This window comes from Streptomyces sp. NRRL F-5650, from assembly GCF_000721365.1.
GTDB lineage: Bacteria > Actinomycetota > Actinomycetes > Streptomycetales > Streptomycetaceae > Streptomyces > Streptomyces ardesiacus.
Genome location: NZ_JOGV01000040.1, coordinates 1 through 55,138 on the forward strand (window position 1 = coordinate 1; position 55,138 = coordinate 55,138).

Genomic DNA, 55,138 nt, shown 5'->3' on the forward strand with positions numbered 1-55,138 from the left:
GGGGGAGTGGCTGGCACGGTGGGGGTGCGGGGTGCGGGTCATGTCGTCGGTGTGGGTGGCTCAGGGGCGCGGCCGGGGCCGGGTTGCGTGCTCATGTGCCGGCGCGCGCGGCCTCGGCGGCCTCCGTTGCCGCGCGGACCAGGGCCGCGGTGGCCGTCGAGCGGGAGTGCCGGGGCCAGGCCAGGGAGAGGACGACCGGCGGGGCGTCCAGGACCGGGCGGTAGGCGATGCCCGGGCGGGGATAGCGGGCGGTCACCGAGGCGGGGAGCAGGGTGACGACCTTCCCCAGGGAGACGGCCGTGAGGACCTGGGCCAGGTCGCCGTGGCCGCGCCGGGCCTCGTCGATGTGCCGCTCCACGCTGCCGGCGTCCAGTCCGAGGTCGGCCAGCTCCAGCCGGTCGCGGGCGGCGAGCGGATGGTCCGCGGCGAGGACGGCGACGCGTGGCTCGGCGGCCAGCGTCTCCGTGTCCAGGCCGGTCCCGTCGAAGGGCGCGTGGACCAGGGCGACGTCCGCCTCGCCGCCGCGCAGCAGCCCCGGCTGCTCCTGCCACCCGCACAGCCGGACGGCGACCGGCACGGACCCGGGCTCGGACGCGTAGCGCGCCAGGATCGGCTCCAGCAGCCCGGCGTCACCGTCGGCCTTCACGGCGAGCACCAGCTTCGGCTGCTCCGCCGCCCGCCTGGCCCGCCGCCCGGCGGCCTCCAGGGCGTCCAGCGCGACGCGGGCCTCGGCCAGCAGGACGTCCCCGGCCGGGGTCCGGGTGACACTGTGGGTGGACCGCTCGAACAGCCTGACGCCCAGCTCGGCCTCCAGGCGGCGGATCGCCCTGGACAGGGGCGGCGGGGAGATGCCGAGCCGCTCGGCGGCGCGCGCGAAGTTCAGCTCCTCGGCGACCGCCACGAAGTACCGCAGGGGACGCGACTCCATGCTCCGCCTCCCTCCGACCTCGGACACTGCCCGGTATTGCCTTGAGGGTAACAACCCGGACCCGATCGATCCTTCAGTTCCGCCGGGCCCGCGCCCAGGATGGGAGAGCGCCGGAAAGCGGACGGAACGGGCTTCCCGCACCGGCGCGTACCTCCCCTCCCGCCCTCCCCTGAACCGGAGTTGTGCTCGTGATCGTCATCACCACCCCGACCGGCGGCATCGGCCGGCAGGTCCTCGACAACGTCCTGGACGCCCTCGACACCCGGGACGACGGGACCGCCCTGCGCGTCGTCGCCCGCGACCCCGGCAGGCTCGGCGCCCGGGCCCGCGAACGGGCCGAGGTGTTCCAGGGCTCGCACGCCGACCCCGAGGTCCTGGGCGCGGCCTGCGAGGGGGCCGGCCAGGTGTTCTGGCTGGTGCCGCCCGCGCCCGGCGCCGACAGTGTCGAGGGCCACTTCCGCGACTTCACGCTGCCGCTGTGCGACGTGATCGCGCGGCAGGGCGTCGCCCGGGTCGTCGCCGTCTCCAGCCTGGGACGCGGCGTGGCCAAGGACGCCGGACCGGTCTCCGCCTCGCTCGCCATGGACGACCGGATCGCGGCCACCGGCGTGCACTACCGCGCCCTGTGCCCGCCCTTCCTGATGGAGAACCTGCTCGGGCAGGCGGCCGCCCTGCGCGAGACCGGCGAGTTCCGCGTGGCGTACGCCGCGGACCGGGTCCTGCGGACCTGTGCCACCGCCGACATCGCCGCCACGGCCGCCCGCCTGCTGCTCGACGACTCCTGGACCGGCCGCGCCGACGTCCCGATGGTCGGCCCCGACGCCCTGACCCCCACGGGCATGGCGCAGGTCCTGTCCGAGGTGCTGGGCCGCCCGGTACGGGTGCGGGAGACCACCCCGGAGGCGTACCGGGCGTCCGCCCTGCGGTTCGGGGCCAGCGAGGCGGGCGCCCGGGGGCTGGCCGACATGGCCGCCGCGATGGACGCCCAGGGCTTCTACGGCGAGGCCGAGCCCAGCACCCCGGACACCGCGCCCACCGGCTTCCGCCGCTGGTGCGAGGAGGTCCTCAGGCCCGCCGCGCTCTGATCCCCGGGCCGCCCTCACCGCTCCAGCAGCATCCGCTGCAGCTCCCGTGCCGCCCTCGGCGGGGCCACGTCGCTGCGGTGGGCCAGGGCGATGGTCCGGTACAGGCCGGGCCGGGCCAGCGGGGTCACCCGCAGCCCGCGCCCGGAGCGGGCCGCCACCATCCGCGGGACGACCGCCAGGCCGAGCCCGGCCCGTACGAAGCCCAGTACCGCGTCCATCTCCCCGCCCTCCACGGCGAAGTCCGGCTCGAAACCCGCGGAGCGGCACGCGGCCACGGTCAGCTCCCGCAGGTCGTAGCCGTGCCGGAACATCACCAGACGCTCGCCCTCCAGGTCGGTGATGCGCACGGCACGGCGCCCGCCGCCCGGCCGGGGCGACTCCGGGGACGACACCACCACCAGGTCCTCCCGCAGCAGCTCCACCGTGGTCAGCGCCGGTGACGCGGTGGGCAGCGGCAGCACCACCAGGGCGAGGTCCAGCGCGCCGCGCGCCAGCTCCCGCACCAGGTCGTGCGAGCCGCTCTCCTCGATCAGCAGCCGGATGCCGGGATAGCGGTCGTGGAAGGCGCGCAGCACGTCCGGCAGCAGGCCGGTGCACAGGCTCGGGGTGGCGCCCAGCCTGACCCGCCCGCGGCGCAACTGCGCCAGCTCCAGCACCTCGTGCCGTGCGGTGTCCGCGTCCGCCAGGATGCGCCGGGCCAGCGGCAGCAGCGCCTCGCCGGCGTCGGTGAGGGTGATGTTCCCGCGCGCCCGCAGGAACAGGTCGGCGCCCAACTCCCGCTCCAGCGCCTTGATCTGCTGCGACAGCGAGGGCTGCGCCACATGGACCACCTCGGCGGCCCGCGTGAAGTGCCGGGTCTCGGCGACCGCCACGAAGTACTGGAGCTGTTGCAACTGCATACCGCGAGCATACGCCGTCGATAGGCACACCCTATGGGAACAAGGCGTTCCATGTCTTGGACCGATGGGGCTCCTGCCCCGTAACGTCCTGTGACATGGCTCTGGCAACGCGGACGGACCGACGGCCGTCCATGGCGCGCACCGTGTGGGACTCGACCGTCGGCAAGAAGACAGTGATGGCGGTCAGCGGTCTCGTCATGCTGCTCTACCTGGTCGCCCACATGATCGGGAACCTGAAGATCTTCTTCGGCACCGAGGAGTTCAACCACTACGCCCACTGGCTGCGCACGGTCGGCGAACCGTTCATGCACTACGAGTGGACGCTCTGGCTGATCCGCGTCGTGCTGGTCGTCGCCGTCGTCGCCCACGCCGTCTCCGCGTACCTGCTCAGCCGCCGTGACATCAAGGCGCGGCCCAGCAAGTACGTGCACAAGAAGGCCCGTTCGAGTTACGCGACCCGCACCATGCGCTGGGGCGGGATCATCCTCGGCCTGTTCGTCGTCTGGCACATTCTCGACCTGACCACCGGCACCGTGCACCCCGGCGGCTTCGAGTCCGGCAAGCCCTACCAGAACGTCGTGGACACCTTCTCCACCTGGTACGGCAACACCATCTACATCGTCGCGATGCTCGCCCTCGGCCTGCACATCCGGCACGGCTTCTGGAGCGCCGCCCAGACCCTCGGCGCCGGCAGCCGTACCCGCGACCGCGCCCTGAAGACCGTCGCGAACGTCCTCGCGCTGCTGCTCACGATCGGCTTCGTCGCCGTACCCGTGGGCGTCATGACCGGAGTGGTGAGCTGACATGACAACCTACGCCGACTACACGACCGGCGAGCCCGTCGCCGACACCAAGGCCCCCGCCGGACCCGTCAACGAGCGCTGGGACACGCGCCGTTTCGAGGCGAAGCTGGTCAACCCCGCCAACCGGCGCGGCAAGACCGTCATCGTCGTCGGCACCGGCCTGGCCGGTGGTTCCGCCGGCGCCACCCTCGCCGAACAGGGCTACCACGTCGTCCAGTTCTGCTACCAGGACTCTCCGCGCCGGGCCCACTCCATCGCCGCCCAGGGCGGGATCAACGCCGCGAAGAACTACCGCAACGACGGCGACTCCGTCCACCGCCTGTTCTACGACACCGTCAAGGGCGGCGACTTCCGCTCCCGCGAGTCCAACGTGCACCGGCTCGCCCAGATCTCCGTCGAGATCATCGACCAGTGCGTGGCGCAGGGCGTGCCCTTCGCCCGCGAGTACGGCGGACTGCTCGACACCCGCTCCTTCGGCGGCGTCCAGGTGTCCCGCACCTTCTACGCCCGCGGCCAGACGGGCCAGCAACTGCTGCTCGGCGCCTACCAGGCGCTCAGCCGGCAGATCGCGGCCGGCAACGTCGAGATGCACCCGCGCACCGAGATGCTGGACCTGATCGTCGTGGACGGCCGGGCCCGTGGCATCGTCGCCCGGGACCTGATCACCGGGAGGATCGACACCTACTACGCCGACGCCGTCGTCCTGGCCTCCGGCGGCTACGGCAACGTCTTCTACCTCTCGACCAACGCCATGAACTCCAACGCGACCGCGATCTGGCGGGCGCACCGGCGCGGCGCGTACTTCGCCAACCCCTGCTTCACCCAGATCCACCCGACCTGCATCCCGCGCACCGGCGACCACCAGTCGAAGCTGACGCTGATGAGCGAGTCGCTGCGCAACGACGGCCGGATCTGGGTGCCCAGGGCCAAGGGCGACGACCGGCCGCCGAACAAGATTCCCGAGGACGAGCGCGACTACTACCTGGAGCGCATCTACCCCTCCTTCGGCAACCTCGTGCCGCGCGACATCGCCTCCCGCGCCGCGAAGAACGTCTGCGACGAAGGCAGGGGAGTGGGGCCCGGCGGCCAGGGCGTCTACCTGGACTTCGCCGACGCCATCGAGCGGATGGGCCGCAAGGCCGTCGAAGCCAAGTACGGCAATCTCTTCGACATGTACCAGCGGATCACCGACGAGGACCCGTACCGGGTGCCGATGCGGATCTACCCCGCCGTGCACTACACGATGGGCGGCCTGTGGGTCGACTACGACCTCCAGACCACGATCCCGGGCCTGTTCGCGATCGGCGAGGCCAACTTCTCCGACCACGGCGCCAACCGGCTCGGCGCCTCCGCGCTGATGCAGGGCCTGGCCGACGGCTACTTCGTGCTGCCGGCCACCATCAACGACTACCTCGCCCGCACCCCCCACCAGAACGGCCTGGACGACAACCACCCGGTGGTGCAGGAGGTGCTGGCCGAGACCGAGGACCGGCTGAACCTGCTCCTGTCCGTCGACGGCGACCGCACCCCGGACTCCTTCCACCGCGAACTCGGCGAGCTGATGTGGGAGTTCTGCGGCATGGCCCGCACCGAGTCCGGGCTGCGCAAGGCCCTGGAGCGCATCCCGCAGATCCGTGAGGAGTTCTGGCGGCGCATCAAGGTCCCCGGCACCGGCGAGGAGTTCAACCAGTCGCTGGAGAAGGCCAACCGCATCGTCGACTACCTGGAACTCGCCGAGCTGATGTGCCTCGACGCGCTGCACCGCTCCGAGTCCTGCGGGGGCCACTTCCGCGAGGAGTCCCAGACCCCGGACGGCGAGGCGGCCCGCAAGGACGACGAGTTCGGCTACGCCGCGGCCTGGGAGTTCACCGGCACCGGCGAGGCTCCGACCCTGCACAAGGAAGACCTGGTCTTCGAGTACGTCCACCCCACCCAGCGGAGCTACGCATGAAGCTCACCCTGCGCGTCTGGCGGCAGAAGAACGCCGACGCCGAAGGCCACATGTCCACGTACGAGGTGGACGGAATCTCCAGCGACATGTCCTTCCTGGAGATGCTCGACACGCTCAACGAGGAACTCATCCTCAAGGGCGAGGACCCGGTCGCCTTCGACCACGACTGCCGCGAGGGCATCTGCGGCGCCTGCTCGCTGGTCATCAACGGCGACGCCCACGGCCCCGAGCGCACCACCACCTGCCAGTTGCACATGCGGTCCTTCAAGGACGGCGACACCATCGACGTCGAGCCGTGGCGGGCCGCCGCCTTCCCGGTCGTCAAGGACCTGGTCGTCGACCGCTCCGCCTTCGACCGGATCATCCAGGCCGGCGGCTACATCACCGCGCCCACCGGCGCCGCGCCGGAGGCGCACGCCACGCCGGTGCCCAAGCCGGACGCCGACCTCGCCTTCGAGCACGCGGAGTGCATCGGCTGCGGCGCCTGCGTGGCGGCATGCCCGAACGGGGCGGCGATGCTGTTCACCTCCGCGAAGGTGAACCACCTCAACGTCCTGCCCCAGGGCGCGCCCGAGCGCGAGACCCGGGTGCTCGACATGGTGGGGCAGATGGACGCGGAGGGCTTCGGCGGCTGCACGCTGGCCGGGGAGTGCGCGACCGCTTGCCCGAAGGGCATTCCGCTGATGTCCATCACCAGCATGAACAAGGAATGGCTGCGGGCCGCGCGGAAGGCGCGGCGGTAGCGCCCCCGCGCCCTCCGGGGCGCGTTCTGTGAACGTTCGCCGACAAGGTGCGGACGGGCGGGGCCGGGGGAGGTGCTCCCCCCGGCCCCGTCTCGCTTGCGCGCCCGGCATTCAGGAAGCGCACATCCGCGCTCCCGGCAGTCGTCATGCGCAGTACAGCCGGCGCCGGAAGAACTGGGGCGGACCCGTCCCCCGGCCCAGGAGCACCCATGACCGGCGTACTGACCGCTGACCGCCTCCAGAAGCCCGCCGCGCCCCGCCGCTACACGATCGCCCTCGCCCGCGACGAGGAGGACGTGCGGGCCGCGCAACGACTGCGCCACGACGTCTTCGCCGGGGAGATGGGCGCGCTGCTGGCGAGCCCCCGGCCCGGACACGACGTCGACCCCTTCGACGCGTACTGCGACCACCTGCTCGTGCGCGAGGAGACGACCGGGCAGGTGGTGGGGACCTACCGGCTGCTGCCGCCGGAGCGCGCCGCGGTCGCCGGACGGCTGTACGCCGAGAGCGAGTTCGACCTCGCGCCGCTGGACGCGATCCGCCCCGGACTGGTCGAGGTGGGCCGCTCCTGCGTGCACCCCGACCACCGCGACGGCGCCGTCATCGGCCTCATCTGGGCCGGGATCGCCCGCTACATGACCGACCACGGCCACGCGTGGCTGGCGGGCTGCTGCTCCCTCCCGCTCGCCGACGGCGGAACCCTCGCCGCCGGCACCTGGGAGCGGGTGCGGGCCAAGCACCTGGCTCCCGAGGAGTACCGGGTACGGCCGCTGCTGCCGTGGGTGCCGCGCCCGGCGTCGCCCGCCGCGCCGCCCCGCGCCCGCACCGAGCTGCCGGCGCTGCTGCGCGGCTACCTCCGGCTCGGCGCCTGGGTCTGCGGGGAGCCCGCCCACGACGTGGACTTCGGCGTCGCGGACCTGTACGTGCTGCTGCCGATGAACCGCGTCGACCCGCGCTACCTGCGGCACTTCCTGTCGCTGGTCCCGGCCCGGTGAGCGGCTGGCTGCCCGTCGCGCCGTGCACCCCCGCCGCGTGCGTGGAGGCGTCCCGGGGCGCGGCGGCCGTGCCGCGTGCCGTGCTGCGGCTCACGGCGGTCGCCGCGCTGCTCCTCGCCGGGTTCGCCGCCCTGTTCGCACCGCCCGGTCTGCGGCGCAGGCTGCCCGCGGCCCTGGTGCGGGGCTGGTGCCGGTGGGTGGTGCGGGCCGCGGGCGTCCGGGTCCGGGTCACGGGCGCCGCCGCCCCCGAGGGCGGGCTGCTCCTCGTCGCCAACCACGTCTCCTGGCTCGACATCCCGCTGCTGGCCGCCGTACGCCCCGCCCGGATGCTCGCCAAGACCGAGGTCCGGCACTGGCCGCTGGCGGGCGGGCCGGCCGCGCGAGCCGGGGTGCTGTTCATCGACCGGGACCGGCTGCGGGCGCTGCCCGAGACGGTCCGCGCGATCGCCGGGGCCCTGCGCGCGGGCGCCGCGGTGGCCGCCTTCCCCGAGGGCAGCACCTGGTGCGGACGCGGCCGGGGGTCCTTCAGCCGGGCGGTCTTCCAGGCCGCCCTGGACGCCGGGACGCCGGTCCAGCCGGTCCGGATCACCTACCGCGCCGGGACGGGGGCGGTGAGCACGACGCCCGCCTTCGTCGGCCCGGACACCCTGCTCGCCTCCGTCTGGCGGGTGGCGTCGGCGCGGGGGCTGACCGCCGAGGTGGAGGTGTGCCCCGCCCTGCCGTCCGGCCCTCACCGCGACCGCCGGCGCCTCGCCGAGGCCGCCGAGCGCGCGGTGCACGGCCGGGACCACGGTCACCCGGGGAAAGCACATTCGAAAAGTATGTGTGCTTTGTGATGTTTGTGCCGTTTCCTCACGGCTGGATACGGACAGTCGGAAGACAGGCACCCGAAAGGAGGGTGATGGCAGATGATCACCCGTGAAGAGATCGCCAACGTCCTGGACCAGCCGGTCTACGACGGGGACGGCAACAAGATCGGCGACGCGAAGCATGTCTTCTTCGACGACATGACCGGGCGCCCCGAGTGGGTGAGTGTCAAGACGGGCATGTTCGGCTCCGCCGAGTCCTTCGTGCCCATCCGTGACGCCGCGCTGGTACAGGACCACCTCGAGGTTCCCTACGGCAAGGACCAGGTCAAGGGCGCGCCCTCTGTCGACGTCGACGCGGGCGGCCATCTGTCGGAGACCGAGGAGCACCGGCTCTACGACTACTACGGCATCAACTGGGACAGCGTGCTGTCCGAGGCCGAACGCACCGACGACGGCCGCTTCGCCGCGGGCCCGGGCACGGCGGGCGCCGCCGGAACGGCCGGAACGGCCGGAGCCGCCGGGGCGGCGGGAGCCGCGGGTCTGGCCGGTACGGCGGGCGGCACCACCGGCCGCGAGGACACCGCGCGGCGCGAGGCCATGCGCGGCGACGAGGCGATGACCCGCTCCGAGGAGCAGATGCGCGTCGGCGTCGAACGCCACGAGACGGGCCGGGCCCGGCTGCACAAGTACGTGGTCACGGAAGAGGTCCAGCAGACCGTGCCGCTGACCCACGAGGAGGTCCGCGTCGTGCGCGAGCCCATCACGGACGCCAACCGTGACGAGGCCATGGCCGGGCCGGAGATCAGCGAGGCCGAGCACGAGGTCACGCTGCACGCGGAACGCCCCGTCGTGGAGACGGAGACGGTGCCGGTGGAGCGGGTCCGGATGACCACCGAGGAACTCACCGAGAACGAGACGGTGCGCGGCCAGGTCCGCAAGGAGCGCATCGAGGCCGAGACCGAGACCTTCACCGAGGACGAGAGGGGCCGGGGCGAGAGGCGGCGGGGCCGCGAGTGACCGTCGCCCGGCATGGGCGCGGGACCGTGCGCCGGTGAACCCGGTTCACCGGCGCTTCCCGCCGTCCAGGGCCCGCGCCAGGTAGGGCGCCGTGGCGCTCCCCGCGGTCCGCGCCACCTCGGCGGGCGTCCCCGCCGCCACGATCCGGCCCCCCGCGTCGCCGCCGCCCGGCCCCAGGTCGATCACGTGGTCGGCGCCCGCCACCACACCCATGTCGTGCTCGACCACGACCACCGTGTGGCCGGCCTCGACCAGACCGTGCAACTGGCGCATCAGCACCTCGACATCGGCCGGGTGCAGACCCGTCGTCGGCTCGTCGAGGAGGTACAGGGTGTGCCCGCGGCGCCCCCGCTGCAGCTCGCTCGCCAGCTTGATGCGCTGCGCCTCCCCGCCGGACAGCTCCGTGGCCGGCTGGCCGAGCCGCAGATAGCCGAGACCGACGTCCAGCAGCGCCGCCAGAGCGCGGGCCACCGCCGGAGTGTCCGCGAAGAACTCCGCCGCGCCCTCCACCGTCAGGTCCAGCACCTCGGCGATGTTCCGCCCCCGGTACGCCACTTCGAGCGTTGCGGGGTTGTAGCGCGCCCCGCCGCAGTCGGGGCACGGCGCGTAGGTGCTCGGCAGGAACAGCAGCTCGACGCTGACGAAACCCTCGCCCTGACAGGTCTCGCAGCGGCCTCCCGCCACGTTGAACGAGAACCGGCCCGCGCCGTACCCCCGTTGCCGTGCCTGGCCGGTGGCGGCGAAGACCTTGCGCACGACGTCGAACAGGCCCGTGTACGTGGCCAGGTTGGAGCGCGGGGTGCGGCCGATCGGGCGCTGGTCCACGGAGACCAGCCGGTCCACGCCCGCCAGGTCCTCGGTGATCTCGCCGACCAGGGTCGACTTCCCCGAGCCGGACACGCCGGTGACCGCGGTCAGCACTCCGAGCGGGAACCGCGCGGTCACCCCGCGCAGGTTGTGCCGGGTCACCGGACCGACCGTCAGCGTGCCCCGCGGGGCACGCACCTCGCGGACGGGCGCGGGGGCCCGCCTGAAGAGGTGACGGGCGGTGGCGGACTCCGCGACCCCGGCCAGCCCGTCCACCGGGCCGCTGTACAGCACCCGCCCGCCGTGTTCGCCGGCCCGCGGACCGACGTCCACGATCCAGTCGGCGCCGCGCATCACGTCGAGGTGGTGCTCCACCACGAACACCGAGTTCCCGGCCGCCTTCAGCCGCTCCAGCACCGTCAGGAGCGCCTCGGTGTCCGCCGGGTGCAGGCCCGCCGAGGGCTCGTCGAGGACGTACACCACCCCGAACAGCCCGGAGCGCAACTGGGTCGCCAGCCGCAGCCGCTGCAGCTCGCCCGCCGACAGGGTCGGGGTGGGGCGGTCCAGGCTCAGGTAACCGAGCCCCAGCTCGACGACGGGCGCGATCCGGGAGACGAGGTCCTCGGTCAGCACCCTGGCCGTCTCGCCCCCGGTCGGCAGCAGCGCGGCCAGTTCGGTGAGCGGCAGCCCGGCCAGCTCGGCGACGGTGCGGCCGCCGACGGTCACCGCGAGGGACTCGGCCCGCAGCCGGCCGCCGCCGCACACCGGGCAGGGCGCGCTGGTCAGAAAACGCTCCGCCTTCGCCCGCAGGGTCGCGCTCCTGGAGTCGGCGAACGTCTTCATCACGTAGCGCCGGGCGCTCATGTACGTGCCCTGGTACGGCCGCTGGATGCGGCCCGCCTCGCGCACCGGGTGCACCGTGACCACCGGCTGCTCGTCGGTGAACAGGATCCACTCCCGCTGTTCGGCGGGCAGTTCGCGCCAGGGGCGGTCCACGTCGTGGCCGAGCGCGTCGAGGACGTCCCGCAGGTTCTTGCCCTGCCAGGCACCCGGCCAGGCGGCGATCGCACCCTCGCGGACCGACAGCGACGGGTCCGGGACCAGCAGCTCCTCGGTGGTGCGGTGCACCCGGCCGAGCCCGTGGCACTCGGGGCAGGCCCCGGCCGCCGTGTTGGGCGAGAAGGCGTCGGAGTCCAGCCGTTCGGCGCCCGGCGGGTAGTCGCCCGCGCGGGAGAAGAGCATCCGCAGGGAGTTGGAGAGGTTGGTGACCGTTCCCACCGAGGAGCGGGACGTCGGCGCCGACCGCCGCTGCTGCAGCGACACCGCGGGCGGCAGCCCGGTGATCCCGCCCACCTTCGGCGCGCCCACCTGGTGGATCAGCCGCCGGGCGTACGGCGCGACCGACTCGAAGTAGCGCCGCTGCGCCTCGGCGTAGACCGTGCCGAAGGCCAGCGAGGACTTCCCCGAGCCGGAGACACCGGTGAAGACCGCCAGCACGTCCCGGGGGACGTCCACGTCGACGCCCTGGAGGTTGTGCTCGCGGGCGTCGCGCACGCGGACGTACGGGTCGTGGGGGCTGTGCATCGCGGGGAACTCCGTACGGTGGGGGACAAACCCCGCGATTCTACGCCGGGGTGTCCGGCGGTGCCGTGCCGGTGATCCGGGCGAGCCGCCGGTAGGAGTCGAGGAGCGCTTCGCGGTCGTAGGTGCTGGTGGTGACCAGGACCTCCTGTGCGCCGGTCTCCTTCACCAGCGTCTCCAGCGCGTCGGCGACCTGCTCCTCGGTGCCGGCGATGTGGCCCGCTAGTCCCGCGTCGTACAGGTCGCGTTCCCTGCCCGTCATCGTCCGGGCCTCGACCTCCTCGGCCCGGGGCAGCGGCGGGAAGGAGCCCCGGGTGCGGGCGTGGGCCATGGACCACGCCTCCGGGACCAGGAGCCGCCCGGCCGCCCGGGGTGTCGCTGCCACCGCGACGGTGCCGGAGACGACGACGTAGGGCTCCTGGCTCCACCCGGAGGGACGGAACCCGGCGCGGTAGCGGTCGATGCCGCGGCGCATCCGGTCCCGGTCGCGCAGGTCCCCGATGACCATCGGCAGGCCGGCCCGGGCGGCGACGGCCGCGCCCTCGCCCATGGCCAGCACGAACGGCGGCACGGTCAGCCCCTCCGCGGGACGCGCGTGCACGCCCGTGGGCGAGGTGCCCCGGAACCAGCCGAGCAGTTCGGCCAGTTGTGCGTCGAAGTCCTCCGCGTCGTCCTTGTCCCGGCCCAGTGCCCGGCGCACGCCGTCGGTGAAGCCCACCGAGCGGCCGAGCCCCATGTCGATCCGGCCGGGGAAGAGCGACTCCAGCACGCCGAACTGCTCGGCGACGACCAGCGGCCGGTGGTTGGGCAGCATCACGCCCCCGGTGCCCACGCGGATGCGGTGCGTGGCCCCGGCCACGGCGGCGGCGAGGACGGTCGGCGCCGACCCGGCCACGCCGGGCACGCCATGGTGCTCGGCCACCCAGAACCGGTGGTAGCCGAGCCGCTCCGCCTCCCGCGCCAGCTCCACCGTGTCGCGCAGCGCCTCCCCGGCGCCGTGGCCCGCGCGGATGCGGGAGCGGTCGAGGACGGAGAAGCGGGTGGCGGCGAGTACGGAGGTCACACGGTGTTCAACACCCGCGCGCCGCACAGATTCCCGGTCCGGATTCCCGGCTCCGCTCGCGGCGCGGAGGCGGGCGGCGAGCGGCACCCGTTCCCGGCCGCGCGGTCTTGGCGTTCGGCCGCGCGGTTCTGGCGTTCTAGGCTGGCCGGGTGAGCGACAGCAGCAGGCCCCCGGTGGCCGTGTTCGACCTGGACAACACCCTCGCCGACACGGCGCACCGGCAGCGGTTCCTGGAGCGCAGGCCGCGCGACTGGGACGCGTTCTTCGCCGCCGCGCCGCACGATCCGCCGCTCGCGGAGGGCATCGCGCTGGTGCGGGAGAGTGCGCGGGAGTGCGAGGTCGTCTACCTGACCGGACGGCCCGAGCGCTGCCGGCGCGACACCCTGGACTGGCTGGCCGCCCACGGCCTGCCCGAGGGCACCGTGCACATGCGCGGCAACGCCGACCGCAGGCCCGCCCGGCGCACCAAGCTGGAGATCCTGCGGCAGCTCGCGCGCACCCGTGAGGTCCGGGTCCTGGTGGACGACGACGAACTGGTCTGCGACGACGCCGAACGCGCCGGTTTCCCCGTGCTCCGGGCTCGCTGGGCGGCCCGGTCGGCCGAGCTGGGGGCGGCACAGGAGCGCGAGGGCCGCACCTGAGGGACGGCCCCGGCCGGGCGGAGCCCGGGGTGCCGGTGCTCCGCCGGTGTCAGTCCGACTCCTCCAGGCGGAAGCCGAGCTTGAGACCGACCTGCCAGTGCGCGACCTGGCCGTCCTCGATCTGGCCGCGCACCTGCGTCACCTCGAACCAGTCCAGGTTGCGCAGGGTCTGCGAGGCGCGGGTGACGGCGTTGCGGACTGCCTGGTCGACGCCGTCGGGCGAGGTGCCGACGACCTCGGTGGCCCGGTAGGTGTGGTTCGACATGCCGGTGCTCCCTTCCGCGGGGCAGCGGTGTGTGCTGCGTCACTCCACCGTGCCCCAAGTCGGGACGGAGCGCGAGGCATCGGCCTCGGGGGTGGAAACCCTCCGGTACCTCCCCTTGACGTTTGTAATGGTCCATACCAAAATCCCAGACACCCGTTCGAGCCTCGGGCTCGTCCCCCACGTCGGGTTCCCTTCGCGTGTGCAGGACGCACCTGCCCGCCCTCTGTTCGTCAGTCAGAAGGACCCCTCGTGAGACGTCGCCTCCTCGCCCTTGTCTGTGTGTCCGCCTCCGTGCTCAGCGGCTGCGGCCTGATCTCGCAGGACGGCGGGGACGACCGGCGCACCGTGACCGTGTGGCTGATGAAGGGCAGCGCCTCGGAGGACTTCCTGGAACGGTTCACCAAGGGCTTCGAGGCCGACCACCCCGACCTCGACCTGGACATCCGCATCCAGGAGTGGACCGGGATCGGCGACAAGGTGCAGAGCGCGCTGAAGGGCGACGGCTCGGACGGCCCCGACGTCATCGAGGTCGGCAACACCCAGGTCCCGCAGTACGCGGAGGGCGGCAGGCTGCACGACCTGACCCTGGAGTCCATGCGGGACTGGGGCATCCGCGACTGGCTGCCGGGCCTCGCCGAGCCCGGGCAGTGGATGTCCCAGCAGTTCGGCGTCCCCTGGTACGCCGCCAACCGCGTGGTGATCTACCGCAAGGACCTCTTCGAGCAGGCCGGCGTCAAGGAGCTGCCCCGCACCCGCGAGGAGTGGCTCGCCGCCACCGAGAAGCTCGACAAGAGCGCGGAGCAGGGCATCTACCTGGCCGGCCAGGACTGGTACACCCTCTCCGGCTTCATCTGGGACGAGGGCGGCGAGCTGGCCGCCCAGGACGGCGAGGGCGGTGTCTGGACGGGCGCCCTGGACTCCGAGGCGGCCCTGCGCGGCATGGACTTCTACCGCGAACTGCAGGCCCTGGGCGACGGTCCGGCCGACGCCGACGAGGAACACCCGCCGCAGGCCGGGGTCTTCGCCAAGGGGGAGGTCGCGCAGATCATCGCGGTGCCGGGCCAGGCCCAGTCCATCCTGCGCGAGAACCCCGGCCTCAAGGGCAAGATCGGCTTCTTCCCCGTGCCCGGCAAGAGCGCCGACAAGCCCGGAGCCGTCTTCACCGGCGGCTCCGACCTCGTCGTCCCGAAGAACACCGACCAGGAGGACGGCGCCCTCGCCGTGGTCGAGGCGCTCGCGGGCGAGAAGTGGAACACCGACCTGGCCCGCACCATGAACTACGTCCCCAACAAGAAGACGCTCGCCAAGGCCGTCTCCGGCGAGGAGGGAGCCGAGGCGATGGCGGCCGGTGCCGCCCAGGGCCGGGCGACTCCGGGCACGCCCCAGTGGGGGGCCGTCGAGGCGGACAACCCGATCAAGGAGTACATGACGAAGGTGCTCAAGGGCGCGGACGCCAAGTCGGAGGCGCGCAAGGCCTCCGACCGCATCACCGAGCTGCTGGACGCCAACACCCGCTGACCGCGGCGGCGCGGGCCGGGGCGGGCCGGGGCGAGCCGGTCCCGGCCCGCCCCGCCATGCCGTGCCTCAGCGCGCCACGCTCAGCGACAGGGCGAAACGCCCCTCCGCGTCGGTCCACCAGTGGGCCGGGGCGAACCCCGCCGCCTCCAGCTCGGCGCGCACACCCTCCCGCCGGAACTTCGCGGACACCTCGGTGCGCATCTCCTCCCCGGCCGCGAAGTCCACGGCCAGGTCGAGCGCCTGGACCTTGACGGTCTGCGCGGTGCGCGCGCGCAGCCGCATCTCGATCCACTCCCGTTCGGCGTTCCACAGTGCCACGTGCTGGAAGCCGGCGGGCTCGAAGTCGGCCTCCAGCTCGCGGTTCATCACGGACAGCACGTTCTTGTTGAACTCGGCCGTCACCCCGGCCGCGTCGTCGTACGCGCGGACCAGCACCTCCTCGTCCTTGACCAGGTCCGTGCCGAGCAGCAGGGCGTCGCCCGGGGAGAGCAGCGCACGTACCGAGGCCAGGAACGCGGCGCGTTCCCCGGGCAGCAGGTTGCCGACGGTCCCGCCGAGGAACGCCACCAGCCGCGGACCGGGCATCGTGGGCAGCGTCAGCCCGCCCGTGAAGTCGGCGATCAGCGCGTGCACCTGGAGGCCCGGGCGCTCGGCGACGAGCGCCTGCCCGGCCCGGGTGAGCGCGCTCTCGCTGACGTCGACCGGGACGTAGCCGCGCAGCCCGTTGCGCTCCGTCAGCGCGTCGAGCAGCACCCGCGTCTTCTCCGAGGAGCCCGACCCCAGCTCCACCAGGGTGAGGGCACCCGTGGCCGCCGCGATCTCCGCGGCCCGGTCGACGAGGATCTCCCGCTCGGCCCGGGTCGGGTAGTACTCCGGCAGCGCGGTGATCGCCTCGAACAGCTCGCTGCCCCGCGCGTCGTAGAACCACTTCGGCGGCAGCCACTTGGGCGTGCTCGTCAGGCCCGCCAGGACGTCGTCGCGCAGCGCGGCGTCCGTGGCGTCCTCGGGCAGCGTCCGGGTCAGTCGGAACGGGCTCACGTGCGGGGCTCCTTCGAAGAGACGAAAACGTCTGCGGGGGCGGTCTCGCCGGGGTCCTTGAGCGGGGTCAGCCGCACCTCCGTGCGGCTCGCCGTCAGCAGGGTGCGGTCGGGGACCTCCTGCCAGGCCGGGTCGTCGTCGTAGGGCTCCGAGGCGACGACCGTGCCGCCGCCCGGACGGGACAGGTGCCACAGGGTGTCGCCCCAGGTGGTGGCGGCGACGGCGGAGCCGTTGGTCAGGAGCAGGTTGAGCCGGGAGGCGGGGGCCGCCGCGGCGACCTCCAGCACCGTCTCGGCCAGCGCCCGGCCCTCGTCGTCCCCGGCCCGCAGCCTGGCCAGGACCAGCGCCCACACCAGCGCCGAGTCGTTGCGCGCCTCCAGCGACAGCAGTTCCCCGGCCGGCAGCGTCGCGGCCACCGGCGCCAGCGAGGCGGGCCAGCCCGCCACCGCGCCGTTGTGGCTGAACAGCCAGGCCCCCGCGGCGAACGGCGCCGCCGCGGCCTCCGCGTCGGCGCCCGAGAGCGTCGCGTCCCGCACGGCCGCGAGCAGCGCCCCGGTGCGCACGACGCGTGCCAGGTCGGCGAAGGACTGGTCCGCCCAGATCGGCCCGGCCCGGCGGTACCGGGCCGGCACCGGGTCGCCTTGCGCGTACCAGCCCACGCCGAACCCGTCGGCGTTCACCGTGCCGTACCGCTGGTGCCGGGGCGCCCAGGACTGGCGGTACAGACCGTGCGGCGGCGTCACGAGGAGGGCCCCCAGCGGCTCGTCCGGCCCCACGTAGGCCAGGTGACGGCACATCAGGCGCCCTCCGCCGAGCGGGCGGTGCGGAAACCGGAGAAGATCTGCCGCCGGACCGGATAGTCCCAGTTGCGGAACGTGCCCCGGCAGGCCACCGCGTCCACGGCGAAGGAACCGCCGCGCAGCACCTTGTAGTCGGGGCCGAAGAACACCTCCGAGTACTCCCGGTACGGGAACGCCCTGAAACCCGGGTACGGGGCGAAGTCGCTCGACGTCCACTCCCACACGTCGCCGATCAACTGCCGCACGCCCAGCGGCGACTCGCCGGCCGGGTAGCTGCCCGCCGGGGCCGGACGCAGGTGGCGCTGCCCGAGGTTGGCGTGCTCGGGCCCCGGGTCGGCGTCGCCCCACGGGTAGCGCATGACGCGGTCGCCCGCCGGGTCGTACCGGGCGGCCTTCTCCCACTCGGCCTCGGTGGGCAGCCGGCGCCCCGCCCAGCGGGCGTACGCGTCGGCCTCGTACCAGCACACGTGCACCACCGGCTCGTCGGCCGGCACCGCCTCGGTGACCCCGAAGCGGCGGCGCAGCCACTGCCCGCCGTCCCGCCGCCAGAACAGCGGGGCGGCGAGGGAGTGCCGGCGGACGTGGTCCCAGCCCTCGGGGGCCCACCAGCGCGGGTCGTCGTAGCCGCCGTCGTCGATGAACGCCTGGTAGGCGCCGTTGGTCACCGGGGTGGTGTCGATGTGGAACGGCGCCACCTCGCGCCGGTGCGCCGGGCGCTCGTTGTCCAGCGCCCACGGCTCGGTCGAGGTGCCCATGGTGAACGGGCCGCCCGGCACCAGGACCTCGGCCGGTCCGGTGAACAGCGGCACCGGGTCCGGGTCGGGCGCGGTCAGGGCCTGCGGCCCCCTGCGCAACTGGTGCGTGATGAGCATGGTCTCGTCGTGCTGCTGCTCGTGCTGGGCGATCATGCCGAAGGCGAAGCCCGCCTCGGTGAGCCGCGTTCCGTCGAACGCGGTGCGCTCCAGCACGTCCAGGGCCCGTCCGCGCACGTCCGCCGCGTACCGGCGGGCCTCGGCGGGCGACAGCAGCGGCAGGCTCGGCCGCTCGGAGCGGGGGTGCTCGAAGGCGTCGTACAGGCTGTCGATCTCCGGGCGTATCGCCTCCTGCCCGGCGACCGCGCGCAGCAGCCACTGCTCCTCCTGGTTGCCTATGTGCGCCAGGTCCCACACCAGCGGGGACATCAGCGGCGACACCTGGGCGGTCAGGTCGGGGCCCTCCACGCAGCTCGTCAGCAGCGTGGTGCGCTCCCGCGCGGTGACGAGCGTGGTCAGCGCCCGCTCCCGCAGGGCCTCGGCGGTCGTGGGCGCGTCGGTGGAGTCGGTCATCAGTGGGTCTCCCTCCCGTGCGGGCCACGGTCCGCGCCGCCCGGCATGTCCAGCAGGTCGTCGGCGGGGCAGCGGCCCCTGAGCACGTAGCGCTCCAGGTACCCGGCGACGGCGTCCGTCACCTCGGCCGTCGCGCCGAGCCGGGGCAGTGCGGCGAGCGCCGCCCCGAAGCAGGTGCCGGCCGCCTCGCGCAGCTCCCTGTCGGTCAGCGCGTCCCGGGCCGCGGCCTCGTACAGCGGGTTGTGCGGCGCGGGCAGGCCGAGGGTGCGCTCGGCCAGGGGCTTGACCGCGCGGTAGGCGGTCTCGGTGGCCTCCGGGTCGTCGAACAGCGCGGCGGTCACGGCCAGCGGCACGATCCAGCCGTCGTCCCCGGGCTGCGCGTCGATCATGCGCAGCTCCAGGTGGCCGCGCGGTCTCACCGGCGGGAAGAGCGTGGTGAGGTGGTACTCCAGGTCCTCCCGGGTCGGCGGCCGGGGCACCAGCTCGCGGGTCCACTCCCGCAGGGTCAGCCCCTCGGGCACGTCCCACGGACCGCCGTCGCGGCGCACGCACATCACCGGGGCGTCCAGGACGTGCCGGGTCCAGGTGCCGCGCGGGTCGGAGTCCAGCGGGGGGCCGCCCGCCCGGCCGGGGCCGATCTGCGCCCACCGGAGCTGCCGGGTGGACCGCCAGCCGGTGGGCCGGCCGCCGGACAGCGGGGAGTTGGCGAACGCGGCCAGCAGGACGGCGCCCAGGTGATGGGCCAGCCACCACCGGCGCACGTGCCCCGTCGGCCCCGGCTCCTCGTGCCCCGCGTCCACGCACACCTGCACGGAGGCGGAGGCGCACATCATGAAGCGGCCGCCGGGGCCGGCGCGGTCGAGACAGGCCTCCATGGCGTCGTAGCGCGGCTGCCGCAGGTAGCGGCGCGGCGCCTGCCAGGGGTCGTGACCGAGACCGACGAGGGCGAGGCCGTCGTCGCGCAGCACGGCGCGGACGGCGTCGAGATCGGCGGAGACCGCGCGGACGCACTCCGTCAGGGAGGCGGCGGGGAGCGAACTCAGCTCGAGCTGGCCGCCGGGCTCGACGGTCAGCGCCGACCTCAGGGGCACGCCCCGCAGCGCGGTGTACAGCGCCTGGAGCCGTTCGGGTGACACCGGGAGCCGGGGCGCCCGCAGGTCGTGGACGAGCCATTCCACCTCGACGCCGAGGAGCCTGGGCGGACCGGTCTTGAAACAGATGCCGTGGACCAGTGCCTCGACCTCCGCCTCACTGACGGCGGTACGTGGCCGGACACAGCCACCAGCCGGATCGGACATGTCGGGATCCTCCTGAGAGTCCACCGTGCCGCCGGCCCTTCTGTGGTGGGCCGGGCCGGCACACCCGTCCCACCCAAGACCCTCGTGCGGCTCCGCACAAGGATGCATTTCGGGACGTTCCCGCTCGGGAGTATCCGCGATCCGCCCGTTCGCGGGGGCTTTCCCCGTCGTTCGCCGGGCCGGGAAACTCCGTTGCACCTCCGCCCCAGCATCACCCAGGATTCCCGCATGAGCACGACGGGGGAGACCGCGCGGCACGCGGTCACGGCGTCCACGGGGGTGGCGCCGTGAGCGCGCGTCTGCGGGGCATCGCACAGCGGACGGAGCAGATCGTCGCGGCCGGGTCCTACCGCACGTCCGACGGCCGCGAGGTGTCCGTCGCCGAGGCGGTCGAGGCGGCCCGGGCGGGTACGCGCGTGCACGGGCCGGGCCCCGTCGCGGCCCAACCGCCAGCCCCGGTGCGCACGGTCCTCGAGGTCACCGGCGAGAGCAGCCTGGCGGCCGCCCGGCGCCTGGGCGGCGAGGTCGCCGTCCTCAACTTCGCCTCGGCCCGCAATCCGGGCGGCGGCTACCTCAACGGCGCCCAGGCCCAGGAGGAGGCCCTGTGCCGGGCCTCCGCCCTGTACACCTGCCTGCTGCGGGCCCGCGAGTTCTACGACCACCACCGCGCCCACCACGACCCGTTCTACACCGACCGCGTCGTCCACTCGCCGGGCGTGCCCGTCTTCCGCGACGACCGCGGCCGTCTGCTGGACGAGCCGTACCGGGCCGCATTCCTCACCTCCGCCGCGCCCAACGCCGGCGTGGTGCTGCGCACGGCACCGGAGCGCGCCGCGGAACTCCCCGCCGCGCTCGCCGTACGAGCCGAGCGGGTGCTGGAGACCGCCGTGGCCCACGGGTACCGGCGGCTGGTGCTGGGCGCCTGGGGCTGCGGGGTCTTCCGCAACGACCCGGACCAGGTGGCGGGCGCCTTCCGGACGCTGCTCGGGCCCGGCGGGCGGTTCGCCGGAGCCTTCGAACGGGTGGCGTTCGGCATCCTGGACCGCACCCCGGGCGCCACCGTCCGGGCCGCGTTCGACCGTGCCTTCCCCGAGGGCGCGGCCCGCGCCGGTCAGCTCCAGCCGTAGCGCTCGCGCAGGCGCTGCCGCACGAGGTCGAAGCGCATCCGGTCCAGGGCGCACGCCTCGCGGCGCATCCCCGCGTCGTGCAGGCGCAGCACCCGGTCCACGTCCACCCAGGAGTCGCGCCCGGAGCGGTCCCAGGGACCGCTCCCGATCGGCACCCACTCGCGGTCCCCGTCGTGCCGCTTGCTGGACAGTTGCACGGCCAGCACGGTCCCGGCCGCCTCCCGGGCGACCACGAGAACGGGCCGGTCCTTGCCCCGGCCGTCGGCCTCCTCGAAGGGCACCCACGTCCAGACGATCTCGCCGGGATCGGGGTCGCCGTCGTGCGCCGGGGAGTACTCGGTCCGCACCCGGCCCACCTCCCGCGGGTCGGCCTCGGTGGTGGCGGTGGGACCGTAACGTCCGGGGACGGTCTCGCCGTTGCTGTCGATGTCGTTGGTGAAGGCGCTCACGGCCGTACCGTACGGGACGTGCCCGTGCGGACGCGCGGGGACCCGTGCCGAGTGGCAGGCTGGCCCCGGGGCCCGGCTCCGGAGGGGCCCGGGCCCGGTCGCACGCAGCCGGACGGGCCGGCAGGAACCGGCAGGAACCGGAACCGGAAGGAACCGGAAGGAAACGGAAGGAACCGGTGCGAGTCGGATCGAGTCCGGCACGAGTCCGATACGAGTCCGATACGAGTCAGATTCGAGGCAGAAGGCGACGTCATGACCGACCAGCTCACCGTCAGCGTCCTGGGCACCGGCATCATGGGTGCCGCGATGGCCCGCAACCTCGCCCGCGCCGGACACGCCGTCCGCGTCTGGAACCGCACCCGGGACAAGGCCGAGCCACTGGCCGCCGACGGCGCGCACGTCGCCGACAGCCCGGAGGAGGCCGTGCGCGGCGCCGACGTCGTCCTCACGATGCTCTACGACGGCCCCGCCGCCCTGGACGTCATGCGGCAGGCCGCGCCCGGCCTGCGCACCGGCACCGTGTGGGCGCAGTCCACCACCGCCGGCGTCGACGCGGTCGCCGACCTGGCCGCCTTCGCCCACCAGCACGGCCTCGTCTTCTTCGACGCCCCCGTCCTCGGTACCCGGCAGCCCGCCGAGAGAGGCCGGCTGCTGGTGCTGGCCGCGGGGCCCGCCGAGGCGCGGGAGACGGTGGCGCCGGTGTTCGACGCCGTCGGCTCCCGCACCGTGTGGACCGGGGAGGACGGCGCGGCCGGCAGTGCGACCCGGCTGAAGCTCGTCGCCAACAGCTGGGTCCTCGCCATCACCAACGCCGGCGGCGAAACCCTCGCGCTCGCCAAGGCGCTGGGCGTGGACGCGGACGCGTTCTTCGACGCGATCGCAGGCGGCCCGCTCGACATGGGCTACCTGCGCGCCAAGGCCGGCCTGATCCGCGACGGCGCGCTGACCCCGGCCCAGTTCGCCGTCGCCACCGCCGAGAAGGACGCCCGCCTGATCGTCGAGGCCGGTGAGGCCAACGGCGTCCGGCTGGACCTCGCCGCGGCCGGTGCGCGCCGGTTCGCCCGCGCGGTCGCCCAGGGGCACGGGGACGAGGACATGGCGGCGGCCTACTTCGCCAGTTTCGAGGAGAAGGCGACCGACTGAGCCCGCCCGGGGTACCGGGTGCACGAGACACCCTCTGCACGGAACAACCCACACACAGGCACCGGACCCGGTGCCGGAACCGCGTCGAATCCGGAGGAGACCGCATGTCCAAGCCGCCCCTGCCGCCCGAGGCCGTCGAACTGCTGCGCCGCCCCAACCCCTGCGTCATGGCCACCCTCCGCTCGGACGGCGCCCCCGTATCCACGCCCACCTGGTACGCCTGGGACGACGACGGCCGGGTGCTGATCAACCTCGACGCGGGCCGGGTACGACTCGGGCACCTGCGCCGCGACCCGCGCGTCACCCTGACGGTCCTGTCGGGCGACGACTGGTACACGCACGTCACCCTGATCGGCCGCGTCGCCGAGATGCGCGACGACGAGGACCTCTCCGGCATCGACCGGCTCTCCCGGCACTACACGGGCAACCCGTACCCCAACCGGGAGCGCCCCCGGGTCAGCGCCTTCGTGGAGGTGGAGCGCTGGCACGGCTGGGGATCGCTGAAGGACAGCGACCAGGCCGGCTGAAACGCCTGGGCAGGGAGGCGGCCACGGACGTATGATCGCCGCGCGGCATCGCGTGCCGGTCACCGTCCGGGTGAGGCATGGAGGCGCCGCGGAGATGCCCGTGGAGGCATTGGCCTTGTCAGTCGAGTTCAACCACACCATCGTTCTCTCCCGCGACCGGGAGAAGTCCGCCCGCTTCCTCGCCGGAATCCTCGGTCTGGAGGTCGGAGAACCGGCCGGAATGTTCCTGCCCGTGACGACCGCCAACGGCGTCACCCTCGATTTCGCCACCGTCGACATCGAGATCCCCGTGCAGCACTACGCGTTCCTCGTCTCCGAGGACGACTTCGACGGCGTCCTCGCCCGGCTCGTCGAGGGCGGCACGCCCATCCAGGCCGACCCGCACGGCCGGCACCCGCGCCGGATCAACCGCAACGACGGCGGCCGGGGCGTGTACTTCACCGACCCGTCCGGGCACGGCATGGAGGCATTCACCCGCCCCTACGGCAGCGACCCGGCCTCGCCGCTGAATGGCGTCACCGAGGACGTGCCCGGGGCCCGCTGACGGACGCCCGCCGGTGACGGGAGTTCACCCGTCACCGGCGGGCGCCGACCGGGCCGGCAACGCGGACACGTGGCCGCGCCGCGGCAGCAGCAGCGGCGTCGCCAGCATCACCGCACCGGCGAGCGCGACCGCCGTACGCGTCCCCGTCAGGCCCGCGAGCAGACCCCACACCGCGGTCAGGGCCGCGGTCGTCAGCTTGCCGCTGATCGTCCAGGCGGACAGGGTGCGCGCCACCCGGTCCGCGGGCGTCAGCTCCAGACGGCGGGTCGCGAACACCGGGTTGTACACGCCCACCGAGGTGATCAGTCCGAACTCCACCACCATCACCAGGACCAGACCCGCCGTCCCCGGCCCGACGAAGGCCAGCCCGACGGGCCAGCACACGCGCAGCACCCCGCTGACGACCAGCACCCGGTGCTCGCCGAAGCGCGCCACGAGCGGCCGGGCCAGCCGCGAGCCGACCAGCCCGCCGAGGCACGGCACCGCGAAGGCGAGACCGTACTGCCAGGGGGCGAAGCCCAGTTCGCCCAGCATGAGCACGGCGAGCAGCGGCGAGGTAGCCATGATCAGCGCGTTGACCAGGACCGTGTTGAGGAGCAGCGGGCGCAGGGCCGGCGAGCCGAGCACGTACCGCCAGCCGTCCAGCAGGTCACCGGCCCGCAGCCGGTCCTTCCGTGAGCGCGGCGGGGGCGGTTCCCCGCCGCCGATCGCGCGAATGCCCAGTGCCGACAGGAGGTGGCTCACGGCGTCGACCGCGACCGTCACCACCGGACCGAACAGCCCGATCGCCGCCCCGCCGACCGGCGGCCCGAGCATGGTCGCGGTCCAGGTCGTCGCCTCGAACCGGCCGTTGGCGGCGAGCAGGCCGGACGGGGGCACCAGCCCCTTGAGGCAGGAACCGGCGGCGGCCCGGAACGTGATGTCGGCCGCGGCGACCACGACCGACACGACCAGCAACTGGGCGAAGCCGAGCCGCCCGAAGGCGTACGCGAGCGGCACGCTCAGCAGCACCGCGCACCGGACCAGGTCCGTGGCGATCATCACCGGCCGCTTGCGCCGGAACTCCACCCACGGCCCCAGCGGCACCGCCACCACCGCGCCCACCGCCAGACCCGCCGCCGCGAGCGCCGCCACCCGCCCCGGACCGGCGTCCAGCACCACGACCGCGATCAACGGAAAGGCGTCGAACGCGAGCCGCGTGCCGAACGTGCTGACCGTGTACGCGGTCCACAGCCACCCGAACCCCCGTCCCAACGACCCGCCGCCCACCACGTCCGACCCGACCGTTTCCGCCTTTGTCACGCCCGACATCCAAGCGAGCCGGGGCAGACGGATCAAACAACCGCCGGGCGGCAGGTACAACCGATCGTTGTGCACGTTCGGGCCGGTGGGCCTACCGGGTCAGGGCCTACCGGGTCAGCAGTTCGCGCAGCGCGCCCGCCACCTCGTCCGGCGCCTCCTCCGCCATGAAGTGCCCGCACCCCACGGTCCGGTGCCGCAGGTCCGGCGCCCACGCCCCCCACAGCGCGGCGGCGTCGTAACCGAGGGCGGCGCCCCAGTCCTGCTGGAGGACGGTCACCGGCATCCGCAGCCGGTTGCCCCGCTCCAGGTCCGCCCGGTCGTGCTCCACGTCGATGCCCGCGGAGGCCCGGTAGTCGGCCACGATGGAGGGCACCGCCTCGCGGGACGCCCTCAGGTAGGCGGCCCGGACGTCGGCGGGCAGGGCGTCCGGGTCCCGGGTCCACAGGTCGAGGAAGTGGCCGAAGAACGCGTCCGGCGCGGCGCCGATCAACTGCTCCGGCAGCCCCGGCGGCTGGGCCATCAGGTACAGGTGGAAGCCCACGGCCGCGGTCGTGCCGTGCAGGACGTCCCACATGTCCAGAGTCGGCAGCACGTCGAGTGCGGCCAGGTGCGTCACCGCGTCGGGGTGGTCGAGCCCGGCGCGCACCGCGACCAGCGCGCCCCGGTCGTGACCGGCCAGCGCGAACCGCTCGTGCCCCAGCTCGCGGGCCAGGGCGACCACGTCGGCGGCCATGGCCCGTTTGGCGTACGCGGTGCCGTCCGGGTCGGCGGGCTTGTCACTGGCGCCGTAGCCGCGCAGGTCGGGGCAGATCACCGTGTGGTCGGCCGCCAGGTCGGCGGCGACGTGCCGCCACATCAGATGGGTCTGGGGAAAGCCGTGCAGCAGCACGACGGGGCTGCCGGTGCCGCCGACGGCCACGTGCAGCGCGACGCCGTCGGTGACGGTCACACGCTCCTGGGTGAAGCCGGGGATGGTCGGTTCCATGCCGGTCGGTTCCATGATGGTCAGTGCCTCTTTCGTGCCGTTCGCGTCACCTGTCCCGGTGACACCTCAGAGCCTGCCGCGCGCGAATCAGCAACCGATCAGCAACCGTTCGGCGGACGGGCGGCGACCGGCCCGGGACCCGCCCCGCACGCGTACCGTGGTGGGCGCACGAACGCCGGCGGATCGGAGCGGACGGAACACGGGACATGGACGCGGTCACGTTCGGTGTGCTCGGCGCGGTCACCGCCCGGCGCGGCCCCCACACGCTCGCCCTCAAGGGCCCCCGGCACCACGCCGTGCTCGCCCGGCTCGTCCTGGCCCGGCGGCGGGTCGTCCCGGTCGGCCGCCTGGTCGAGGACCTGTGGGAGACGCCGCCGCCGCGGGCCGTGGGAGCGGTGCGCACCTTCGTCGCGGACCTGCGCCGCGCCCTGGAACCGGACCGCCCGCCGCGTGCCCCGGCGACGCTGCTGGTCACCGAGGGCCCCGGGTACGCCCTGCGCGCCGCACCGGACGCCGTGGACGCCTGGCGTTTCGAGGCCGCCGTCGCCGAGGCCGACCTGCTGCCCGCCGCCCAGGCGCCCGACCGGCTGCGGGCGGCCCTGGGGGAGTGGCGGGGGCCCGCCTACGCGGAGTTCGGCACGGAGGACTGGGCCCGGGGCGAACGCTCCCGGCTCACCGAACTGCGGCTGCGTGCCGTAGAACGCCGCGCGGAGCTGCTGGTGGAGCTCGGCCGCGCCGCCGAGGCGGTCCCCGACCTCGACGCGCACCTCACCGAGCACCCCTGGCGCGAGGAGTCCTGGCGCCTGCTGGCGCTCGCCCTGTACCGGACCGGACGGCAGGCCGACGCCCTCGCCGTGCTGCGCCGGGCCCGCGCCCTGCTGGCCGGACGGCTCGGCCTCGACCCCGGCCCCCGGCTGCGCCGCCTGGAGGCCGGCATCCTCGCCCAGGACCCGGACCTGGACCCGCCCGGCGAGTCACCGGACCCGGCGGCCCGGCTGTGGGCCCGCGCCACCGAGGCCTACGACCGCACCGTCGCCGCCGGTGCCCGGGCCCGTCTGGAGTCCACCGTCGGCCTGCTGCGCAGCCTCGCGGTGACCGGCGGCGGCGGTCTGGAAGCCGCCCGGGAGCACCGCACGGCGGCGATCCAGGCGGCCGAGGAGACGGGGGACGCGGAACTGACGGCCCGGGTGATCGGCGCCTACGACGTCCCCGCCAACTGGACCCGCAGCGACGACCCCGAACTGGCCCGGCGGATCGTCGCGGCGGCCGAGCGCACCCTCGCCGCCCTGCCCGCAGACGCCACCGCCGACGCGGCACGCTGCCGCCTGCTGGCCACCGTCGCCCTGGAGTCGCGGGGCGTGCGGTCCGCGCGCGGGCCGCAGGCGGCCGCCGAGGCCGAGGAGATCGCCCGCCGTCTGGACGACCCGGCGCTCCTCGCCTTCGCCCTCAACGGCGTCTTCATGCAGTCCTGCACCCGCGCCGGACTGGCGCCGCGCCGCGACGAGATCGGCGCCGAACTCGTCACCCTGGGCATCCGGCACGGCCTGGTCAACCACGAGGTGCTCGGCCACCTGATCCGGCTCCAGGCCCGCGCGGCCCTCGCCGACCTCACCGCCGCCGACGAGCACGCGCGAGCCGTGGACCGCCTCGCCGAGCGGCACGAACGGCCCCTCGCGGGAGTCTTCACCGCCTGGTACCTCGCCCTGCGCGAGGCCGTCCGCGCCGGCTCGTCCGCCGGTTCCCACGACCGTGCCGAGGCCGCCTTCCGGTCGGCCGCCGCACGGCTCGACGGCGCCGGGATGCCGGGCCTCGAACAAGGACTGCTCCCGCTGGCCCTGCTCGGTCTGCGGCTGGCCCACGGCCGGCCCGCACAGGTGGACCCGGAGGCGGACTGGGGCCCCTACCGGCCCTGGGCCGAGCCCTTCGCCCTGCTGGCCGAGGGCCGCGCCACCGAGGCCCGCCGCGCCCTGCGGGCCCTGCCCGAACCGCCGCCCGACCTGCTCTACGAGGCCCTGTGCTGCGCCGAGGCCGCCCTCGCCCTCGCCCTCGGCGACCGCCCGGCCCTGCGGCGCACGTACGACAGACTGCTGCCCGCGGCCGGTGAGATCGCGGGCGCGGGCAGCGGACTGCTCACCTTCGGACCGGTCGACGGATGGCTCGCCGCGATCCGCCGGGCACTGAAGGCGTGACGGCCTCGTGGCCGGGCCGTAGATCCAGTTCCCCCAGGTACGGGGAGTGGACTGCACCCGACGGGAGTGCTCGACGCGGACCGCTGCGGACCAGCGCGGCTCCCACGAGGGCACGGTCTTCCCGGCCCGTCGCCCCGCGACCGGACTGCTGCTGCTCGCGCCGGGCTGAGAGAGGAACTTCGGGCCGCCAGCCGTCCGGCGGTCACGAGCCGGAAGCGGCCGCGCGGACACGGGAGGCGGATCTCGCCGCGGCCCCGTCCAGGCCCTGCGGCAGGGCGCTGACCGGGGTTGCCCGTGGCCCGTCACGGGTACCCGGCGAGCCATGAGGTGGAAGCAGGTGCAGGAGGGTCCGTCCGCGGTGTACGTGGTGGTGCTCGACCCCGGTGAGGACGCGGTGGCCGAACTCACCGCCTTCGCCCGCGACCGCGCGCTCGGGGCCTCCCAGGTGAGTGCCGTGGGCGCCTTCTCCGAGGCGGTCGTCGGCTGGTTCGACCGGCAGGCCAAGGACTACCGGCCCCTCCCGGTGGACGAGCAGTGCGAGGTGCTGTCCCTCATCGGGGACATCGCCGTCGCCGACGACGGACCGGCCCCGCACCTGCACGCCGTACTGGGCCTGTCCGACGGCTCCACCCGCGGCGGCCACCTGCTGTCCGGCCGGGTCTGGCCGACGCTGGAGGTCGTGGTGCGGGACAGCCCGGCGGAACTGGCCAAGACCCACCGTCCCGACCTCGGCCTGGCCCTGATCGACCTGGGCTGAACCGGGCCCCGCCGGGCGGTTTACCGGCCCGGGTGCGGGCTACGCGGCCCGCAGGCAACCCCGTACCGAAACCCCGGGAGGCGCGTGATGACACGGCGCATCCGAGACGTGATGTCACCGGCGACGGTGGCCGTCGAGCCCATGACGACGGTGGCGCGGGCGGCCCGGCTGATGCGCGAGGAGGACGTCGGTGACGTCCTGGTCACCTACGACTGCGACCTGTTCGGTGTGCTCACCGACCGCGACATCGTGCTGCGCGGCGTCGCCGACGGCCGGGACCCGGAGGCCACGACCGTCGGCGCGGTGTGCACACCCCCGCCGGTGGTCACCCTCGGACCCGACGACACCACCGACCGCGCCGCCGAGCTGATGCGCCGCCACGCGGTGCGCAGGCTCCCGGTCGTCGAGCACGGCGGCGTCCCCGTCGGCGTGGTCACCCTCGGTGACCTCGCCACCACCGAGGACCCGCACTCCGCGCTCGCGGACATCAGCCGGGCCGCACCCGGCCACTGACACCCCCCCGCAAGCGGGGAAGGAACGGCATGAGCGAACCGCTCCACGCGCGCAGCGCGCTGCGACTGAGACTGCTGCTGTCGGCGGTCTTCCTGCCGCTGTTCCTCGCGGGCGCCGCCTGGTTCGGCCAGTGGGCGGCCGACACGGACCCCGGCGACACCCCGGGCCGCGGCATGCTCGTGGTCGTCGCCGTGGTGTGCGCGGCGTTCGCCCTCCTCGCCGCGGCGGACCTGCTGGTGGTGGTCCGCCGGCTGCGCGCCGAACACGGCACCCGCGCACCGCGCTGACCCGGATCGGGGCGGCCCCCTGCTGACCGCGGTTGAGGAGGTCGGCTCGTCACCCGCATCGAGGCCGGTGTGCGGGCCGGGACGGAACCGGAGGCGGCCGGCACCGGCGGGCCCGCCTGCACGCCCCAGACCAGCGCGCACGCCTCCTCGACCGGGCGAGCCGACACCCTCCGGGGAGGGGACGGGGGCGGGGGAGTGGGCGGGGCCCGGGGAGTGGTGGTCCGGCGTCAGCCGGGCGGCTCCGTCCGCAACCGGGCTCCCTGGCGCAGCAGTTCCCGCTGGACCAGCCGGTAGGGCAGCCCGCGCGGTCCGCGCCCGTGCCGGACCGTCAGCGCCGCGCACACCCCGGCCGCGTGACCGGTCGCCATGGCGATGGGCATCACCCGGTACGACGAGTGCGCCACGTGCGTCCCGGAGATGCAGCGCCCCGCGACCAGCAGGCGCTCGGTGTCCCGGGGCAGCAGGCAGCGCAGCGGGATGTCGTAGAAGCTGCCCCGCGGCACCCGTTTCAGGACGGTGCCGGAGCCGCGCGGGTTGTGGATGTCGACCGGGTAGGCGCCGTGCGCGATCACGTCCGGGAAGGTGCGCGCCGCCAGGATGTCGTGGCCGGTGAGCTGGTAGTCGCCGAGCACCCGCCGGCTCTCCCGCACCCCGACGTGCGTGCCGCTCTGCACCACGTACGACTCCTCGAAGCCGGGCACGCGGGTGCGCAGGAAGCGGTCGATCTCGGCCAGTTGGCGGCGGGCCGTGTACTCGGCGCGGGTGAGGTCCCACACACTGCTGCCGAGGACCCGGGTCACCCGGGTGCTGTTGACGGCGACCTCGTGCGGGTGCGGGGTCGCGAAGAACAGGATGTCCTCGCGCGGCAGCCGCAGTTCACCGGCGGCCCTGGCCTCCTCGATCAGGTCCCACAGCCCGTGCACGCCCCGCCACTGGTCCGGGTGCTCGCGCGCGTAGGCGGCGAAGTCCGGCCGGGCGAAGTCGGCGACGCGGAACATCAGCGTCATGGGCTGCACCAGTCCGTCCTCGGGCCGCCCGATCTCGTACGGCGCGCCGCAGGCCGTCGCCACGTCGCCGTCGCCCGTGCCGTCCACGACCACCCCGGCGTCGATCACGACCGGTCCCGACTTGGTCTCGAACACCACCCGCCAGCCCGAGCCGTCCTCCAGCGGCAGCGCGCCGGAGGCGAAGGAGTGGAACAGCATCCGCACCCCGGACTCGTCCATCATCTCCAGCAGGGAGAGCTTGAACAGCTCCGGGTCGAAGGGGACCGTGTACCCGGTCTTCGGAGAGGGCGGCAGGCAGCCGCCGCGGCCCATGAGCCGGTCGAGCAACCGCCACAGGACGCCCGCGACCACCGGCTCGCCCTCGCCGTGGTCGGTGGGCAGCAGCCGCGAGGTGTCCCCGGCCTCGGTGAACGCGGCCTGCTCGTGCTCGTTGTGGAACGACATCAGCGGCATCACCAGCGCCACGGTCGCGTTGCCGCCGAGGAAGCCGTACCGCTCCACCAGCACGGTGTCGGCCCCGGCGTCGGCCGCGCCGACCGCCGCCGCGAACCCGGCGGGGCCGCCGCCCACGACCAGGACGTCGCAGCGGCCCCCGTGGCGCGCCGGCCGGGGCGGCAGCGTGAGGGTGCGGGGCTCGGCGGGCTCTTCCAGGATCGGCATCGCTCACCTCCGCTCAAGCGGTCAGCGGCCGCGTCTCGGCACGGCCGGACCCGCCCCCGACCGGCTCGCCGCCCACGGGGCCGGTGCCGGTCGGCTCGCTGCTCAGGGGTCCTGCCCCGGCCGGTGGTTCGTTGTACACGGGCTCTGTCTGGGTCGGCTCGTTGCTCACGGGTGCTGTGTCGGTCGGCTTGCTGCTCAGGGGTCCTGCCCCGGCCGGTGGTTCGTTGTACACGGGCTCTGTTTCGGGCGGCTCGCTGCTCACGGTGCCGGTGTCGGCCGGCGGCTCGTTGCTCAGGGCCCCCGGCTCAGCCGGCTCGTTGTCCGCCGGCTCCGTCCCGGGGGGCTCGCATGTCACCGGCTCCGTCCCGGGGCGCTCGCATGCCACCGGTTCCGTCCCGGCCGGCCCGCCGTCCCGCGCCCCGTCGGCGCCCGGCTCCGCACCCGGCGGCCCCCCGGCAACCGCCCCGGCATCCGCCGCCGGGGCGCCGTCCGAGCCGTGTGCGGCGCCGATCGCGTCGAGCAGGGACCCAAGCCGCTCGCAGGTCTCCCGGGCCGACGCGGACAGCTCCGCCATCCGTGCCCCGAGGTCGTCCCGGCGCCGCGGATACTCGTCCCAGAGCCGGTCCACCTCCGCCAGCAGCAGCCCGGCCTGCTCCCGCGCCACCCCCACCAGCGCCGGGGCGCCCAGCCGGCGCGCGAAGTCGAAGACCTTGCCCGAGTACGGCAGAGGCAGCACCGGCACACCGGTGAGCGCGGCGAAGACCACGAAGTGCAGCCGCATGCCGACGGCCACGTCGAGGTGGCGCATGAAGCCGAGGACCTGCCCGGGGCTGTAGTCGCCGTGCAGGATGCGGCCCTGGTCCGGGGCGGTCATGTGGGACAGCACGGCGTGCGCGTGCCGTACGTCGTGCCGCTCCATCGGCAGGAACACCACGCGCGCGTCCAGCCGGCGGACCAGGAAGTCCGCCACGTCGGCGAGCAGGGCGTGGTAGTCGCCCTCGTCCAGCTTCTCGGCGGCCCGCCCCGGCTCGCGCACCGACATCCCCACCAGCCGGGTGCCGGACGGGATGCCCTCCTCGCGCATCATCGCCTCGGTGAACGGCTCCGGGGTCAGCAGCAGCGCCGGGTCGGCGGTGACCGTGACCTCGCGCTCCAGGCCGACCTCCTCGAGCACCAGCCGCGACTCCTCGTCCCGGACCACGACGTCGTCCATCTCCGCCAGCACCGTGCGCACCGCGTCCCGGTCCTCGGCGTCGGTGAGCGGCCCGGCGCCGACGGCGTAGGCGAACGTGGGCACGCCCCGGGTCTGCGCGGCGCGCACCAGTCGCAGGTAGCGCCGCGCCTCACCGTCGTAGAGGATGCCGCCGCCGCCCAGCACGAGGAGGTCGAGGCCGGGCAGTACATCCAGGACGTGGTTGCGGCTGACCCCCTCCCAGGGCACCACCTCGTCGGCGCCGGGATGGTGGGCGCGGGTGTGCTCCGCGTTCCGGCTCAGGACGACGAGGTGCGCGGTGGGGCGCAGGGCGCGCAGACAGCCCAGGACACAGGTGAGGATGGCCTCGTCACCGGTGTTGAAGCCGCCGTAGGAGCCGAGGACGCCGATGCGCGGGCCTCGGCGGGCGGGGAGCGGATGCGGGGGCGGAAGAGTCATCCGGAACTCCCGTCACGTCGGGTTCGGCCGGCACGCGACGGTCCCGGCGCAGGATGTGCCGCGCACGGTGCCGGGTTGCCTGCGGGGCTTCGCGGAAACACCCTGATCACGAAGGACCGCACGTGACCACCGTTTCGCGGGAGGAGTACCGGTGAACGTCTCCGCCGGCGTCTGGCTGCTGACCGTCGCGGGCCTGTGCGTCCTCGTCGCCGCCGACTTCTTCGTCGGCCGCAAACCGCACGAGGTGTCCCTGCGGGAGGCCGGGATCTGGACGGCCGTCTGGGTGGCGCTGGCCTGTCTCTTCGGGGCTGGACTCATCGTCTTCGGCGGCGGCGGGCCCGGCGGCGAGTTCTTCGCCGGCTACCTCACCGAGAAGTCGCTCAGCGTCGACAACCTCTTCGTCTTCGTCCTGATCATGGCGAAGTTCGCGGTGCCCTCGCAGTACCAGCAGCGGGTTCTGATGATCGGCGTCCTGGTGGCCCTGGTGCTGCGCGCCGTGTTCATCGCGGCCGGCGCGGCGATCATCTCCGCCTTCTCCTGGGTCTTCTACCTCTTCGGCGCCTTCCTGATCTGGACCGCCTGGAAACTGGTCCAGGACGCCCGCAAGGGCGGGCACGAGCAGGAGGAGTACGAGGAGAACAAGCTGCTGAAGTCGGTCGAGCGCCGCTTCGGCGTCGCCGACCGGTACCACGGCACCCGACTGTGGGTCGAGGAGAACGGCAGGCGGGTCATGACCCCGATGCTGGTCGTGATGCTCGCCATCGGGCTCACCGACATCCTGTTCGCCCTGGACTCCATCCCCGCCATCTACGGGCTGACCCAGGACCCGTACATCGTGTTCACGGCCAACGCCTTCGCCCTGATGGGCCTGCGCCAGCTCTACTTCCTCATCGGCGGTCTGCTGAAGAAGCTGGTCCACCTCTCCTACGGCCTGTCGGTCGTCCTCGGCTTCATCGGCGTCAAGCTGCTGCTGCACGCCCTGCACGAGTCCGGGGTGCCCGTGCCCGAGATCGGCATCGCCTTCTCGCTGGGGTTCATCGTGCTGGTCCTCGCGGTCACCACGGCCACGAGCCTGTGGACCACCGGGCGCCGGGAGCGGGCCTGACGCCCCGTGGCCGAGGTGCCGGGCCGCCGCGCGTCAGCAGCCCGCCGGGGTGGGCCTGCCGCGGGAGACCACCCGGGTGCCGTGCTCGTCGACGACGCGGGCCTGGAGGGAACCGCAGGCGCAGCGGGTCCACAGGGTGCCGCCGACAGCGGTGGGGTGGGCGGACAGCACCTGGAAGGGCTCGGCACCGTCGGGCCACCCGCAATGCGGGCAGACGACACCGGTCGAGCTGGGCATGGCGACTCCTCGTGCGTCAGTGGTACGTCGGAAGGCCGGTGGGGCGTCCGGTCCCGCCGTGGCGACACCGACCAGGGTGCGGCCCCGGATCCGTTCACGTCCAGGTTGACTTTACGGACGCCACCGTGAAGCGTGCGCTTCATGATTGATCTGCGCAGGCTGCACGTGCTGAGGGCCGTCGCCCACTACGGAACCGTCACCGCGGCGGCGCGTGCCCTGCACTTCACCCCCTCGGCCGCCTCGCAGCAGATCCGGCAGCTCGCCCGGGAGCTGGACGTCGACCTGCTGGAGCCGCAGGGGCGCGGAGTGCGGCTCACCGCCGCCGCCGAGAGCCTCCTCCACCACGCGGACGCGATCGAGGCCCGCTGGGACGAGGCCGAACGGGACCTGCGGGCGGGGGAGGGGGTGCCCGCCGGGCCGCTGCGGGTCACCGGTTTCCCCGTGGCCGTCGCCGTCCTGCTGGCCCCGATGGCGGCACGGCTGCGGGAGCGGCACCCCCGGCTGTCGGTGCGCATCAGGGAGGTCGAGGTGGTGGAGAGCTTCGACCTGCTCTTCGAGGGGGAGAGCGATCTGGCGGTGGTGGAGGCGACGCCGGCCAGCCCGCCGCCGGCGGACGCGCGCTTCGAGCAGCAGCCGCTCCTGGACGAACCGTTCGACCTGGTGGTCCCCGCGGACCACCCACTGGCCGGACGGGAGGGGGCGGACCTCGCCGACGTGGCGCACGAGGCGTGGATCGCGCCGTTGCCGCAGAGCCCCTGCCGGACGCACATCATGTCGGCGTGCGGTGCCGCCGGGTTCACCCCCGACGTGGTCCATCACGCGGTGGACTGGAACGTCACCGCCCACCTGGTCGCCCACGGACTCGGCATAGCCCTGGTGCCCAGGCTCGCCCGGCTGACCCCGGAGCTGCCGGTCGTGCGGGTGCCCTGCGCCGACCGGCCCCACCGCAAGTTGCTGACCTGCACGCGCGGCGGCGGTCACCGCAGGGCGGCGGTCGCGGCCGCGCTGGAGGAACTGCGCGCGCTGGCCGCCGAGGCGGTCACCTGACACACACGGCGGGACCGGAGCTTCGCCGAGCTCCGGTCCCGTGTGGTTCTCGTGCGCCGGTCAGGCGGCGAGGGTCTCGTCCGCGTGGCCGTGCAGGCGGGCGACGACCTCGGTGAGCTGCGCGGCGACCTCGGCGTCGTCCGCCGGGTGGGTCTCGGCGAAGCGGGTCACCGAGCCGGGGATGGCCAGCTTGATGTCCTCGATCACCTTGCCGCCGGCGATGCCCACGGCCTTGCGGGCCTCGTCCTGCGCCCACACGCCGCCGTACTGGCCGAAGGCGGTGCCGACCACGGCGACCGGCTTGCCGGTGAAGGCGCCGGCGCCGAACGGGCGGGACAGCCAGTCGATCGCGTTCTTCAGCACGGCCGGGATGGTGCCGTTGTACTCGGGCGAGAAGAGCAGGAAGGCCTGCGCGTCCCCGGCGGCCTCGCGCAGCTTCGCGGCGGCGGCCGGGACGCTGCCCTCGACGTCGATGTCCTCGTTGTAGAAGGGGATCTCGGCGAGCCCTTCGAACAGGTGCACCTCGGCGCCCTCGGGCGCGAGCCTGACGGCGGCCTCGGCGAGCTGACGGTTGTGCGAACCGGCGCGAAGGCTGCCGACGAGCGCAAGGATGCGGACTGACATGAGTACTCCCATTGCTGGAACAGATGCTGACGGGGCGGGCCGCAACATGGTGTTAACGATCCGGACCGGGGTCCGTTTAATTTCTAACATCCCAAACGGACCGCGGTCCAGTTTTCTTCCCGATGCTTTACGCTGGCTTCATGTCCGCCGCCCTGCCGCCCTTCCCCCGACCCCAGGAGAACGCCGGTCCACCCGATCTGCTGCACTTGGGCACCGGGACCGACGAGGACGAGCCCTGCCTGCGCGCCGACGCCGCGCGCAACCGCGCCCGCCTCCTGGAGGCCGCCGAGCGCCTGGTCGCCGAGCACGGTGCGGCCGCCCTCACGATGGAGGCGGTGGCCACCGCGGCCTGCGTGGGCAAGGGCACGGTCTTCCGCCGTTTCGGCGACCGCACCGGGCTGCTCGCGGCACTCCTCGACCACTCCGAGCGCAAGTTCCAGGCCGCGCTGCTGAGCGGGCCGCCCCCGCTCGGTCCGGGCGCACCCCCCGTCGAGCGGCTGCGGGCCTTCGGCTGCGCACTGCTCAGCCGCACCGTCGACACGCTCGACCTGCTCCTGGCCGGTGAACCCAGCGCCGAGCGCCGCCACACCTTCCCCCCGCGCCGCTTCCTGCACCAGCACGTGGCCCTGCTGCTGCGCGAGGCCGTGCCGGACGGCGACAGCGAACTCCTGGCGCACACCCTGATGGCCTACCTCGACGCCGCCCTGATCCACCACCTCACCGAGCAGTGCGGGCTGCCCGCCGACCGCGTACGGGCGGGCTGGCTCGACCTGGTCGCACGGGTCACCCGCACCGAACCCCCGGCCCCCGGGACCGAACCCCGGGGCGGCGCACCGGAAACGGCCTGAACTCCGCCCACGGCAAACGGCGTTGGCCCCGCCCGTCGCCCCGCGTCCGGCTTCTGCCAGGATGCCGTACGTCATGGTGCAGATACCGAATCAGCCCGCCCCCGAGCCTTCCGCACCGCGCTCCGCCCCCACGAGCGCCGATGTGGCCCGCCTGGCCGGCGTCTCGCGCGCGACCGTCTCCTACGTCCTCAACAACGCCGACGCCGTACGGATCAGCGAACCCACCCGCCGCCGCGTCCGCGAGGCCGCCCGGGAACTCGGCTACGTCCCGCACGCCGCGGCCCGCTCCCTGCGCGCCGGACACAGCCGCATGGTCCTGATGCCCACGCCGTCCTTCCCCGCCGGCCCGCTCTACAGCCGCTTCGTCAGCGAACTCCAGGGCGCCCTGGGCCGCCTGGACTACACCGTCGTGCAGTACGGCACCGTCGGCGCGCACGGCGAGGAGGCCGCCCGCGCCTGGGCCGAACTGCGCCCGGTCGCCGTCCTCGCCCCCGGCTCCGACCTCGGTCCGCGGGGAGTGGAGATCCTCAAACGCTCCGGCGCCCGCGCGGTCCTCACCCTCGGCCCCGAGGCCGTCGACGGAGCCCACGCGCTGCTCACCGACCAGGAGGACGTCGGCCGAGGCGCCACCCGGCACCTGTACGACCGTGGACGCCGCAGGATCGGCGTCGTCGTGCCCGCGGAACCCGGTCTCGCCGTCTTCTCGGCACCGCGCCTCGCGGGCGCCCGCCAGGCGGTGGCCGGCACCGGCGCCACCGTCACCGCACTGCCCCTCGCCCGCGACGAAGGGGACGCCGCCCGCCTCGCGGCACGCTGGCGCCCCCTCGGACTCGACGCGGTGTTCGCCTACAACGACGAGTACGCGATGCTGCTGATGCGGGCCCTCCAGGACGAGGGCCTAGCCGTCCCCGCCGACGCGGCCGTCATCGGCGCCGACGACCTGATGCTGGGCAGGCTGCTGCGGCCCCGGCTCAGCACCGTCCATCTGGAACTGCCGGCCGGGCGCGACCTGGCCGCACTCGTCGACCGTGTGGTGCACGACCCCGGCGCCCCGCCCGAGCGCCACAAGGTGCTGGGTGCGACGGTGGTGCACCGGGAGTCGAGCTGACCGGCGGCCGGGCTTCCCCTACTGGCCGCCCTCGCCGTTCTGCCCGGCCTGGGCCTGCTGCTCGGCGACCGCCTTGCGGACCTCGTCCATGTCCAGCTTGCGGGCCTGGCCGATCACGTCGGTCAGGGCCGCCTCCGGCAGCGCGCCCGGCTGGGCGAACACGGCCACCTGGTCCCGCACGATCATCAGTGTCGGGATCGAACTGATGCCGAAGGCCTGCGCCAGCTCGGGCTGCGCCTCGGTGTCCACCTTGCCGAACACCAGGTCCGGGTTGGCCTCCGCGGCCTTCTCGTACACCGGCGCGAACTGACGGCACGGACCGCACCACGACGCCCAGAAGTCGATCAGCACGAACTCGTTGTCCGTGACCGTCTGGTCGAAGTTCTCCTTGGTGAGTTCCACGGTGCTGGTCATGAGGTATTCCCTCTTCCTGGTTTCGGGGGAGCAGCCGTCCGCACAACACTGCCGACGGGGTGGGTATTCCGCGCGCGTACCCATGTGGCCGCGCCGCACACCACCCACCAGACTGGCCCCATGACGCAATCGGATTCCCTCACGTACGACGTCGTCGTGATCGGCGCGGGCCCCGTCGGGGAGAACGTCGCCGACCGCACCCGCGCGGCCGGCCTGTCCACGGCGATCGTGGAGAGCGAACTGGTCGGCGGCGAGTGCTCCTACTGGGCCTGCATGCCCAGCAAGGCCCTGCTGCGCCCGGTGATCGCCCGCGCGGACGCCCGCCGCCTGCCCGGCCTCGCCGGAGCCGTCCAGGGACCCCTCGACGCCGCGGCCGTCCTCTCCCGCCGCGACGAGTTCACCTCGCACTGGAAGGACGACGGCCAGGTCCAGTGGGTCGAGGGCATCGGCGCCGACCTGTACCGCGGTCAGGGACGCCTCGCCGGAGCGCGCACCGTCGAGGTGACCGGCGCCGACGGCACCCGTCGCACCCTGACCGCCCGGCACGCCGTCGCCGTCTGCACCGGCAGCGCCGCCGCCCTGCCCCCGCTGCCCGGACTCGCCGAGGCGCGGCCCTGGACCAGCCGCGAGGCCACCAGCGCCGAGAGCGCACCGGGCCGCCTCCTCGTCGTCGGCGGCGGAGTCGTCGCCGTCGAGATGGCAACCGCCTGGCAGGCCCTCGGCTCCCGGGTGACGATGCTGGTGCGCGGCGACGGCGGCCTGCTCGCCCGCATGGAGCCCTTCGCCGGGGAACTGGTCGCCGAGGCGCTCACCGAGGCCGGCGTGGACATCCGCACCGGCGTCTCCGTCGAGTCCGTCACCCGCGAGAACGGCACCGTAGTCGCCGTCACCGACGCCGGGGACCGCCTGGAGGCCGACGAGATCCTCTTCGCCACCGGCCGCGAGCCCCGCACCGCCGACATCGGCCTGGAGACCGTCGGCCTGGAGCCCGGCTCCTGGCTGGAGGTCGACGACAGCCTCCGCGTGACGGGCCACGACTGGCTCTACGCCGTCGGCGACGTCAACCACCGGGCCCTCCTCACCCATCAGGGCAAGTACCAGGCACGGATCGCGGGCGCCGCCATCGCCGCCCGCGCCTCCGGCGTGCCGATCCTGGAGTCCGACCCGTGGGGCGCGCACGCCGCCACCGCCGACCACGACGCCGTGCCGCAGGTGGTGTTCACCGACCCCGAGGCCGCCTCCGTCGGCCCCACCCTGGCCGAGGCGGAACGGGCGGGGCACCGGGTCCGCGCCGTCGACGTCCCCATCGCGGTGGCGGGCTCCAGCCTGTACGGCGACGGCTACAAGGGCCGCGCCCGCATGGTGGTCGACCTGGAGGACGAGATCGTGCGCGGCGTCACCTTCGTCGGTCCCGGCGTCGGCGAGCTGATCCACTCCGCGACCGTCGCCGTCGCCGGCCGCGTCCCGGTCAGCCGCCTGTGGCACGCGGTCCCGTCGTACCCGACGATCAGCGAGGTGTGGCTGAGGCTCCTGGAGGCGTACCGGGACAACTGACGGGGCGCGTCCCGCGCGTGGGCCCGGCGCCCGGCGGGACCGCCCGGCTCACGGCAGCTCGAACCCCAGCGCCGACGCCGCCCGCTCCGGCGTCGGCTGGGACCACAGGTCCGCCATCGCCGCGTTCGAGGCCAGCGAGCGAAGTTCGGCCCGGTCGAGATACAGGGTGCCGTCGAGATGGTCCGTCTCGTGCTGCACGATCCGGGCCGGCCAGCCCGCGAACACCTCGTCCACCGCCCGCCCGTGCCCGTCCAGCGCCCGCAGCCGCACCTCGGCGTGGCGGGCCACCACCGCCTGCCAGCCCGGCACGCTCAGACAGCCCTCGAAGAACGCGGCCCGACCGGCGCCGACCGGCTCGTACGACGGATTGACCAGCACCCGGAACGGCTGCGGCACCCGCCCCCGCGTCACCCGCACCTCGTCCGGCACCGGTGCCGGGTCCTCGATCACCGCGATCCGCAGCCCCACCCCGACCTGCGGCGCGGCCAGGCCCACCCCCGGCGCGGCGTGCATGGTCAGCCGCAGCGCCTCGACGAACCGCGCCAGGAGCGCGGGCGCCAACTGCCCGTCGTACGGCTCGGCCGCGCGCCGCAGCACCGGATCCCCGGCCGCGACGATCGGCAACGGGCCGCCGGCGGCGAGCAGTTCCTCCACCCGTTCGGCAAGCGGGGCACGATCACTCGGAGTTCCCATCGCGCCAGCATGCCACGGACCGGCGGGCCCACCGCCCGGCAGAGGCGGGGGCCCACCGGTCCGTGGCCCGTGGTGCCCGGCCGGCGCCCGCAGCCCGCCGGTCCGTGGGTGCTCAGAGGCCGGCGAAGTCGCCCGCGAGGGCGGAGGCGATCCGCAACTGGGCGTCCGCCTCCTCCTGCCGCCCCTGCCGTTCGAGGGTGCGGCCCAGCATCAGGCGTGCGTAGTGCTCGACCGGGTCGCGCTCGACGACGATCCGCAGTTCGGCCTCCGCCCGCCGCAGTTGGGCCGAGTGGTAGTAGGAACGGGCCAGCAGCAGCCGCGGGCCGGTCTGCTCGGGCACCTCGGCGACCAGCCCGTCCAGGACACGCGCCGCGGCGGCGTAGTCCTTGGCGTCGAAGAACAGCCGCGCGCGCTCCCAGCGCTCCGCCGGCGTTCCGTGGTCGTAGTACGTCGTGTCCACCAGAGGACCTCCTTCGGTCCCTGCAACCACGCCATACGGTTGAACATTCCACTACCGATTCCACTACCGGCGGCCGGCCGTAGCCCGCCACGGTGACGCCCCGTGGACCGCCCTGCGCGGCGGGCCCGCCGGGGGCTACGTTGGGCGCCATGAGCAACCTTGACCGGGATGCGGTTCCCAGCCTGTGCGGTGGCCGGGGCTTCGTGGTGACCGAGCCCGTGCGCGAACTCCTCAGCCCCCGCAACGTCAGGCTCGGCGAGTCCACCGAGGTCCGCCGCCTGCTGCCCAACCTGGGCCGACGCATGGTGGGGGCCTGGTGCTTCGTCGATGATTACGCCAAAGCACACACCCGCGTGTGAGGCTGCGACCTGCGGTGATCTGCGGGTGGCCCTAGACGTGCAGTGGCCCCGGTCCGTCTTTGCGGAGACGAGAGACCGGGGCCGCTGCTGTCACCTCACCCTGTGTGGGGCACGGGCTCGGTGACGGCGGTACCGCACCCGTGCGAGGGGAGCGGATTCATCATCCCCCTGAACGATGGTCAATAAGTGCGGGGGGCATATTCGTCACGAGGCTGATACGAACTGTTCGATTAGGTCACGCACTGTAAAGCCTGGACGTACAAGATCACAAAAAGCCTGCTGAGGCCAGGCTGACACGGAAACCGCCCCCGCACACCGTTGCCGGGTGCCACAAGATCAGACCGACGACGGATTCGAACGCGAAGCGCAACGCATCGGCCGCCGAATCCGCGACGTCCGCGAGCGCCACAACCTCACGCAAGAGGCCGTGTACCTCGCCGTACCCATGAACCGGTCCCACTTCCAGGACATCGAGTCGGGCCGGGCGAACCCCACGCTGCGGACCGTGTGGCGCATCGCCTGCGCGATCGGCGTGCCCGTGCGGGACCTGGTGGAGTGACGGGCGGCTGCCCCGGTAGAGCTTCGGCACGGGCAGCCGCCCCCTTCCGGATGGAAGGCCGACACCAAAGGCGTCCCCCTGGCTGGCTGCCAGGAGCTTAGAGTGAGCGGCCCGCCCCTGACGGGGGAGGCAGCGACGGGCCGCTCGGGGGTCACCGGCGCGATCGGCGACGGCACGCCGGTGACGTCTATAAGCCCAGCTCCTTGAGGAGTTGGTCGGCGCGCGCGGTCACGGCGACGTACGGCGGGTCGATGTACGCCCACTCGCACAGCCCCGGGTGGTGCGCGAAGATCGTGCACCCCGTGCCCATCGGGGTGCGTCTACCCAGGCAGCAGTCCAGGTCTGCAAGGCTCTGGTCCGGCGAGCCGTCGGTCCAGCACAGGAAGACGTCCGAGTTCTCGCGCGCGCCGGTGCGGAGGAACGCCGCGTGGAAGTCGTGGGCCACGTCCTCAATGAGGCACTGGAGGATAGTGTCCGACGTCCAGTCGATGCCGTCGCGGGGCGAGCCGATCGTCTCCGCGGCGGCCCGGGTGGCGGCGAGTACCTCGGTCGTGGCGGTGCATCGGTAGCCGCTCATCCGTTCTTCCCTCCGAACTTCCTGCGGTTCTTCCGACTCTTCGACCGGCCGCCGCGGGTCAGCGTTGCCCGCTCCGGTGGCTTCGTCGAGACGTGCGCGTACTCGCACCGTCCGCAGGTGTACGCGTACTTGGGGTATGACTCGCCAGTCGGCCGGGCGGAGAACTCGGCCGCCTTGGCGGCCAGCCACCGTGACGCGTCCTCGACCGACTCGAACGATCGCTTCCCCGTGGCAGGGCAGCGGGGCAGTGGGGTGGTCACGTTTCCCCCGTCAGCGGTAGAAGCCAGCCGGCGCCGTCTGCCGGGGGACGGCGGGGCGGCACGGGGTCGGGCAGACGTACACGGTCGGTGCGGCACCCGACGGCGAGTCGGGGGTGATGGGGCGGGGCTCGCCCTGGATCAGCTCACCGCAGCAGTCGCAGCGTCGCGTCATCGGCGCCCCTCCCGGACCAGCCGGTACAGGACTCGGCTCGTGGGACACCGCTCGGCAGCGTCCGTGCACTGCTCGCAGCACGGCGCGTGGTCGAAGAGCCCGCGGTGCGCACGCTCGCCGGCGTGACGGCGGCAGGCTCGCGGCCACCACCGCCCGCCTGGCCCGTTGTGCTCGCCGAGGTCAACCGCCGAGTCCGCCGTGAGCGGCTCGGCGCCCCACACGCAGACGGCGCCGCGTACTTGATCGGCCGTCAACTCGTCGAATTCCGGCAGACCGAGGACGGCGAGCACGTCGGGCGGTACGACGTCGACTCTGGACTCGGTGTCGACGGGGTGCTGTGTCGTGCTCATCACGCGGCCTCCGTCGCCCTGGCCGACTGCGCGGGAACGAGCGCAACCCGCAGGTGCGCGTACAGCGCCTCGGCCTCGGCGCGGCTCATGACGAGCGGAACGTCGCCGCGGTGCTCGTCGAGGTCGTACAGGGCGACGGGCACGCGGATCTCACCGGTCATGGCGTCGCGGGTGGGCGACTCGTCGCGGCGCAGCGAAGCGTGTAAGCGGGCACGGCTGCACATGGTGACCCCCGGTCGGTAGTCGGTGGAGCGTCACCGTAGATCAGCTACCGACCGGTAATGGGGACAGAGTGTCCCCCTGTCCCACGCTGTCCCCCTTGCTCAGCTCGCCGTTGGCACGCCGATCGACTCGGCGAGCCTGCTCGCCTCGGGCCGCATGGCCCGCGGGGCGTGCCGCCACAGGTCGGCGGCGACCGACCGGGCCGACGGGGTGTACGCGACGGTCTCGGCGCCGATCTCGTAGGCCATCTGCATGACCTTCAGCGCGGCCGTGCGGTCGCCGCGTTGCAGGTGCCCGCGGGCGACCTCGACCCACAGTCGGGCGCGGCGCTCGACGGAGGGCATGGCGTCGGGGTCGATGTCGTCGGCGAGTCCGATCGCGCGGGCGCTCTTACGGAGGTCGCAGGCCACTGACACGGCGTGGAAGTCGACATTCGCCCGGCCGAAGACCGTGCTGGGGTGCACGTAGGTCGCGGGCAGGGACTTCGCGACGTGGTCGCCCCTGTCCCAGTACCGCCACGCCGTCCCGTCGCGCCCCTCACGAGCCTCGGTCACCGCGGCGTGGAGCTGCAGCGCGCCGTAGATTCCGTGCCAGTCGTCGGGGGCGTCGTCGTTGAGGTGCGGGCGAATCAGGTCGGCCGCTTCGAGGACGACGCGCAACGCCTCGTCGGGGTAGGCGGTCTCCCGCAAGATGTTGCCCAGGTTCCAGGCGGCGGCGGCGATCGCGGCGGGCTGGTCGGCGTCCTGCGCCGCGGTCAGCGCCCGGTCGGCGACCACCCACGCCAACTCCGCGGGGGCGACGTAGGCGGTGGCCTGCCCGGTGAGCCGGTACACGTCGGACAGGGCGACCAGAGCAGCGCGCCGCTCGGCGCCGTCGAGGGCACGTACGGATGCCTCGGCGTCGCGGATCAGGTCGGGCAGCAGCGCGCCGACCTCGGTGCGGTTGTGCTGCGAGGTGTGCCATAGCCGCCATGACTGGTCGACGCGGCCCTGCAGCACGGCCGGGTCGACGTGCCGGGCGGCGGGCGGGGTGATGGACATGGGGCGGTTCATGACGGCGGCCCACACCTCGGGTAGGACGGGGTGAGCGAGCCGGCCGGACGGTACGGGCTGCGTCGGGCCGCTGCCGCCGGTGATGGCGGAGAGGTCGGAGAGCTGCAGGGCGGCGCCGAGACGCATCAGCAGGTCGTGTGAGCGCAGGTCCCGTTCGCCGGATTCGATCTTCTTGAGCCAGTCGGCGCCGCGGCCGCACATCTGCGCGAGGGCGGCGCGGGTGAGACCTCTGGATTCGCGGAGCATTCGGATCCGCTCGCCGGTGCTGAGTTCGTCGTCCATGGCGCTCCGTTCGGGTGAGGCGGTGCCTATCGCCAGAGTACGGCGGGAGTCAACGGCCACCCTCGGGAACGACGAAAGCGCCCCTGCCCGGCCGTAAGGCCAGACAGGGGCGGTGTCGTTCACGCGATACGACGGCGCTCGGCGGGCAGCGCGAGCGGGCCCGCCGACGGGTCCGGCGTGTCCGGTGGTGGCGCGTTGTCGCGGCGGCAGACGAGCGCGTCGGGATCGTCCGGCGGGGGCTGCAGGCTGTACCCGCCCGGGCACGTCTGCCCGTCGCGGCCGTCCTTACCGTCCTTGCCGTCCTTCCCCGCAGGACCGGCCGGCCCCTGCGCCCCCTGCGGCCCCTGCGGACCGGCCGGCCCGGGCGGGCCGGTGACCGTCGCGCCCGGTTCGCCCGGCGCACCCTCGCCGCCGTCCTCGCCCGCCGGACCGGGCGGACCAGGTGACGGCGACGGGGCGTCCTCGCCCGGCTCGCCCTTTGGACCACGCGGCCCAGCCGGGCCCGGGATCGGCACCGGAACCTCCGCACGGTCCGGCAAGTCCTCGACCGCCCGCGCCGGATCCGGCGCCGCCGGCGTCTCCCCCTTCGCGGACACCTGCGCCCGCAGCACCCGCACATCGCCGGCCAGTGTGCTCACGGCGTCGCCGCGCCGGTTCGCCTCGGCGGCCAGAGCGTCCGCCCGGCGCGCTTCGGTGTCGATGCGGAGCCACACCAGGACGATCGCGCCGGCCAGCACGAGCAGCACCGCGGCGACCGCGAGGGGACGCCACTGCTGCGCGAGGATCGGCTGTGCATGACGACGCTTCACGTGGGCTGTCCCCCTAGCTCGACGATCCGCTCGCGTAGCTGCGCGTTTTCGGTGGTGAGTTCCGCGATCCGCGCCTGCAGAGCAGCCTTGTCCGCGCGCTCACTGGCGAGTTCGGCGTACGCCGCGGCGAGCAGCCGTTCGTTTTCGACGATCTGCTCGCGTGCCTTGTTGCGCTCTTCCTGCAGGTTGTCGACGAGCGACGAGTAGCCGCCGAGGACGGCGCCGCTGTGGTTCGCGCGGTTCTCGCCGCGCTTGCCGATCAGGGCGCCGATTGCGGCTGCGAGCCCGACGACGATGGTTCCGACGGCGCCGAGCGTCGCAGCGTCCACGGGCGACCTCCGATGGTGCAGTGCTGTGTAACCGCGGCTGGTCGGCCGACGTCACCCGAGAGTGGTCGGGCCGCTGCCCGCGTCGGGCAGGTAGCGGGCGCCCTCGACGGGGTCGAGCTGCTCGACCTTCGGGTACGCCGGCGGCCGGGCCCATCCGAGGAACAGTCCGGCGAGGTTCTGCAGCACGGTGCCGCGGGCGCGCTCGCCGAGCAGTTCGAGCAGCCTGAACACCAGGTAGTAGGCGAGCGCGAGAATGACCGTCACGGCGCCGGTGGCGGCGGTCGAGTCGAAGTCGATGCCAGCGTGCGCGGCGAGGGTGAGCAGCCATCCGGCGACGAGCGGGACGCCCGTGCGCATGGCGGAGATGAACAGACCGGGCATGGCCGGCCCCCTTCTCTGTGGTGGGTGAGCCCGGCCGCCGCGGTGGCGGCCGGGCGGTGGATCAGGCGACGACGGTGAACCCGTGCTTCGCGCCGAGCTTCCGCAGCGACGTCATACCGGGGTAGCCGTTCGCGTCCGTGCCGCTGTAGCCGAGCCGCCGCTGATACAGGGCGTACGCGCTCTTGGTGGCGGTGCCCGCGTGCCCGTCGGCGTACTGGCGGGCGAGCAGCCCCTCGGCGACGAGCGCGTCCTCGACGTACCGCGTGGGCGCGTACGAGACCGGAGTGCCGGACTTGGGAGCGTCGCGCTTGAACGCGGCGACGAGCTGCTTCAGGCTCACGGTCTTCTTCGCGGCCGCGGCCCCGGACGGCAGCTTGATCTTCTGCCCGACGCTGATGCGGTCCGGGTTGTTGATCCCATTCAGCGACACGAGCGCCTTCGTCGTCGTGCCGTGCTTCGAGGCGATCCCGGACAGGGTGTCGCCCTTCTTGACCGTGTAGGTGCCGCCCGTCGTCGACGAGCCGCCGCTGCTCGCCGCCTTGTACTTCGGGCGGCCGAACCCGGCGATGTCCGCGACGACCCTGACGCGCCGGGCGCAGACGTTCGCCGTGTTGCCCTCGATCGTGTACACGTACTTGTGGTCGGCGGAGACGCCGGTGACGATGCCGACGTGGTCGATCGCGGCGATGCTCGACGAGCCTGCCCAGTCGAAGAACACGATGTCGCCGCGCCGGATCCCCGAGCCCTTGATGCCGTTCGTCATGGCGTGCCACTCGCCGGCGTCCTTGAACCGCTGCGCGTGTGCGACGGTGTACGCGTAGTCGGTGCCGTGCAGCACCGCGTCGCGTTCCCCGGCCTGCGTGGCCCAGTACGTCACCGCGGCGTTGCACCAGGGGAAGTTGTAGTTGTAGGCGCTGCCGTTGCGCTGCCGGTACCAGGTCTGTATGTGGTTCGGCTCGCCGAGCCCGATGGACTTCTCGGCCTGCGCGATCATCCCTTCGAGGCTCATGCCTTCGCGCCCCCGTCCTCGGTGGTGTCGGCGGCGGCCGGGGCGTCGTCCTCGACGGCTGGCTCGTCGGCCGGTTCGCCCTCGCCGTCCTGGTCGTCGACGGCGGCGTCGCTGCCGGTGTGGTAGCCGGCCATGTCCGCCGGGCCGTACTGCTCGGCGAGCCGCTCCTGCTCGTTCTCGACCGTCGGCCCGTTGCCGGTGCGCACTAGGTGCGCCGCCTGCTCTTCCTGGTCGCCGAGCCTCTCGGGCACCGACCGTTCGGTGTCACCCATGGGTGAGCCCCTTCCGTGGGCATGAAAAGGCGCCCGTCACCGGTCGGTGCGAGCGCAGATGTGCTGTGCGGCGGGCTGGTCTAGCTGACGAGGTTCTGCCCGGGCGTTGCTGTGCCGCCGGCCCAGTCGGTTACGGCGGCCGCGCCAGCAGCGAGAGACAACGCGGTACCCGCAGGCCACGACGACCCGCTCAAGTCGTTGTTGATGACCATGCCGCCGGTCGCGCTGCCTGTGACGTCGATACCGAGCGCCATCACACCGCCGCGCAGGATCGTGTTCGCCGTGATGCGCGGGCGGGCGCTGCTCGATGTGGCCCGGATGCCGGATCCGGCGCATCCAGACACCCGGTTGCCGGTGACGGAGATGTCCGATCCGCCGCCGACGTAGACGCCGTGCCCGTTGCCGCCGACGACGGTGTTTCCCTGCGCGTGACCGCCGGTGCAGGATTCGAGGCCGATCGAGGAGCCACCGGCGTTTGCGCACTGGTTGCCGCTGATCATCGGGGCGGTGCAGTTGATCGCGTAGACGCTGCTGCTCGTGCAAGCGCTGATCTTGTTGGTGGCGATCTGCGGCTGGTCGGCCTGCGACACGTAGATGCCGGTGGAGCCGCTGCCGGTGACCCGGTTCCCGACGATGGATACGCCGCTCGGGCGGGCCGTCGCGAAGCCGATCACACGGATAGGGCTGCTGCCACCGGCGGGGCCGCACACATTGCCGTGGATGCTGATGTCCTGGCAGACGTTGGTGTACCCGGCGACGGCCGGGTCAGGGCCGGTGACGATGATCCCGGCGCTCCCGGTGCCCGTCACGACGTTGTCGGCGATGACGGCGCCCTTCCACGCGTAGGCGCGGATGCCCTCCTGCAGCGTGCCCTCGATCCGGTTGCCGATGATCTGCACGTTCTCGCACCACGTGTTCGCGTCGACGCTCGTGTGCGATCCGACGGCGCGCCCCGGCGGCCCGAGCCGGTCGGATGGGCCGAAGTAGCAGCCCTCGATGAGCACGTCGCGGCTCGGCGTGCCGTCGAAAGCGCCGTTGATGCCCGACCCGGAAATCGCGAAGTCGAGCTGGATCGCTTCACGGAACGAGGAACTGCCGTCGCCGGTGTTGTCCTTGAACCCCTCGAAGCGGCAGCCGATGACGCGGACGCCCTTCGACGCGGTCATGTCGATGGCGTGCGCCCCGGAGACGTTCCGCACGGTGACATCGCGGTACAGCACGTCCCGGTTGTGGCCCATCAGGAACGCGTCCACGATCGCCGTGACCGTGCCCGTGGTGCCGTCGGCCGCGTTGACGTCCCAGACACCGCCGTAGATCCTGATCCGGGAATGCCCGGTGTATCCGGTGAGCGTCCTCTCGTCCTCGCGGTACAGCTTGGCGAGCCCGCGGTTACCAATGGCCTTGACCGTCGCCCCGTAGGCGATCACGGTCGTCCCGGTCAGAATGTGCAGGTAGTCAGAGATCCCGTACGTCCGGCCGGGCGGCAGGTACACGATGCCACCGCCGGCCGCGTACGCCGCGTCGAGTGCCGCCTGAATCGCGGCGAGATCGTCGGTGACGCCGTCCCCGCGGGCGCCGTACGTGGTGACGTCCCGGACCATGTCGCCGCCCCCGCCCTGGCCCCCGCCGCTGGTGCTGTGCGCCTCGATCCACGCGCGGGTGACACCACCGGCATCCGCCCACATGCCGGCGACGTTGTCGGGGCCGGAGAAAAGCGGCAGGCCGCCGTACTGGTCGGACGTGACGCTGCTGGTCGGTGCCCCGCCGGCGTCGATCAGATCCGTGTACTGCGTGCCCTCGGTGGCCGCGTCCCAGAACGTGATCTCCGTGTTCGGGGCGACGCCCCACACGCCGTCCGCCGGCTGCACCACGTAGTCGGCCATGCCCCGGCCGTAGGTCATCCGCATGTCATACCGCCCAGGTCAGAGATTCGGCGGACACGCTCTCGCCTACCGCCATCGTCGGGTGTTCGGTGAGCCAGATTTGACCCGGGTATTTCGCGTCGTTCTTCGCGTAGATCGTCACGCGGCCGACTCGCAGACCCGTAATGGTCACCGTGAAGTGCTGGGAGCGGGTCGGAGGCTGGAACTCGCCGGGAAGCACGACCGGCAGTCGCGTCTCGGTCGCCGCAGGCAGGCTCTGGATCCGTCGCTCAAACGCGGCCATGCGCAGCGTGACGATGCCGTCCTTCCGGACGAGTACCGAGTCGGCGGCGTTGATGGACCACCCGGCAAGGGTCAGCTTCTGCAGGATGACTTCGCCGCTGTCCTGGTACACCGTGCGCCACGTCGCGCCGTCCCACATCACGACTCGGCCGGTGTCCGTCTCGAACGCCTCCTCGCCCGGCACCGGGTTCGGGTTACGCGACGTCGACGTGCACGGCCGTCGCCTGCTGCCGACGTACAGTTCGCCACGCGTCACGGTGACCGCCGTCGCCCCGTTCAGCACGGCGACGTCGGCGAGACGGATCTCGTACACGCCCGTCACGCCAGTGTCCTGAGTCAGTGCGGGAGCGCGGCCCCCCGGTGCGCCCTGCTTGACGACCGCGCGTACGGTCCAGGTGGCCCGGTCGAGTCGTAGCACCACACGGTCGTTACGTGTCTGCCCCGACACGTTCGAGGCGATGGGCAGGACCACCTCCTGTCCGCCGGACGACCAGCCATGCCCCCGCAGCGACGCGTACACCTCGGCGCGCACCGTCACGTTGAGACCGGGGCCGGCGGTGACGACCGGGTCGTCGGCCGGGGTCCCGTACACGCCGTCGTCGGAGAACCGGGCTGCCAGCCGTTCGTATTCGAGGTCGGTCACCTCCCGGTTGTTCGCCGGGTCCGGCCTGCTGCTCTGTGCCACTCTCTACCTCGCTTCGATCCTGCCGAGCCTGCGGCCCAGCTCACGCACCATCTGCACGACCTGCGGGTCCGACGTCGCCGACGGGGACCCGATGAGCGCGGTCACGTACTCGCCGCTGTTCGGCGTGGCCTGCAAGTGGATCGACCGCACCAGGTCGACCACCTCAACACCGGTCGGCAACGCCACCGTGACGCGGTCGCCAAGCCCGTAGTCGCGGCCCGCCCGCAGGTCCGGGGTGTCAACGGTGACCGTCGCCAACTCGACCGGCGCCGCCCCCTGTGCGAGCGCCTCGGTGCCGTCCTGCGTCAACTCGCCGGCCGCGTCGTTGTCCGCGCTCCCGTTCACGAGCTGCTCGACACGCCACCACGTGGCAGCGGCGGCCGGATCGGCGACCTCGACGTACGCCCGCGGCGTCGCCTGATCCGACCCGGTCACCAGCGCGTGCGTGACGGTCGGCGCGGACTGCTTGTAGGTGAGCGACCTCAAGTTCCCGAGCCCCTCGGAGAAACGCGCCGTCTTCGTGCGGTCGGCCGGCTGGTACACCTCGAACTCGATACCGCTGCTGGTCTGCCGGGTACGGAAGCCGATGCCGCCGCCGTCGATCGCCACCCGCCGGCAGGTGGCGAGCAGCCCCTCGAACCTGGTGTTGACGCTCGTCGTGGTGCCCACCCCGGCGGCGGGGGCGAGGGTGAAGTTCGGGATGCGCCGGTCGGCCCGCGCGGCCGGCCCGCAGTTCTCGGTGACCAACTGCCTGATGATCGTTTCGGCGTTGGAGTTGAGGATCTGCCGGGCCGTGGCAGGCTGCGCCGTCCACGCGGACGCAGGCGCCGGCCACGTCAGGTAGCCCGCCGGGCGGGCGAGATCGTCGGTGAAGTTCACGGTGACCCGGCCGGGCGGCGCCTCACCGTCGGTGCCGACGCCGTACGCGAGATCCTGCGGGATCTCCATCGGGCCCGCGCACCACACCTGCCGGTCGCGGATGACGACGAGCCGGCGCCCCGCCTGTAGCTGCGCCATCGTGTCCGGGTACGCAGGCAGCGTCACGGACCCGGACGCGGGCTCGTTGAAACGGGTCGTCACGTCGAGGTTCGACCACCCGGCGAGCGGGTCGCCCTGCGGCACGAGGTCCTCGTCGGTGACGAGTAGCTGTATGGCCACCGGCCCCCCTTCACGCGGTCTGGTAGCGGGGACTGAACTGCAGGTCGACGGCGCTGCCCGCGCCTGCCCCGGTCAGTGCGAACGTGACGTTGTTGACGCCGGGGTCGAGGCCCCACAGCACCGCGTCGGGCCAGTTGAGCGCCCCAAGCCAGTTGGCGCCGTCCTGGTAGCGCACCTGCACGGGCTCGGTCCGCACGGTGACCTGCTGCCCGGCGAGCAGCGGCCCGTGCCCGACCTCGGAGGGGTCGAGAGTGAAGCTGTCGCCGGTGTCCTGCCGCATGAACGTGACCAGGGACGCCGGGCCGGTAATCGTCCATGTCGGCCACACCGTCTCGTCACCCGGATTGGTGACCGTCGTCGCGCCGAGCACCTGACTCGACGACACCGACGGGTACGGGCGCAGGAAGTCCCGGCCGACGCCCTGCTCGCGGTGCACGCTGATCGTGTCGGCGTCAACCCAGAACGGATCCTCGGCCCACAGGGTGATGACTGCGGTGTCCGACAGGATGCCGGACCCCTGCGTGCCCCGCCCCTCGAACCCGGACCGGTAGTGCACGTTGATGCGGCGCCGGCTGCCGTCCGGGCGGGTAATCTCCAGCACGCCCGGCGGGCGCCGCCCGTCCGGGCCCGGGCGCAGCGTCCGCGTGAACGCCGTCGCGAGCGCCCGCCACCGCTCGATGAACTCCATGTGCGAGGTGTCGCTGTACACGTACAGCGGCCACACGATGGCACGCGGCTGCGGCTGCGCGTGCCGCAGCCGCTCACCCCCGCGTGGCTGCGCGTCCGACGTGTACTCGTACTCGACCGCGCCGAGCCCTGACACCCCCGCGGACAGGGTGAACCAGCCCGCGAGTTCGTCGGTGAGCGGCCACACCGTGCCCGACGGATCGGTGTACGTCGCGGTCGCGAGCCCGATCTCGGGCAGCGGCACCGGCGTGCCCCCGCCGGTCGGGGGACCGGTCGGCGGGGTGGTCACCGGTGCTGTGATGATCGGCATCTAGTGTGGCCTCCCCACCCGCGCTCGCGCGTCCTGCTGGCGCTGCAGCAGTTCGAGGTCGCGCACCGTCATGTCGAGCGTGCGCGGATAGAAGTTGTACGTGTCGCCGCCCGCCTCGCCGGACCGGCCGGCTGCCGCCGGTACGACCGCCCGCGCCGGGAGCCCTGCTGCGGGCGCCTGCACGGACATGTCTCGGGCCATGCTCTCGACGACAGCAGCGCCCACCTTCCGCATAGACGAGTCGTGGTCGAGGACGGTCTGCCCGCCGCCGAACTGCAGCAACTCGGGGCCGCGTTCGCCGACCCATGCGACCTCGCCGGGGCGGGGCTTGCCGCCGTCGGCGTAGCCCTTGCCGGTGAACCCGTAGTGATGCGTGAACAGCGAGTCCCTGTACGAGCGGGCGCGGGAGCCGATGACGACGCCGTCGCCGCCCCTGGACTCGACGTTCACGCCGTTGATCGTTCCGGCGGTGTGGCCCACACCGCTGTTGGTGATGCCGATCATGTACGGGCTGCGCTTGTTGAGCTGCCACCCGGGCGGCGCGATCCGGCCCGAGAAAGCGCCGGTCGCCCACCTGCGGTGCGGGCGCTCGCCCCTGATCACCGACTCGATCGCGGACACCAGGCCCGAGCAGTCCCACGAGGGGTTTCCGTTGCCGCCCCACTGGTACCGCTTGCCGTTCTGCGTGCGCGCCCACGACAGACCGGCCTTGTAGCCCTTACCGCCGATCCCCGCCTTCTCCAGCGCCTGATCGGCGCCGTCGGAGTAGCCGATGATGTCCTTGATCATGCGTTTCGGGATGCCGCTGATCATGTCGCGGTACACCGACTTCGAACCGGCGATCTTGTCGAGCAGCGGGCGAACCATCTTGTTCAGCCCGGCCTCCGCCGACGCCTTGACACCATCCTTCAACCAGTCGAGCCCCGACTTCGCAAAGTCAACCGTCTTCGACGCCGCCGACTTCACCCAGCCAAAGATGCCGCCCTTCGCGAACCCCTCGCCGCCCTGGAACGGGGCGAGGGACTGGCCGTGCAGGGCCGCCCGGTTGACCGCGAGCAGCCGCGCCCGCTCGTACGGGTCGCGCAGCGCCTCGGACACCGTGACGCCCTCCCCGCGCCGCAGCGGCACGAGCTGGTCGTCGCCGTCGCGCCACGACGACTGGCCGGCCAGGAGACCGCCGCGAGCGAATCCCTTGAACGCCGGTAGCTGTGGCGCTCCGAATGCCTTGGCCACGGTGTTCCAGACGGGGCGAATGCCCTTTCCGTAAACCGTGTCGATGATGAATTCGACGGGCGTCTTCGCGATCCCGGAGACCTTGTCCCACGCGATCTTGATGCCTTTGCGGGCGGTGTCGAACGCGTCCGCTACCTGGCCCGTCGCCGTCTTGAGGGCGTCGAACACGGGCTTGATGCCCTTGTCGTAGCCCGTCGACACGACCGTTTTGATTCCCGACATGGCAGGCGCGACGGCCTTGTCCCACAGCCACGTGAACCACCCGCCGGTGGTTTCCAGCCCGCCCTTCAGGTAGCCGAAGATCACGGACACGCCGGCCCACAGCAGCTTGCCCCCGGCGACGATCCACCCGAAAACCGGCTTGGCCGCTTTGTCGTACAGCCACTTGAACCAGCCGCCGACGGTCTGCAGCCCGCCCTTCAGGTAGCCGAAGATCAGGGAGATCCCGGCCCACAGCAGCTTGCCGCCGGCGACGATCCCGTCGAACGCAGGCTTGATCGCGTTGGTCCACAGCCACAGCCCGAGCGCGCCGATCCCCTCGAACGCCGGCTTCAACGCGGTCTGCCACAGCCACGTACCGATCGCCGCGACCGCCTTGAACGCGATCACGATCGGTGCGACGACGATCGTCACGAGCACGGTCGCGAGGATGCGCGCGCCCATCGAGATCGCCGAGAACACCGGCGACAGCACGGTCGACCACAGCCACGTTGCGGTTGCTCCGACCTGCTGCAGCGCGGCCCATATCCCGTTGAGCGCCGGTTGGAGGAATCCGTGCCACGCGGTCATCGCCGCGGACTGGATGCCCTGCCACGCCCCCTGGACGATCGCCCGGAAGGTTTCGCTCTTCTGGTAGGCGACGACCAGCGCGGCGCCGAGCGCGACGACACCGACGATGATCAACCCGATCGGGTTCGCCGACATGACCGCGTTGAGTACGGTCTGCGCGGCCGCCCACCCGCGGGTCACGGCCGACGCCGCGAGGATCACCCCGCGGTACGCCGCGAACGCGGCCGTCATGCCCCACGTGGCGATCGTGGACGCGCCCGCGACCAGGGCGATACCGCCGATCGCGATACCGAGCGGGATGAGCCACGCCCCGTAGTCCTTCACCCACTGCACGCCGCCCGCGAACGCGTCGGCGGTGCCCTTCGCCGCGGGCACGAGCACGTCGAGCAGCGCCCCGCCGACTTCCTTGACGACGGGCAGCACATAGGTGTTGAGGCCCTGGCCGAGCTTCACAGCGGCGGGCAGCACGTACTTCGTCGCGGCGTCCGAGAGTCCTTGCAGCACCTGCCGCTTGAACACCTCGAACGGCCGAGTCGCGTTGTTGTGCAGGGTCTTGCCCATGCGGTCGGCGGCGCCGCCGATCTTCCCGAGCCCGGCCGCCGCCGTCGACGGGTCCATCGCGTACAGTGCCCGCCCGAGGTCCTCTGCTTGGGTACCGAACAGGGCGACCGCGGCCTGCGA

The 55,138-nt window shown here is 73.3% G+C and carries 57 protein-coding genes and 3 pseudogenes (1 of these 60 cut by a window edge); 26 read left to right on the forward strand and 34 right to left on the reverse strand.

Annotation, left to right across the window (positions count from 1 at the left end; genetic code table 11):
• Nucleotides 1–91: 91 nt before the first annotated feature.
• On the reverse strand, nt 92–928 hold the full coding sequence (locus tag IG88_RS0128685) for a LysR family transcriptional regulator (RefSeq protein WP_031047350.1): 837 nt from the start codon (nt 926–928) through the stop codon (nt 92–94).
• 188 nt (nt 929–1,116) lie between these two features.
• On the opposite strand from IG88_RS0128685, the gene IG88_RS0128690 reads away from it, so the two are divergent.
• Nucleotides 1,117–2,013 (forward strand): NAD(P)H-binding protein, encoded by an 897-nt coding sequence (locus IG88_RS0128690; RefSeq protein WP_031047354.1) that lies wholly within the window; start codon nt 1,117–1,119, stop codon nt 2,011–2,013.
• A gap of 14 nt (nt 2,014–2,027) precedes the next feature.
• On the opposite strand, the gene IG88_RS0128695 is transcribed toward IG88_RS0128690, so the two are convergent.
• Nucleotides 2,028–2,912, reverse strand: coding sequence for a LysR family transcriptional regulator (locus IG88_RS0128695; RefSeq protein WP_031047367.1), 885 nt, complete (start codon nt 2,910–2,912; stop codon nt 2,028–2,030).
• A 131-nt stretch (nt 2,913–3,043) separates the two neighbouring features.
• On the opposite strand from IG88_RS0128695, the gene IG88_RS0128700 reads away from it, so the two are divergent.
• From IG88_RS0128700 to IG88_RS0128725, 6 genes are all read left to right on the forward strand, one after another.
• On the forward strand, nt 3,044–3,715 hold the full coding sequence (locus IG88_RS0128700) for a succinate dehydrogenase (protein ID WP_031047369.1): 672 nt from the start codon (nt 3,044–3,046) through the stop codon (nt 3,713–3,715).
• Nucleotide 3,716: 1 nt separating this feature from the next.
• Entirely contained in the window at nt 3,717–5,666 is a 1,950-nt protein-coding gene (locus tag IG88_RS0128705) for a fumarate reductase/succinate dehydrogenase flavoprotein subunit (protein WP_031047371.1), read from the forward strand.
• Nucleotides 5,663–6,409: a succinate dehydrogenase/fumarate reductase iron-sulfur subunit gene (locus IG88_RS0128710; protein WP_031047373.1), complete on the forward strand. Its 747-nt coding sequence runs from the start codon at nt 5,663–5,665 to the stop codon at nt 6,407–6,409. The genes IG88_RS0128705 and IG88_RS0128710 overlap by 4 nt, the downstream gene beginning before the upstream one ends.
• Nucleotides 6,410–6,618: 209 nt before the next feature.
• Nucleotides 6,619–7,404, forward strand: a complete 786-nt coding sequence (locus IG88_RS0128715; protein ID WP_031047375.1) for a GNAT family N-acetyltransferase — start codon at nt 6,619–6,621, stop codon at nt 7,402–7,404.
• The gene (locus IG88_RS0128720) at nt 7,401–8,240 is read left to right on the forward strand and encodes a lysophospholipid acyltransferase family protein (protein WP_031047377.1); all 840 of its coding nucleotides are present in this window, start codon (nt 7,401–7,403) and stop codon (nt 8,238–8,240) included. The genes IG88_RS0128715 and IG88_RS0128720 overlap by 4 nt, the downstream gene beginning before the upstream one ends.
• A 72-nt stretch (nt 8,241–8,312) precedes the next feature.
• Nucleotides 8,313–9,230, forward strand: a complete 918-nt coding sequence (locus IG88_RS0128725) for a DUF2382 domain-containing protein (protein WP_031047378.1) — start codon at nt 8,313–8,315, stop codon at nt 9,228–9,230.
• Nucleotides 9,231–9,275: 45 nt separating this feature from the next.
• Here the strand turns inward: IG88_RS0128725 and IG88_RS0128730 are convergent, their stop codons facing one another.
• Nucleotides 9,276–11,621 carry an ATP-binding cassette domain-containing protein gene (locus IG88_RS0128730; RefSeq protein WP_031047381.1) on the reverse strand — a complete coding sequence of 782 codons (2,346 nt, stop codon included), beginning with the start codon at nt 11,619–11,621 and terminating at the stop codon, nt 9,276–9,278.
• 40 nt (nt 11,622–11,661) lie between these two features.
• A complete protein-coding gene (locus IG88_RS0128735; protein ID WP_031047384.1) occupies nt 11,662–12,681 on the reverse strand; it encodes an LLM class flavin-dependent oxidoreductase in 1,020 nt (339 codons plus the stop codon).
• 149 nt (nt 12,682–12,830) lie between these two features.
• On the opposite strand from IG88_RS0128735, the gene IG88_RS0128740 reads away from it, so the two are divergent.
• Nucleotides 12,831–13,322, forward strand: a complete 492-nt coding sequence (locus IG88_RS0128740; protein ID WP_031047387.1) for a nucleotidase — start codon at nt 12,831–12,833, stop codon at nt 13,320–13,322.
• A 49-nt stretch (nt 13,323–13,371) separates the two neighbouring features.
• Here the strand turns inward: IG88_RS0128740 and IG88_RS0128745 are convergent, their stop codons facing one another.
• Complete coding sequence (locus IG88_RS0128745) at nt 13,372–13,587, reverse strand: dodecin (RefSeq protein WP_031047389.1); 216 nt, start codon at nt 13,585–13,587, stop codon at nt 13,372–13,374.
• 249 nt (nt 13,588–13,836) lie between these two features.
• On the opposite strand from IG88_RS0128745, the gene IG88_RS0128755 reads away from it, so the two are divergent.
• Nucleotides 13,837–15,105 carry an extracellular solute-binding protein gene (locus IG88_RS0128755; RefSeq protein ID WP_031047394.1) on the forward strand — a complete coding sequence of 423 codons (1,269 nt, stop codon included), beginning with the start codon at nt 13,837–13,839 and terminating at the stop codon, nt 15,103–15,105.
• A gap of 66 nt (nt 15,106–15,171) precedes the next feature.
• On the opposite strand, the gene egtD is transcribed toward IG88_RS0128755, so the two are convergent.
• The 4 genes from egtD to egtA are packed head-to-tail and all read right to left on the reverse strand — an operon-like array spanning nt 15,172 to nt 19,566.
• Nucleotides 15,172–16,143: an L-histidine N(alpha)-methyltransferase gene (gene egtD / locus IG88_RS0128760; RefSeq protein ID WP_031047398.1), complete on the reverse strand. Its 972-nt coding sequence runs from the start codon at nt 16,141–16,143 to the stop codon at nt 15,172–15,174.
• Nucleotides 16,140–16,940, reverse strand: coding sequence for an ergothioneine biosynthesis protein EgtC (gene egtC, locus IG88_RS0128765; RefSeq protein ID WP_031047400.1), 801 nt, complete (start codon nt 16,938–16,940; stop codon nt 16,140–16,142). The genes egtD and egtC overlap by 4 nt, the downstream gene beginning before the upstream one ends.
• Nucleotides 16,940–18,268, reverse strand: a complete 1,329-nt coding sequence (gene egtB, locus IG88_RS0128770; protein WP_031047402.1) for an ergothioneine biosynthesis protein EgtB — start codon at nt 18,266–18,268, stop codon at nt 16,940–16,942. Before egtB ends, egtC begins: the two co-directional genes overlap by 1 nt.
• Entirely contained in the window at nt 18,268–19,566 is a 1,299-nt protein-coding gene (gene egtA, locus IG88_RS0128775; protein ID WP_031047404.1) for an ergothioneine biosynthesis glutamate--cysteine ligase EgtA, read from the reverse strand. Before egtA ends, egtB begins: the two co-directional genes overlap by 1 nt.
• A gap of 287 nt (nt 19,567–19,853) precedes the next feature.
• On the opposite strand from egtA, the gene IG88_RS0128785 reads away from it, so the two are divergent.
• Nucleotides 19,854–20,693 carry a TIGR02452 family protein gene (locus IG88_RS0128785; protein WP_031047406.1) on the forward strand — a complete coding sequence of 280 codons (840 nt, stop codon included), beginning with the start codon at nt 19,854–19,856 and terminating at the stop codon, nt 20,691–20,693.
• On the opposite strand, the gene IG88_RS0128790 is transcribed toward IG88_RS0128785, so the two are convergent.
• Nucleotides 20,678–21,142, reverse strand: coding sequence for a type II toxin-antitoxin system PemK/MazF family toxin (locus IG88_RS0128790; RefSeq protein ID WP_030399437.1), 465 nt, complete (start codon nt 21,140–21,142; stop codon nt 20,678–20,680). The two genes, IG88_RS0128785 and IG88_RS0128790, sit on opposite strands and share 16 nt — an antisense overlap.
• A gap of 252 nt (nt 21,143–21,394) precedes the next feature.
• On the opposite strand from IG88_RS0128790, the gene IG88_RS0128795 reads away from it, so the two are divergent.
• The 3 genes from IG88_RS0128795 (at nt 21,395) to IG88_RS0128805 (ending at nt 23,356) form a co-directional block, all read left to right on the forward strand.
• Complete coding sequence (locus tag IG88_RS0128795; protein WP_031047409.1) at nt 21,395–22,285, forward strand: NAD(P)-dependent oxidoreductase; 891 nt, start codon at nt 21,395–21,397, stop codon at nt 22,283–22,285.
• Nucleotides 22,286–22,389: 104 nt separating this feature from the next.
• Nucleotides 22,390–22,812, forward strand: a complete 423-nt coding sequence (locus tag IG88_RS0128800; RefSeq protein ID WP_031047411.1) for a PPOX class F420-dependent oxidoreductase — start codon at nt 22,390–22,392, stop codon at nt 22,810–22,812.
• 115 nt (nt 22,813–22,927) lie between these two features.
• A complete protein-coding gene (locus IG88_RS0128805; protein WP_031047414.1) occupies nt 22,928–23,356 on the forward strand; it encodes a VOC family protein in 429 nt (142 codons plus the stop codon).
• Between the two features lie 24 nt (nt 23,357–23,380).
• On the opposite strand, the gene IG88_RS0128810 is transcribed toward IG88_RS0128805, so the two are convergent.
• Nucleotides 23,381–24,667, reverse strand: a complete 1,287-nt coding sequence (locus IG88_RS0128810; protein ID WP_031047417.1) for an MFS transporter — start codon at nt 24,665–24,667, stop codon at nt 23,381–23,383.
• Nucleotides 24,668–24,764: 97 nt separating this feature from the next.
• The gene (locus IG88_RS0128815; protein ID WP_031047419.1) at nt 24,765–25,643 is read right to left on the reverse strand and encodes an alpha/beta fold hydrolase; all 879 of its coding nucleotides are present in this window, start codon (nt 25,641–25,643) and stop codon (nt 24,765–24,767) included.
• 206 nt (nt 25,644–25,849) lie between these two features.
• On the opposite strand from IG88_RS0128815, the gene IG88_RS0128820 reads away from it, so the two are divergent.
• From IG88_RS0128820 to IG88_RS45350, 6 genes and pseudogenes are all read left to right on the forward strand, one after another.
• A complete protein-coding gene (locus IG88_RS0128820) occupies nt 25,850–27,832 on the forward strand; it encodes an AfsR/SARP family transcriptional regulator (protein ID WP_031047422.1) in 1,983 nt (660 codons plus the stop codon).
• A gap of 46 nt (nt 27,833–27,878) precedes the next feature.
• Nucleotides 27,879–28,001, forward strand: coding sequence for a hypothetical protein (locus IG88_RS44990; protein ID WP_267884672.1), 123 nt, complete (start codon nt 27,879–27,881; stop codon nt 27,999–28,001).
• A gap of 153 nt (nt 28,002–28,154) precedes the next feature.
• On the forward strand, nt 28,155–28,589 hold the full coding sequence (locus IG88_RS0128830; protein WP_031047426.1) for a PPC domain-containing DNA-binding protein: 435 nt from the start codon (nt 28,155–28,157) through the stop codon (nt 28,587–28,589).
• Nucleotides 28,590–28,676: 87 nt separating this feature from the next.
• On the forward strand, nt 28,677–29,102 hold the full coding sequence (locus tag IG88_RS0128835) for a CBS domain-containing protein (RefSeq protein ID WP_031047428.1): 426 nt from the start codon (nt 28,677–28,679) through the stop codon (nt 29,100–29,102).
• A gap of 29 nt (nt 29,103–29,131) precedes the next feature.
• The gene (locus IG88_RS0128840; protein WP_031047430.1) at nt 29,132–29,389 is read left to right on the forward strand and encodes a DUF6343 family protein; all 258 of its coding nucleotides are present in this window, start codon (nt 29,132–29,134) and stop codon (nt 29,387–29,389) included.
• Nucleotides 29,386–29,518 (forward strand): annotated as a pseudogene (locus tag IG88_RS45350) (sigma-70 factor domain-containing protein); the annotation flags it as partial. The gene IG88_RS0128840 and the pseudogene IG88_RS45350, both read left to right, overlap by 4 nt.
• A gap of 98 nt (nt 29,519–29,616) precedes the next feature.
• Here IG88_RS45350 and IG88_RS0128845 read toward each other — a convergent pair.
• Together IG88_RS0128845 and IG88_RS0128850 are read right to left on the reverse strand one after the other, a co-directional pair.
• Complete coding sequence (locus tag IG88_RS0128845; protein WP_031047432.1) at nt 29,617–31,056, reverse strand: FAD-dependent oxidoreductase; 1,440 nt, start codon at nt 31,054–31,056, stop codon at nt 29,617–29,619.
• 445 nt (nt 31,057–31,501) lie between these two features.
• A pseudogene (locus tag IG88_RS0128850) lies at nt 31,502–32,707 on the reverse strand (polysaccharide pyruvyl transferase family protein); the annotation flags it as partial.
• Between the two features lie 151 nt (nt 32,708–32,858).
• Here IG88_RS0128850 and IG88_RS0128855 point away from each other — a divergent pair.
• The gene (locus IG88_RS0128855; RefSeq protein WP_031047436.1) at nt 32,859–33,812 is read left to right on the forward strand and encodes a TerC family protein; all 954 of its coding nucleotides are present in this window, start codon (nt 32,859–32,861) and stop codon (nt 33,810–33,812) included.
• A gap of 33 nt (nt 33,813–33,845) precedes the next feature.
• On the opposite strand, the gene IG88_RS0128860 is transcribed toward IG88_RS0128855, so the two are convergent.
• The gene (locus IG88_RS0128860) at nt 33,846–34,049 is read right to left on the reverse strand and encodes a hypothetical protein (protein ID WP_031047438.1); all 204 of its coding nucleotides are present in this window, start codon (nt 34,047–34,049) and stop codon (nt 33,846–33,848) included.
• Between the two features lie 141 nt (nt 34,050–34,190).
• Here IG88_RS0128860 and IG88_RS0128865 point away from each other — a divergent pair, with 141 nt between their 5' ends.
• Complete coding sequence (locus tag IG88_RS0128865; protein ID WP_031047440.1) at nt 34,191–35,096, forward strand: LysR family transcriptional regulator; 906 nt, start codon at nt 34,191–34,193, stop codon at nt 35,094–35,096.
• A gap of 60 nt (nt 35,097–35,156) precedes the next feature.
• On the opposite strand, the gene IG88_RS0128870 is transcribed toward IG88_RS0128865, so the two are convergent.
• Nucleotides 35,157–35,720, reverse strand: a complete 564-nt coding sequence (locus IG88_RS0128870) for an NAD(P)H-dependent oxidoreductase (RefSeq protein WP_031047442.1) — start codon at nt 35,718–35,720, stop codon at nt 35,157–35,159.
• Between the two features lie 140 nt (nt 35,721–35,860).
• Between IG88_RS0128870 and IG88_RS0128875 the strand changes: the two genes are divergently transcribed.
• Nucleotides 35,861–36,568: a TetR/AcrR family transcriptional regulator gene (locus IG88_RS0128875; protein WP_031047445.1), complete on the forward strand. Its 708-nt coding sequence runs from the start codon at nt 35,861–35,863 to the stop codon at nt 36,566–36,568.
• Between the two features lie 73 nt (nt 36,569–36,641).
• Nucleotides 36,642–37,676, forward strand: coding sequence for a LacI family DNA-binding transcriptional regulator (locus IG88_RS0128880; RefSeq protein WP_078861642.1), 1,035 nt, complete (start codon nt 36,642–36,644; stop codon nt 37,674–37,676).
• A gap of 18 nt (nt 37,677–37,694) precedes the next feature.
• Here IG88_RS0128880 and trxA read toward each other — a convergent pair whose 3' ends face one another.
• Nucleotides 37,695–38,090 carry a thioredoxin gene (trxA, locus tag IG88_RS0128885; RefSeq protein WP_030399456.1) on the reverse strand — a complete coding sequence of 132 codons (396 nt, stop codon included), beginning with the start codon at nt 38,088–38,090 and terminating at the stop codon, nt 37,695–37,697.
• Nucleotides 38,091–38,210: 120 nt separating this feature from the next.
• Here trxA and IG88_RS0128890 point away from each other — a divergent pair, with 120 nt between their 5' ends.
• Nucleotides 38,211–39,644 carry a dihydrolipoyl dehydrogenase family protein gene (locus IG88_RS0128890; RefSeq protein WP_031047451.1) on the forward strand — a complete coding sequence of 478 codons (1,434 nt, stop codon included), beginning with the start codon at nt 38,211–38,213 and terminating at the stop codon, nt 39,642–39,644.
• A 48-nt stretch (nt 39,645–39,692) separates the two neighbouring features.
• On the opposite strand, the gene IG88_RS0128895 is transcribed toward IG88_RS0128890, so the two are convergent.
• Nucleotides 39,693–40,337, reverse strand: coding sequence for a peptide deformylase (locus IG88_RS0128895; protein WP_031047454.1), 645 nt, complete (start codon nt 40,335–40,337; stop codon nt 39,693–39,695).
• A gap of 112 nt (nt 40,338–40,449) precedes the next feature.
• Entirely contained in the window at nt 40,450–40,797 is a 348-nt protein-coding gene (locus IG88_RS0128900) for a tetratricopeptide repeat protein (protein WP_031047457.1), read from the reverse strand.
• A 149-nt stretch (nt 40,798–40,946) separates the two neighbouring features.
• On the opposite strand from IG88_RS0128900, the pseudogene IG88_RS41765 reads away from it, so the two are divergent.
• Together IG88_RS41765 and IG88_RS0128910 are read left to right on the forward strand one after the other, a co-directional pair.
• Nucleotides 40,947–41,132, forward strand: a pseudogene (locus tag IG88_RS41765) (pirin family protein); the annotation flags it as partial.
• A 349-nt stretch (nt 41,133–41,481) separates the two neighbouring features.
• Nucleotides 41,482–41,715, forward strand: a complete 234-nt coding sequence (locus tag IG88_RS0128910; protein WP_031047460.1) for a helix-turn-helix domain-containing protein — start codon at nt 41,482–41,484, stop codon at nt 41,713–41,715.
• Between the two features lie 187 nt (nt 41,716–41,902).
• Here the strand turns inward: IG88_RS0128910 and IG88_RS0128915 are convergent, their stop codons facing one another.
• From IG88_RS0128915 to IG88_RS0128980, 15 genes are all read right to left on the reverse strand, one after another.
• Nucleotides 41,903–42,292 carry a hypothetical protein gene (locus tag IG88_RS0128915; RefSeq protein WP_031047463.1) on the reverse strand — a complete coding sequence of 130 codons (390 nt, stop codon included), beginning with the start codon at nt 42,290–42,292 and terminating at the stop codon, nt 41,903–41,905.
• A 270-nt stretch (nt 42,293–42,562) separates the two neighbouring features.
• A complete protein-coding gene (locus IG88_RS43875) occupies nt 42,563–42,724 on the reverse strand; it encodes a hypothetical protein (protein ID WP_199807515.1) in 162 nt (53 codons plus the stop codon).
• Nucleotides 42,721–43,074, reverse strand: coding sequence for a hypothetical protein (locus IG88_RS0128920; protein ID WP_234332343.1), 354 nt, complete (start codon nt 43,072–43,074; stop codon nt 42,721–42,723). The genes IG88_RS43875 and IG88_RS0128920 overlap by 4 nt, the downstream gene beginning before the upstream one ends.
• The gene (locus IG88_RS43505) at nt 43,074–43,235 is read right to left on the reverse strand and encodes a hypothetical protein (protein ID WP_234332345.1); all 162 of its coding nucleotides are present in this window, start codon (nt 43,233–43,235) and stop codon (nt 43,074–43,076) included. The genes IG88_RS0128920 and IG88_RS43505 overlap by 1 nt, the downstream gene beginning before the upstream one ends.
• Before the next feature lie 162 nt (nt 43,236–43,397).
• Nucleotides 43,398–44,630 (reverse strand): helix-turn-helix domain-containing protein, encoded by a 1,233-nt coding sequence (locus tag IG88_RS0128930; RefSeq protein WP_031047469.1) that lies wholly within the window; start codon nt 44,628–44,630, stop codon nt 43,398–43,400.
• A 119-nt stretch (nt 44,631–44,749) separates the two neighbouring features.
• Nucleotides 44,750–45,439, reverse strand: a complete 690-nt coding sequence (locus IG88_RS43510) for a hypothetical protein (RefSeq protein ID WP_031047471.1) — start codon at nt 45,437–45,439, stop codon at nt 44,750–44,752.
• Nucleotides 45,436–45,768, reverse strand: coding sequence for a hypothetical protein (locus IG88_RS0128940; RefSeq protein ID WP_031047473.1), 333 nt, complete (start codon nt 45,766–45,768; stop codon nt 45,436–45,438). The genes IG88_RS43510 and IG88_RS0128940 overlap by 4 nt, the downstream gene beginning before the upstream one ends.
• Before the next feature lie 51 nt (nt 45,769–45,819).
• On the reverse strand, nt 45,820–46,149 hold the full coding sequence (locus tag IG88_RS39195) for a hypothetical protein (RefSeq protein ID WP_051852108.1): 330 nt from the start codon (nt 46,147–46,149) through the stop codon (nt 45,820–45,822).
• A gap of 61 nt (nt 46,150–46,210) precedes the next feature.
• The gene (locus IG88_RS0128950) at nt 46,211–47,158 is read right to left on the reverse strand and encodes a LysM peptidoglycan-binding domain-containing protein (RefSeq protein WP_031047477.1); all 948 of its coding nucleotides are present in this window, start codon (nt 47,156–47,158) and stop codon (nt 46,211–46,213) included.
• A complete protein-coding gene (locus IG88_RS0128955; RefSeq protein ID WP_051852109.1) occupies nt 47,155–47,430 on the reverse strand; it encodes a hypothetical protein in 276 nt (91 codons plus the stop codon). Before IG88_RS0128955 ends, IG88_RS0128950 begins: the two co-directional genes overlap by 4 nt.
• 80 nt (nt 47,431–47,510) lie before the next feature.
• Complete coding sequence (locus IG88_RS0128960; protein ID WP_158854101.1) at nt 47,511–49,331, reverse strand: right-handed parallel beta-helix repeat-containing protein; 1,821 nt, start codon at nt 49,329–49,331, stop codon at nt 47,511–47,513.
• 7 nt (nt 49,332–49,338) lie between these two features.
• Entirely contained in the window at nt 49,339–50,238 is a 900-nt protein-coding gene (locus IG88_RS0128965) for a hypothetical protein (protein WP_234332347.1), read from the reverse strand.
• A 45-nt stretch (nt 50,239–50,283) separates the two neighbouring features.
• A complete protein-coding gene (locus IG88_RS0128970) occupies nt 50,284–51,438 on the reverse strand; it encodes a siphovirus ReqiPepy6 Gp37-like family protein (protein ID WP_031047483.1) in 1,155 nt (384 codons plus the stop codon).
• Nucleotides 51,439–51,448: 10 nt separating this feature from the next.
• Nucleotides 51,449–52,435, reverse strand: a complete 987-nt coding sequence (locus IG88_RS0128975) for a serine/arginine repetitive matrix protein 2 (protein WP_031047484.1) — start codon at nt 52,433–52,435, stop codon at nt 51,449–51,451.
• A protein-coding gene (locus IG88_RS0128980) for a phage tail tape measure protein (RefSeq protein WP_031047487.1) crosses the window boundary here: on the reverse strand, nt 52,436–55,138 show its 3' portion. It continues 903 nt past the right edge of the window; 2,703 of the gene's 3,606 nt are visible here — the last part of the coding sequence; its start codon lies off the right edge, out of view; its stop codon occupies nt 52,436–52,438.

Coding starts and splice junctions, on each gene's coding strand:
- IG88_RS0128975 (WP_031047484.1), bottom strand. CDS start 52,435: ATGCCGATCATCACAGCACCGGTGACCACCCCGCCGACCGGTCCCCCG.
- egtA (WP_031047404.1), bottom strand. CDS start 19,566: ATGTCCGATCCGGCTGGTGGCTGTGTCCGGCCACGTACCGCCGTCAGT.
- IG88_RS0128880 (WP_078861642.1), top strand. CDS start 36,642: ATGGTGCAGATACCGAATCAGCCCGCCCCCGAGCCTTCCGCACCGCGC.
- egtC (WP_031047400.1), bottom strand. CDS start 16,940: ATGTGCCGTCACCTGGCCTACGTGGGGCCGGACGAGCCGCTGGGGGCC.
- IG88_RS0128715 (WP_031047375.1), top strand. CDS start 6,619: ATGACCGGCGTACTGACCGCTGACCGCCTCCAGAAGCCCGCCGCGCCC.
- IG88_RS0128915 (WP_031047463.1), bottom strand. CDS start 42,292: ATGAGCGGCTACCGATGCACCGCCACGACCGAGGTACTCGCCGCCACC.
- IG88_RS0128930 (WP_031047469.1), bottom strand. CDS start 44,630: ATGGACGACGAACTCAGCACCGGCGAGCGGATCCGAATGCTCCGCGAA.
- IG88_RS0128730 (WP_031047381.1), bottom strand. CDS start 11,621: ATGCACAGCCCCCACGACCCGTACGTCCGCGTGCGCGACGCCCGCGAG.
- IG88_RS0128865 (WP_031047440.1), top strand. CDS start 34,191: ATGATTGATCTGCGCAGGCTGCACGTGCTGAGGGCCGTCGCCCACTAC.
- IG88_RS39195 (WP_051852108.1), bottom strand. CDS start 46,149: ATGCCCGGTCTGTTCATCTCCGCCATGCGCACGGGCGTCCCGCTCGTC.
- IG88_RS0128795 (WP_031047409.1), top strand. CDS start 21,395: ATGACCGACCAGCTCACCGTCAGCGTCCTGGGCACCGGCATCATGGGT.
- IG88_RS0128955 (WP_051852109.1), bottom strand. CDS start 47,430: ATGGGTGACACCGAACGGTCGGTGCCCGAGAGGCTCGGCGACCAGGAA.
- IG88_RS0128950 (WP_031047477.1), bottom strand. CDS start 47,158: ATGAGCCTCGAAGGGATGATCGCGCAGGCCGAGAAGTCCATCGGGCTC.
- IG88_RS0128815 (WP_031047419.1), bottom strand. CDS start 25,643: ATGGAACCGACCATCCCCGGCTTCACCCAGGAGCGTGTGACCGTCACC.
- IG88_RS0128890 (WP_031047451.1), top strand. CDS start 38,211: ATGACGCAATCGGATTCCCTCACGTACGACGTCGTCGTGATCGGCGCG.
- IG88_RS0128870 (WP_031047442.1), bottom strand. CDS start 35,720: ATGTCAGTCCGCATCCTTGCGCTCGTCGGCAGCCTTCGCGCCGGTTCG.
- IG88_RS0128820 (WP_031047422.1), top strand. CDS start 25,850: ATGGACGCGGTCACGTTCGGTGTGCTCGGCGCGGTCACCGCCCGGCGC.
- IG88_RS0128960 (WP_158854101.1), bottom strand. CDS start 49,331: ATGACCTACGGCCGGGGCATGGCCGACTACGTGGTGCAGCCGGCGGAC.
- IG88_RS43875 (WP_199807515.1), bottom strand. CDS start 42,724: ATGACGCGACGCTGCGACTGCTGCGGTGAGCTGATCCAGGGCGAGCCC.
- IG88_RS0128710 (WP_031047373.1), top strand. CDS start 5,663: ATGAAGCTCACCCTGCGCGTCTGGCGGCAGAAGAACGCCGACGCCGAA.
- IG88_RS0128745 (WP_031047389.1), bottom strand. CDS start 13,587: ATGTCGAACCACACCTACCGGGCCACCGAGGTCGTCGGCACCTCGCCC.
- IG88_RS0128695 (WP_031047367.1), bottom strand. CDS start 2,912: ATGCAGTTGCAACAGCTCCAGTACTTCGTGGCGGTCGCCGAGACCCGG.
- IG88_RS0128685 (WP_031047350.1), bottom strand. CDS start 928: ATGGAGTCGCGTCCCCTGCGGTACTTCGTGGCGGTCGCCGAGGAGCTG.
- IG88_RS0128860 (WP_031047438.1), bottom strand. CDS start 34,049: ATGCCCAGCTCGACCGGTGTCGTCTGCCCGCATTGCGGGTGGCCCGAC.
- IG88_RS0128725 (WP_031047378.1), top strand. CDS start 8,313: ATGATCACCCGTGAAGAGATCGCCAACGTCCTGGACCAGCCGGTCTAC.
- IG88_RS43505 (WP_234332345.1), bottom strand. CDS start 43,235: ATGACCGGTGAGATCCGCGTGCCCGTCGCCCTGTACGACCTCGACGAG.
- IG88_RS0128830 (WP_031047426.1), top strand. CDS start 28,155: ATGAGGTGGAAGCAGGTGCAGGAGGGTCCGTCCGCGGTGTACGTGGTG.
- IG88_RS0128800 (WP_031047411.1), top strand. CDS start 22,390: ATGTCCAAGCCGCCCCTGCCGCCCGAGGCCGTCGAACTGCTGCGCCGC.
- IG88_RS0128810 (WP_031047417.1), bottom strand. CDS start 24,667: ATGTCGGGCGTGACAAAGGCGGAAACGGTCGGGTCGGACGTGGTGGGC.
- IG88_RS0128705 (WP_031047371.1), top strand. CDS start 3,717: ATGACAACCTACGCCGACTACACGACCGGCGAGCCCGTCGCCGACACC.
- egtB (WP_031047402.1), bottom strand. CDS start 18,268: ATGACCGACTCCACCGACGCGCCCACGACCGCCGAGGCCCTGCGGGAG.
- IG88_RS0128920 (WP_234332343.1), bottom strand. CDS start 43,074: ATGAGCACGACACAGCACCCCGTCGACACCGAGTCCAGAGTCGACGTC.
- IG88_RS0128835 (WP_031047428.1), top strand. CDS start 28,677: ATGACACGGCGCATCCGAGACGTGATGTCACCGGCGACGGTGGCCGTC.
- trxA (WP_030399456.1), bottom strand. CDS start 38,090: ATGACCAGCACCGTGGAACTCACCAAGGAGAACTTCGACCAGACGGTC.
- IG88_RS0128840 (WP_031047430.1), top strand. CDS start 29,132: ATGAGCGAACCGCTCCACGCGCGCAGCGCGCTGCGACTGAGACTGCTG.
- IG88_RS0128845 (WP_031047432.1), bottom strand. CDS start 31,056: ATGCCGATCCTGGAAGAGCCCGCCGAGCCCCGCACCCTCACGCTGCCG.
- IG88_RS0128700 (WP_031047369.1), top strand. CDS start 3,044: ATGGCGCGCACCGTGTGGGACTCGACCGTCGGCAAGAAGACAGTGATG.
- IG88_RS0128875 (WP_031047445.1), top strand. CDS start 35,861: ATGTCCGCCGCCCTGCCGCCCTTCCCCCGACCCCAGGAGAACGCCGGT.
- IG88_RS0128895 (WP_031047454.1), bottom strand. CDS start 40,337: ATGGGAACTCCGAGTGATCGTGCCCCGCTTGCCGAACGGGTGGAGGAA.